The sequence below is a fragment of the Streptomyces sp. NPDC003027 genome, from assembly GCF_053591435.1.
The window spans coordinates 1-54,167 of the sequence record NZ_JBSFTU010000023.1 but is presented as its reverse complement, the minus strand read 5'-3'; the positions used below and the strand labels follow the sequence as shown (position 1 = coordinate 54,167).

The window sequence follows — 54,167 nt, the reverse complement described above, 5'->3', positions numbered from 1 at the left end:
CGGAGCTGCACTCCGGCACCCCCCGGACCGCGCTCGGTGTCGAGTACGAGGACGTCGAGATCCCCGGTGAGCTCGGGACCCTGCCCGGCTGGCTGATCCCCGCCTCCCGCCCCACCTGGGTGATCGCCCTGCACGGACTCGGGACCACCCGCCGGCACCCCCTCAATCTCGTCCCCTTCCTCTCCCGCCGGCAGATCCCCGTCCTGTGCGTCGCCTACCGCGGCGACGAAGGCGCGCCCCGCTCCCCGGACGGCGTCGGCCACCTCGGCGACTCGGAGTGGCGGGACGTCGACGCGGCCATCCGCTACGCCGTCCGCCGGGGCGCCGGCGAGGTCGTGCTGCACGGCTGGGGGACCGGCGCCACGATGGCCCTGCACGCCGCCGCCCACTCCGGCGTACGGGACCGGATCCGCGGCGTCGTCCTCGACTCCCCGGTCCTCGACCAGGAGGCCGCGCTGCGCAACCTCGCCGCGGCCCGCCGGGTCCCCGGCCCGCTGCTGCCGCTCGCCGTCCGCGCCGCCCAGGGCAGGACGGGCCTGCGCGGCGACCGGCTCCGGGCGGTCGCGGACCCGGCCGCCCTGCGCGTGCCGGCCCTGGTCTTCCACGGCCCCGACGACACGATCGCGCCCTGGGAACCGTCCCGCGAACTCGCCGCGGGCCGCCCCGACCTGGTCAGCCTCCAGACGGTACGGCAGGCCCCGCACGCCGCCATGTGGAACGCCGACCCGCTCCGCTACGAAGAGGCCCTGCGGCGCTTTCTCACCCCCCTGCTGTAGCCCGCCCCGGACCGGTCCGTCACGGCGCGTATGACGGTGATCCCCGTTCCGATTGGGCTTTCGGGCCGTCAGCGGGAAGACTGCCCCCGTGACGTCTCGAAAGCCTGATGAGCAATTGGCGCGCAACTCCAGACTCCGACTCGTCCGTCCGCGGGCACTGGCCACCGCCCGACGGGCCGTGACGACCCGGCGTACCCGGCCGGCGCCGCGGCCGCCCGAGGGCACTCCGCCCCGCGCGGAACTGGCCCGCCAGGCACGGACCGTCCTCGCCGACGCCGTACGGATCGCCCGCTGGGCCGCCGTCGACCGCGAGGCCGACCTCACCGCTCCGGCCGGCCCCGAAGCCGTCTCCGCCCACGAACGGGCCGCCGCCGCACTCGACCTGACGCCCGACCAGGTCAGGGCCGGCTGGGACCGCGCCCGGCTCGCCGGACTCGTCGAACTCCACGGCGCCACCGCGCGCCCCGGCTGGCGGCTGCACGCCTGGGACAGGGACGACTCCGCCGTCCTGCGCGGCTGGGTGGCTCTGTTCGACGCCTGGTCCCTGGTCCACCCCGCGCCCGAGGGCGTGCCCGCCGGCGCCGTCGCCGAGGTCGTCGAGGCCGTCCCCCAGGTCCTCTCCCTGCTCCAGCTCTCGGCCGGACCCGTGCTCGTCCCGGCCCTCCTCGACCTGCTGCGGCAACGCGTCGACGAGCTGCGCGAGGAGCGCTGCGAGGTCCCCGTCCAGGGATCCCCGGCCGACGCGGGCGCCGCCGCGTCCGCCGCCGCCACCGACGGACTCCCCGCGCTGCTCGACTGGGCCCTGGAGGGCCTCGCCGCCGTCGGAGCCCTCACCCTGGGCGCGGGCCAGGCCACCCTGACCCCGCTCGGCAACTGGGCGGTCTGGGTCAAGCTGGAGCAGATCTGCGTCGCCGCCCAGAGCCCGGCGGGCAACATCGAGCAGTCCGCCGAGGACATGCTGCGAGGCTGTGCCCGCCTCACCCCCGGACCGGCCCGCGACGAGTACCGCGCGTGGCTCGCCGCCCGCACGCTCTCCAGCGCCGTCACCGAACTCCTGGCCGTCGCCCGTGGCGAGGACGCCCTGCTGCGCGGCCTCGCCTTCGAGGCGCTCCGGGTCGTGGGCGCCCCCGCCGAGGCCGAGGTCCGGGCGGCCGTCGAGGAGCCGTCGCTCCGTCCGTACGCCCTGCTCTGGCTCGCCGAGTACGACGGGGCCGACCCCGACGACGCACCCGACGTGCTGACCCGTGAGGAGGCCACCTGGCTCTGGGTCGACACCGCCGCGGCCGTCGCCGACCACGGCGAGAGCGCGCTGCTCGTACGCCACCTCGACTCCGCCGTGCAGGGCACGGTCCCGGCCCTGCTCGACGAGGTCCGCGCCGTGGGCCACCCCCGCACGGTCCAGGTCCTGGTCGCCCTCGCCGCCGCGCACCCCGACCCGGCCCTGGCCAAGGCCGTCCGCCGGGCGGCCTTCCAGGTCCACACCGGAAGGGGCTGAACGAGGGAGCGGGCCGTCGCTAGTCGGCGGCCCCCGGCGTGTACGTCCCGAAGCTCCAGACATTGCCCTCGGCGTCCCGGGCGATGTAGTCCCGCGAGCCGTAGTCCTGGTCCGTCGGCGGCATCACGATCTCGACCCCGTGCTGCACGGCCCGCGCGTGGTGTTCGTCCACGTCGTCCACGTGGACGAAGACCGCGGCCGGGCCCGCACCGGTCATCAGCTTGTCGAACTCGCTGCCGGTGCCCTTGCTGCCGAGCATCACCATGCCGTTGCCGTACGACAGCTCGGCGTGCACGACCTTGCCGTCCTCGCCCTCGTACACGGCGGTGTCGGTGAAGCCGAACGCCTCGGTGAGCAGCTTGATCGCCGCCTTCGCGTCGTCGTACGCCAGAGCCGGACAGATGTGGGGTCCCTCAGCCATCCCGATCACTCCTTCTCGTCGTCCACGTCGGAATGTGACCTGGGTCTCAGTCTCGCAGCCGCCGCCGACAATCAGCGGAAGGTGTCGCACCGCGCCATGTCGCCGGTCTCGAAGCCGGTGAGGAACCACCGCTGCCGCTGCGCCGCCGAGCCGTGCGTCCAGCTCTCCGGCGTCACCCGGCCCTGAAGCCTCTCCTGGATGCGGTCGTCGCCCACCGCGGCCGCCGCGTCGAGCCCGTCCCGGATGTCCGCGTCCGTCAGCCGGGTCAGCACCGGCCGGCCGGTCCTCTCGTCCGGTGTGGTCGTCGCGTGGTGCGCCCACACGCCGGCGTAGCAGTCCGCCTGCAGTTCGACCCGTACGGCGGGCGATCCGGCGCCCTGCCGGCCGTCCTGGGACCTGGCGAGCGTGCCCATCGTGTTCTGCACATGGTGGCCGTACTCGTGCGCCACCACGTACGCCTGCGCGAACGGGCCGCCGCTCGCCCCGAAGACGGTCCTCAGCTCGTCGAAGAAGCCCAGGTCCAGATAGACCCGGCGGTCGGCGGGGCAGTAGAACGGCCCGACCGCCGAGGTGGCCGTGCCGCAGGCCGTACCGACCCGCTGGGTGAACATCACCGTGCGCGCGTCCCCGTACCGTCCGCCCCGCCGGGCGTGCTCCGCCCGCCAGAAGTCCTGCACGCTGTTGACGACCGCCACGATCCGGCAGTCCTCGCGGGCGTTCGCGTCCGCGCCCGTCCGGCAGCTCCGCTCCACCTCGGCCATGCTCGACGAGGTCGCCGCGGGCTCCGGTTCCCCGGACGACAGCCCCAGCTCCTCGGGCCCCACCCCGAAGAGGACGCCGAGGACCAGCGCGATCAGTCCGACGACACCGCCGCCGACGGTGGCCTTCCCGCCGGGGATGCGGCTGCCGCGGACGTCCCGCACCTCCGTGGTGTCCAGGCCGGCGTCGTCGTCGAACCGCATGCCCACCGCCCTCCGCGTCTCCGTCACGGCGGTGGCCGCCGCTCTGCGCCGAGTATCGAGGAATTCGGCACCTCTCGCCCCTTTTGTCGAGAGCACGAGAAAGGCCCCGGTCTGCCCGCCCGTGGAGGCATGGCCGAAAACCAGTTGCAAGGGCCCGTTAGACTGGCCGTATGGCCATTCTCCTCGCGCATTAGCGGCGTCGAACCGCCCGAGAGCCCTTCCGCCGTCCATACCCGCCCTGGAGTCTGTCCGTGATCACCGCTTCCGGCATCGAGCTGCGCGCCGGCGCCCGCATCCTCATCGAGTCCGCTTCCTTCCGCATCGCCAAGGGCGACCGCATCGGCCTCGTCGGCCGCAACGGCGCGGGCAAGACCACCCTCACCAAGTGCCTCGCCGGCGAGGGCATGCCCGCCGGCGGCACCATCACCCGCTCGGGCGAGGTCGGCTACCTCCCGCAGGACCCGCGCACCGGCGACCTCGACGTCCTGGCCCGCGACCGCATCCTCTCCGCGCGCGGGCTCGACGTCCTCCTCCGCAAGATGCGGCAGAACGAGGAGCGCATCGCGACCGGCGCCGGGGCGACCCGCGACAAGGCGATGAAGCAGTACGAGCGCCAGGAGACCGAGTTCCTCACCAAGGGCGGGTACGCCGCCGAGGCCGAGGCGTCCACCATCGCCGCCGCCCTCGGGCTGCCCGACCGCGTCCTCGGCCAGCCGCTCCACACCCTCTCCGGTGGTCAGCGCCGCCGGATCGAGCTGGCCCGGATCCTCTTCTCCGACGCGGACACGCTCCTCCTCGACGAGCCCACCAACCACCTCGACGCCGACTCCATCGTCTGGCTGCGCGACTACCTCAAGAGCTACCGCGGCGGCTTCATCGTCATCTCCCACGACGTCGACCTCGTCGAGACCGTCGTCAACAAGGTCTTCTACCTGGACGCCAACCGCTCGACGATCGACGTCTACAACATGGGCTGGAAGCTTTACCAGCAGCAGCGCGAGGCCGACGAGAAGCGCCGCAGGCGCGAACGCCAGAACGCCGAGAAGAAGGCCGCCGCCCTCAACTCCCAGGCCGACAAGATGCGCGCCAAGGCCACCAAGACCGTCGCCGCGCAGAACATGGCCAAGCGCGCCGAGCGGCTGCTCTCGGGCCTGGACGCGGTCCGGGTCTCCGACAAGGTCGCCAAGCTCCGCTTCCCGGACCCCGCGCCCTGCGGCAAGACTCCGCTGACGGCGGAGGGCCTGTCCAAGTCCTACGGCTCGCTCGAGATCTTCACCGATGTGGATCTCGCCATCGACAAGGGCTCGCGCGTCGTCATCCTCGGCCTCAACGGCGCCGGCAAGACGACGCTGCTGCGGTTGCTCGGCGGCGTCGAGCAGCCCGACACCGGCGAGGTCACCCCGGGCCACGGCCTGAAGCTCGGCTACTACGCCCAGGAGCACGAGACCCTCGACCCGGAACGCTCGGTCCTGGAGAACATGCGGTCCGCCGCGCCCGACCTCGACCTCGTCGAGGTGCGCAAGGTGCTCGGCTCCTTCCTCTTCTCCGGCGACGACGTCGACAAGCCGGCCGGGGTGCTCTCCGGCGGTGAGAAGACCCGGCTCGCGCTCGCGACCCTCGTCGTCTCCTCGGCGAACGTGCTGCTCCTGGACGAGCCGACCAACAACCTCGACCCCGCGAGCCGTGAGGAGATCCTCGGCGCGCTGCGCACCTACAAGGGCGCGGTCGTGCTCGTCACCCACGACGAGGGGGCGGTCGAGGCGCTCCAGCCGGAGCGGATCATCCTGCTCCCGGACGGTGTCGAGGACCTGTGGGGCGCCGACTACGCGGACCTGGTGGCCCTCGCCTGATCATTCCGGCCTGGATCATTCGGCTCATGGGTGATCCTTCATCTGAGTGAGGACGTCTCATCCCCTCGGCGCGGCTCTCTGCGGAATCCTTCCGCCAGGGCCGCGCCGTGCTCGTTCCCCCGCGTACGGCGCTGACCTGGCACTTCCTGTCCGGACACAGGTCGAAGCGGCGATCAAGCCCTGCGGAATAAGTGCTTCCGGTCGTGGTGTCGGCTTTGCTGTCCGCAAACCTCACGGCACAGACCTTGTCGAATGGGTGGCCAGGACGTCCGGAAGGGGTGATCATGAGAAGTCCAGAGCGCACTTCCCATGAGGAGGCACGGGTGGCCGAGACTCTGAAGAAGGGCAGCCGGGTGACCGGCGCCGCGCGCGACAAGCTCGCGGCAGACCTGAAGAAGAAGTACGACTCCGGTGCGAGTATCCGGGCGCTGGCCGAGGAAACCGGCCGTTCCTACGGATTCGTCCACCGGATGCTCAGCGAGTCCGGAGTCACGCTGCGTGGACGCGGCGGAGCGACACGGGGCAAGAAGGCGGCCTCGGCCTGACATCGGGGCGCGGCTCGTCCGGTCCACCGTTTCCCACGGTGGCCACCCGGTCGACCGTGCGATCGACCGGGTGGTTACTGTGCAGTCACTTAGCAGTGCTGCACCGGAACCGGAGGCGCCCCATGACTTCGCTCGACTCTGTGCTCGTGTTCGACAAGGACGGTGTACGGCTCACCGTCGAGGACGCCGTTGCCACGGTGACGCTGACCAATCCGGCGAAGCGCAACGCTCAGTCTCCCGCTCTGTGGCGGGCGTTGACGGAGGCCGGCAGGTCGTTGCCCGGCAGCGTGCGGATCGTGGTCCTGCGTGGCGAGGGCATGTCCTTCTCCGCCGGACTCGACCGGCAGGCGTTCACGCCCGAGGGCTTCGACGGAGAGCCGTCCTTCCTGGACCTGGCACGTGGTTCAGACGATGACCTGGACGCGGTCATCGCCGAGTACCAGGAGGCGTTCACCTGGTGGCGCCGCAGCGACATCGTGTCGATCGCGGCTGTCCAGGGGCACGCCATCGGGGCCGGATTCCAGCTCGCCCTCGCCTGCGACCTGCGGGTCGTCGCCGACGACGTGCAGTTCGCCATGCGCGAGACCAGCCTGGGCCTCGTGCCGGACCTCACCGGCACGCACCCGCTCGTCTCGCTCGTCGGCTATGCCCGGGCGCTGGAGATCTGCGCCACGGGCCGCTTCGTCCACGCCGACGAGGCCGAGCGCATCGGCCTCGCCAACATCGCCGTGCCCGGCGCGGAACTCGACGCGGCCGTACGGGACCTGAGCGCCGCCCTGCTCGCGGCACCGCGCGACGCGGTGATCGAGACCAAGGCCCTGCTCCAGGCCGCCTCCGGCCGCACCTACGAGGACCAGCGCACCGCCGAACGCGCCGCCCAGGCCCGCCGCCTCCGCGACCTCGCAGGCCTCGGCGACTGACCCGGGCACCGGAGGCCCGGCGGGAGGGAGCCCCCGCCGCGCCGGGCCCCCTGCGCCGGGCGTCGCCCCGTCCCGCCCGCCCCGCCTCAGCGGATCTCCGAGACCAGCACCGTGACCGCCGTCGCCTCCGGCGCGGACGCGATCAGCCGTGTGCGGACCGACCTCGCCACGTCCAGGGCGCGGTGGCCGGACGTCACCGCCAGTTCCACCCGGAGCCGGCCCTCGGAGCGGTGGACCGGCGCGCCCAGGACGTCCGTCAGGGCCGCCACACCCTCGACCGCGAGGGCCGCGAGCGCCGCGGGGTCGTCCGCGGCCGGCGAGGTTCGCCCGGGTGGGGGAGCGGGGGCCGGTGATTCCGGCCCGCCTGCCGCCGGGTCCTCCACCAGGCCCGTCACCCGCAGGTCCACCTCCACCACCCCGAGCCCCAACTCACCCGCCGCCGAGGCGAACAGGGCCTCCCGAAGCTCCTCCGCGACGACCGGCAGCGGTCTTTCCGCCGTCGCCGCGAACGCCGCCGTGATCCGCAGCGGCCCCGGCGGCAGCCCGCCCGGCGGTACGGGGAACGGCGCCTCCTCTCCCGGTGCCACGAGAGCCACCCGCAACGGCCCCGGCACCACCCCTCGTACCGCCGCCGCTGCCCGCAGCAGCACCGTCCGCGCCGCGCGCTCCGTCAGCCACGCGCCGTCCGTCGCCTCCCCGAGCGGCAGCAGCCTGCCCGGGCCCAGGCGCTCTCGCACCGTCGTCGCCCAACCCTCAGTCATTGCCCCAGCCTGCCGCATCCACGGCGCGAGACCGGGCAAGCACACTTAATGTGGGCAAAGAAGCCAATAACTGCCCGGAAGGGATGAACGGCCATGAGTGAGGCAAACCCCGGCGAACCGTCCATGACGAAGCGCGGCGGCGCCCCCGCCACCCGGGGCCGGACCACGATCGCGGACGGAGTCGTCGAGAAGATCGCCGGCCTCGCCGCCCGTGACGTCGACGGCGTCCACGCCATGGGAAGCGGGCTCTCCCGCACCTTCGGCGCCGTCCGCGAGAAGGTCCCCGGTGGCGGCGGCACGAAATCGGGTGTCACGCGCGGTGTGAAGGCCGAGGTCGGCGAGGTGCAGACCGCCCTCGACCTGGAGATCGTCGTCGACTACGGCGTCTCCATCTCCGATGTCGCCGGTGACGTCCGCGAGAACGTGATCGCCGCCGTCGAGCGCATGACCGGCCTGGAAGTTGTCGAAGTGAACATCGCCGTCAGCGATGTGAAGCTGCCCGAGGAAGAGGAAGAAGAACCGGAGCAGCGGCTCCAGTAGCCGCGCGACACCCGGCGAAAGGGGTCGGTATGAACATGGCAATGGTCGGCCTGGTGGCCGGAATGGCCCTCGGCTTCGCCGGATACTTCGGCGGCTTCGGGGCGTTCCTGCTGGTCGCGGCGTTGGGAGCGGTCGGCTTCATCGCCGGTCGGTTCCTCGACGGGGATCTCGAACCCGGTGACCTCTTCAGGGGTCGTGAGCGTGGCGAACGGCGGAGGTGACCGGGTGTGACAACCGATCAGGTGGGGGCGGCGGCCCGCGGCGCGACGACGATCGCGGACCGGGTCGTCGCGAAGATCGCCGCACAGGCGGCACGGGAGGCGCTCGACACCGTGCCGAAGGGCGGCTCGGCACCGCACGCCTCGGTCGTCGTGCACCGTGGCACCGCACGCGTGGCCGTGAGCCTGGAGCTGCCCTACCCCTCCGACCTCGGCCGGCAGTGCGGCGCCGTGCGCGGACAGGTCGTGCGGCGGGTGAGGGAGCTGGTCGGCATGGAGGTGCCCGAGGTGGCCGTCCACGTGGAGCGGCTGCACTCCCCGCGCACCGCCAAGGGCGCGGCCCGGGGGAGGCTGGCATGAGTACCGAAACCAGGACGGCCGGGAGCCCCGGGCCCGAGGCCGTGCCCGTACTGAAGGACACGGCGCCCGTCCCGGTGCGCCGCTTCTGGGCCGTCCGGAGGATCCCCGCGGCGCTCGTCGCCGCTGCCGTCCTCGGCGGCGCGGGCCTGCTCCTCTACGACGTCGCGGCGGTACGGGCCGACCGCACGGCCATGCGCTGGCGGCGCGAACTCGCCGACGGCCTGGCCACCCGCCCGCTGGACAACGCCTGGATCCTGGCCGGGGCGTTCGCCGCCGTGCTCCTCGGCGCCTGGCTCCTGTTCCTGGCGGCCACGCCCGGCCTGCGGTCCGTGCTGCCGATGCGGCGCGAACACGCGGACGTACGGGCCGGCCTCGACCGGCAGGCCGCCGCCCTCGCCCTGCGGGACCGGGCGATGGAGGTCTCGGGCGTGCAGTCCGTACGGGTACGGATGAGGCGGCGCAAGGCGGCGGTGCGAGCGGTCTCGCACTTCCGTGAACTGGACGACGTACGGGCCGACCTGGAGCGCGCGCTGGCCACCGGCGTCGACGGACTCGGGCTCGCCCGTCCACCGGCGCTGACGGTCCGGGTCGGCCGGTCGCCGAGGAAGGGATGAGGGCATGACGGTCGTTCTCCGGCGCGTCAACCGGATCGTGCTCGGGCTCGCGGGGCTGCTGCTCGTCGTCGTCGGCGGGGCGGTCGCCGCCGCCGGACTCGACCTGCCGGTGCCGTCGTGGTGGCCCTGGTCCGGACCGTCCGACGTCCTGCTGAGCGAGTCGGGCCGACGGCGCTGGCGCGACGACGCCTGGTGGTGGCCGGCGGTCATCGCCACCCTCGGGCTGGTGGTGCTGCTCGCCCTGTGGTGGCTGGTCGCCCAGTTCCGGCGGGCCCGCCTGGCGGAGGTCCTCGTCGACACGGGCGACGGGGAGGGCGCGGCGGTACGCGGCCGGGCCCTGGAGGACGTCCTGGAGGCGGACGCCGCCGCGCAGGACGGTGTGGCCCGCGCCCGTGTCGCCCTGACCGGCCGCCGCACGGCCCCCCGCGCCCGCGTCGCCCTGTCGCTGGAGCCGTACGCCTCCCCCGGCGAGACCCTCACCACGCTGACCGGCGAAGCCCTGGCCCACGCCCGCACCTCGACGGGCCTGTCCTCGCTGCCGACCGAGGCCCGCCTGCGCGCCGTCAAGCACCGGGCCCGCCGCGTCAACTGACCGCCCGTGGCTGACGGGGACCGGCGTACGCCGCCTCAGAAGCCGTGCCGGGCGCCGCCGTCCACCGGGACCATGACGCCCGTCACGTACGAGGCCGCCGGCGACAGCAGGAACGCGGCCGTACGGCCGTACTCCTGCGGCGTGCCGTAGCGGCGCAGCGGGATGTGGGACTCGTTCGCCGTGCGCGCCGCGTCCGCGTCGCCCGACAGGGCGTCCAGGGACCGGACCCGGTCGGTGTCGATGCGACCGGGCAGCACACCGACGACCCGGATGCCCCGCGGGCCCAGATCGTTCGCGAGGGACTTCGCGAAACCGGCGAGGCCCGGGCGCAGGCCGTTGGAGATCGTCAGGCCCGGGATCGGCTCATGGACCGAGCCGGACAGGACGAAGCCGATGACCCCGCCCTCGGTCAGCGTCTCCGCCGCCGCCCGGGCCATCCGTACCGCCCCGAGGAAGACCGTCTCGAACGCCGACGACCACTGCTCGTCGGTGTTGTCCGCGCCGAAACCCGGCGGCGGGCCGCCCACGCTGACCAGGATCCCGTCGAAGCGGCCGAAGCGGGACCGCGCCTCGGCGATCACCCGCGCGGCCGCCTCCGGGTCGGCGTTGTCGGCGGCCACCCCGGCGGCGCCGGGACCCAGCTCCTCGACCGCCTCGGCGACCGGCTTCTCCTCGCGCCCGGTGATCACCACCTTCGCGCCCTCGGCGAGCAGCGCCTCGGCCGAAGCCCGGCCCAGCCCCCGCGTCGCCCCCGTCACCACGTACACACGGTCCTTCAGTCCAAGATCCATGGACCTATCCTGCCGTCTCCGTCCACGGCAGCGCGAGGGCGGTGCCCACGAGCCCCACATGGCTGAACGCCTGCGGGAAGTTCCCCAGCTGCCGCCGCGCCACCGGGTCGTACTCCTCCGCCAGCAGCCCCACGTCGTTGCGCAGCTCCAGGAGCCGCTCGAACAGCTCCCGCGCCTCGTCCTCCCGCCCGATCAGCCACAGCGCGTCCGCCAGCCAGAACGAGCAGACGAGGAACGTTCCCTCGCTGCCCGGAAGGCCGTCGACCGAGACGCCCTCGGTGCTGTACCGGCGCAGTAACCCGCCCTGCGTCAGCTCCTTGCGCACCGCCTCGACCGTCCCCACCACCCGGGGGTCCTCCGGCGGCAGGAACCCGACCTGCGGGATGAGCAGCGTCGCCGCGTCCAGGTCCCGCGAACCGTACGACTGCGTGAAGGTGTTGCGGCGGGAGTCGTACCCCTTCTCACAGACCTCCGCGTGGATCTCGTCCCGCATCACCCGCCACCGCGCCGCGTCCCCGGGCAGCGACGGGTCGGCCTCCAGCGTGCGCACCGCCCGGTCGGCCGCGACCCAGGCCATCACCTTGGAGTGCACGAAGTGGCGGCGCGGCCCCCGGACCTCCCACAGCCCCTCGTCCGGCTCGCGCCAGGTCGACTCCAGGAAGCCGAGCAGGCTCAGCTGGAGGTTCCAGGCGTGCCGCTGCGCCGGGATGCCCGCCTGCCGCGCCCGGTAGAGCGAGTCCATGACCTCGCCGTACACGTCGAGCTGGAACTGCTCCACCGCCGCGTTCCCGATCCGTACCGGCGCCGAGTCGGCGTGGCCGCGCAGCCAGGGGAGCGTCATCTCGGGCAGCCGCCGCTCACCGGCGGGGCCGTACATGATCTGCAGATCCGCCGGATCGCCGGCCACCGCGCGCAGCAGCCAGTCGCGCCACGCCGCCGCCTCGTCGACATAGCCGGCCGCGAGCAGCACACCGAGGGTGAGCGTGGAGTCGCGCAGCCAGCAGGAGCGGTAGTCCCAGTTCCGCACGCCGCCGATCTCCTCCGGCAGGGAGGTGGTGGGGGCGGCCACGATGCCGCCCGTCGGAGCGTAGGTGAGCGCCTTCAAAGTGATCAGCGAGCGCATCACCGCCTCGCGGTACGGGCCTTCGTAGGTGCACCGTGACGACCAGGCCCGCCACTCCGACAGGGACTGCTCCAGCGCGACGAACGGATCGATGAGCTTCGGCCGCGGCTCGTGCGAGGGGTGCCAGGTGAGGACGAAAGCCACCTTCTCACCGGCGGCGACGGTGAAGGTCGAGCAGGTGGAGAACTGCTGGCCCCAGGTCTTCACGGGCGGTTCGCTGCGCAGCCAGACCGAGTCGGGCCCGGCGATGGCCACCCGGTGCCCGTCGGTGCGCCGTATCCACGGCACGACCGAGCCGTAGTCGAAGCGGAGTCTGAGCACCGCGCTCATCTCCACGCTGCCGCTGACGCCTTCCACGATCCGCATCACATCGGGCGCCTTGTCGCGCTGCGGCATGAAGTCGACGACCTTGACGGTGCCGGTGCGGGTCTCCCAGTACGTCTCCAGGACAAGGGTGTCACCGGCGTACTCACGGCGGGTGCACGTCGTCGCGCCCGTGGGCGCGATCCGCCAGTGGCCGTTGTCCTCGTCGCCCAGGAGCGCGGCGAAGCAGGCGGCCGAGTCGAAGCGCGGCAGACAGAGCCAGTCGATCGAGCCGTCGCGTCCGACGAGCGCGGCGGTCTGGAGATCCCCGATGAGGGCGTAGTCGTCGATACGTTGCGTCACGCTCTGGCGTGTTCCCGAAAGCACCGACGGTCAATCCGCCGACCGCAGTGGGCTACACCGCAGCGGCGGCAGGCTCCGGAGTTCCCGCGCCGCCGTCCGCACGGGCCTCGGCTTCGCGATCGCGCTTCTCGCGGCGCACCAGGACGAACCAGCCGACCGGCACGCCGGCGGCGAAGAGCCACCACTGCACGGCGTACGCCATGTGCGCGCCGATCGAGTCGTGGTCGGGCTCGGGGACCAGTTCGGGGGAGCCACCGGCCGGTTCGGGCGCCGTCTGCTCCAGATAGCCGCCGAGGACCTCGCGGCCCAGCAGCTCCGCCTGCTGCTTGCTGTTGATCAGCATGACCTGACGGTCCGGCAGCCCGCGCAGGTCCTTGATGCCGCTGGCGCCGGTCGTCTCGTCGGCCTTGAGGCGGCCGGTCACGGTGACCTCGCCCCTGGGAGCAGGGGGGACCTCGGGGTAGGACTTCTGGTCGGGGGCGGCGGGGACCCAGCCGCGGTTGACGAGGACGGTACGGCCGTCCCGGAGCGCCAGCGGGGTCAGGACGAGGACGCCGACCCGGTCGTCGGCGTTGGTCCGGCGGCGGACGACGACCTCGTGCGCGGTGTCGAAGGTGCCGGTGGCGGTCACCCGGCGCCAGAAGTCGGCGCGCGGGACGGTGTGCCCGGGGGAGGTCAGCGACTCGATCGGGACGGGCTTCGCCTTCAGGTTGTCCGCGATCAGGGTGTTCTGGGCGACCCGGCGCTCGTGCCGGTGGAACTGCCAGAAACCCAGCTCGATCATCACGGGGATGAGGACGAGGGCGACGAGGGTGAGGATCACCCACTGCCGGGACAACAGGAAGCGGTACACGTCGTCGACGGTACAACGTCGCGAGGGGCCTCCTCGCGGCGGGTGCCGGAGGGGGCCGGGTCCGCACGGGCGGAACATCGGGGTGGGACGCCCGCGGCCGCGTACGTGATCCGGACCACACTCACCCGACCGAGGGGCCCGGGGCCGCGGCCCGGCCACGATCCGCCAGGTCCTAGACGTGGTCGACGATGCCCGCCTTTCCCTCCGCGCGGGCGCAGTGACCGCCGCAGTACCACTTGCCCTGGACCTCGACGCCCTGGCCGATGATCTGGACCCGGCAGTGCTCACAGATGGGCGCCATGCGGTGAATGGCGCAGGCGAAGCAGTCGAAGACGTGCACCGCGCCCTGCGCGTGCACTTCGAAGGACATGCCGTAATCGTTTCCGCAGACCTCACAACGTGCCATGCGCCACAGGGTGCGTCCCGGGGCGTACGAAGGGCGCGCGGCACGCCCGGCCGTTCACCCGTCTGCCGGGGCGACGTCCCGCAGCAGTTGGGTGAAGCCCGCCTCGTCGACGATCGGCGTGCCGAAGGACCTCGCCTTGACCGTCTTGGAGGTGACCGCGTCCGGGTCGTTCGTCACCAGCAGGCTCGTCAGCCGGGAGACGCTCGTCGCCACGTGGAGCCCCGCCTCGACGGCGCGGTCCTCCAGGAGCTCACGGTCGATGGAGGTGTCGCCCGAAAACGCCACCCTCATACCCTGCTTGAGCGGTTTGTCCGCTTCGTAACGTCCGGGGTTCGGGTACGGGCACGGCGGACGCTTCCGGGACGGCCGCCAGCCGTTCGCGTGGTACGAGGACTGGTGGCCGATCCGGGGCGTGACCGGCGCAGGCGCCCACTCCGTCAGCGGCCGGCATTCCAGCAGCGGCAGCCGTACGTTCCGTTCCGCCGCGGCGTGCAGGCTCGGCCGGAACGCCTCGGCCAGCACGCGCGCGTCGTCCAGCGCGTTGTGGGCCCGCTGCTGGACCACACCGAAGTGCGCGGCCAGCGACTCCAGCTTGTGGTTGGGCAGCGGCAGCGACAGCTCCTTGGACAGGGCGATGGTGCACAGCCGCTGGCGCACGGGCGCCGTGCGCTCGGCGCGGGCGTACTCGCGGGCGATCATCGACCAGTCGAACATCGCGTTGTGCGCCACCAGGACCCGGCCGTCGAGACGCGCCGAGAACTCGGCGGCGATCTCCGGGAAGAGCGGAGCCCCCTGGAGCGTCTCGGTGGTCAGCCCGTGGATCCAGACCGGCCCGGGGTCCCGCTCCGGGTTGACGAGCGTGTACCAGTGGTCCTCGACATTGCCCTGGGCGTCCAGGCGGTAGACGGCAGCAGACACTATCCGGTCGTCCCGGGCGAGTCCGGTGGTCTCCACGTCGACGACCGCGTACCCCGGTGGGTAGGCGGTCGGCCACGTCGCTGCTGTCGTGCGGTCGTCGAGCATGGTCACTGAGAATACGGGCCGCCGCCGACAACGCCGCCCCCGGTGTCCGTTTTCGGACCGTAACGCGGCCGCCGGCCCCACAGCCGGGTCCCACGGACGAGTGCCCTCACGGCAGTTCGCCCGCGACCTTCGCGGCCGCCTCCGTGGTGCTCAGCCCAGCATGGCCACGAGGTCCCCGGCGGCGGCCTGTTCGAGACCGCAGCCGTCCACCGGACCGGGCAGCAGCCGGTAGACCGTGCCCGTCGCCCCCTCGGGCACGAAGTCGCCGTCGACGAGGGCGAGGAGGATCCGCCTGCCGTCGGCGAGGCCCTCCGCCCAGTCCCTGGGCCACACGTCGTCAGGCTCCGCGAGCGTGCGCACCCGGGCCGCGAAGGCCGGGGCGTCCTCGTCCGCGCCGCGGACATAGCGCCACAGTTCCTCCTCGCGCACCACCGCCACCTCGGGCGACCGCGCCGCCGCGTGCCAGACCGCCAGGTCCCAGAGCGTGGTGCGCCCCGCCGTGAAGTACTGGTACAGGTCCTTGCCGACCCGGCCCAGATCGGCGCTGTGCGCGTACACGCTCTGGAAGCCCTCGGACGGCGGCAGATGAAGGTCCGTCCACAGGAAGGTGCGGTGCTCCAGGTCCACCAGCATCGGCACATGGATCCGGGCGTCACCCACCAGGTCGTACCGCTGCCGCACGGTCCTCGGGTCGTACTCCGCGCCCCTGCCCTCCCTGGAGGGGAGGGCCATGAAGCCGGCGAAGGCGTCGAGGAGCTGCTCGAACGGAACGTTGTTGTAGCTGAAGACGATGGGCATCGCGAACCGCACCCCCGTGTCGGCGAGCGCCGCCAGATCCAGGTCGGCGTACTCGGTGGCCCCCTTGGGGGCCGGCGCCGATACCAGGTCGCCGGAGTGGTCCACGGCGCGGTCGCCGTGGACCAGGTTGGTGTAGTCGCACAGCCCGGCGTACGTCCAGTCCGCGTCGAACAGCGCCACCGACAGATCCAGGTCCACCCGGGTCTTCGTCGGCTGCGTCCAGTGGAGGAACATCCGCAGGACCTCGCCCCGGGGCAGCGGCTGCGTCGAGCCGCGCGGCACGGAGACCAGAGCCTTGGCCGCGGCGCCCTCGGCCGACGGCACGGCCAGGCCGGACAGGCCCGCGTCGAGGACCGCGACGTCGAAGCGGGGAGCGTCCGCGAGCCGGCGCAGCACCTCGCCCTCCAGGAGGGCGCAGACCTCCGCGGTGACAGGGGCGGCCAGCGGAGCCCGCGTGTCGTCCAGCGTGTAGGCGTGCGCCACCCTGCCGCGCGGGAAGAACACCCGGCGGTCCCCGAGCAGGTGACGGATCCTGAGCCGTCCGAGCGCCGAGAGCAGTGGTCCGGGGGTGCGCGGCGGCGGTGCGCCGCAACGCCTCGCCCAGCGCGTCCCGCCCGGTCTCGAGGGAGGTGCCGCGCAGGACCGCGAAGGCCAGGGCGGCCCGCGGGTGCCGGGTGTGTCGCTCGAAGGGGTGAAGCGTCTCGGCCGCCTTCTTCCACAACCCCGGGTGGCGCAGCAGGTCCTCCACCAGCGAGGCGGTGTCGAGCCCGTCCAGGACGCCGAGGAGCTGCCGGCGCAGCGGGCGCGGCAGCGACCGGAACGGGCGGGGCTCCAGCAGATCGGCCTCACCCCCGGACCAGACCGCGAGCAGCCGCAGGACGTCGGTGGCGGTGGTCAGCCGGACCTCCAGCTCGGGCCGCACGGCCTCCCGGGTCGACCGGTCGAGCAGCAGCGTGCCGAGGAGCAGCGCCTTGGTCTCCCGTACGGGAATGTCGGCGGGCAGCCAGTCGAGCGCGGCCGGGGCGTGGGCCAGCAGCACCTTCAGGTCGTCGCGGTCGGCGGGGGAGGGCGGTGTACGGCGTGCGAGCAGGGTCCGCAGGGCCTTGGCGGCGTCGGCGGCGAGGTCGCGGCCGAGGGCGAGCAGCCGCAGCGGACCGGCGGCGGACTCCTCGTCCGCTTCGGGGACGGTCGCGGCGGCCGACGGCCTCAGGAACGGGTCCGCGGGGTCGAGTCGGCGGTGGCAGAGCGGACAGCCGGCGTAGTCGCCGCCGTCCCAGCAGCGGCGGCACACGAGGTGGGCGCAGGGCGAGACGGGATGCACGCTGCCCGGCGTCCCGCACAGCACGCAGGGTTGCGTCGGCCACTGGAGCAGCAGCGCGGACACCCGGTCCACGTACAGAGCGAAGGTGTCGTCCGGGACGGAGGCCGGGAAGGAGCGGAACAGCGGCATGTGCGGGCGGTCCGCGCCCAGTTCGGCGTCGAGGTGACCGAGCAGCCGTTTGCCGGCCTCCGCGAGCCCGGCCGGTCCGAGCCAGGCGAGCGCGGCGCGCAGCTCGGCGGTCGGGACGAAGCCGCGGTCCAGAAGCTCGGTCTCCAGGGCGACCAGGCCCTCGGAGGTGGAGGGGTCGCCGGGGCGGGGCCCGGCCTGGTCGACGTAGACCGTACGGAGACGGCGGAGCAGGACGGACGACACCACAGACAAAAAGGGATCTCCAGAGGGAGGGGAAGAGGGGGCGGGGACGGAGAGTGAGCGCGCTACGGAGTTCGGAGAGGAGGAGAAGGAAGCACGCTTGCGGAGCCGTCCCCGCGTGACCTCACCGTAGAACGGCCCCACGCGCGCGTGCCACCCGATTACGGCCTGCCCGATCACGGCCTCTCCGGGTCACGGCCTCTCCGGGTCAGGGCCTGTCCGGGTCAGGGCCTGTCCGGCACTGGCGCAGACGTCCCCAACAGCCCGTCCACCAGGGCCCGTACCGACGCCGTGAACAGCCGGTCGCTGTCGACGGGGCGGGCCGGCGCGCGGGCCGGCGCGGCGTCCGGGCCCGGATGTTCGGCGTCCCGGAGCGCCTCCTCGCCGGGCGACTGGACGGGGGCCCGCTCGCGGTCGCGTTCCACCAGGACGAAGCCGACGACCTGGAACTGCACGGCCCGGACGACCTCCGCCGCCCGCGCCCCGCGCAGCCCGGCCGCGTGCACCTCCTGGGCCAGAACCCGCTGCGCGGGCAGGAAGATCCGCTCCGTGAGGCCCCTTTCGTGGACCATCGCCACCAGGTGCGGGCGGTCGCGCAGTTCATGGTCAGGGCGTCCGGGCCGTGCCGCTTGACCAGGGCGGCGGCGGCCTCCAGGACCTCCTCCCGGCTCAGTGCGGTGCCAGGCATCGGCTTCCCCCAACTCCCGTCCGTGCGCGGGTCTTTACCCTCACCCGGCCCCGATGTGACTGTGTTACAGGCGCTGACGGTCCCTGAAGGGTGGTACGTCATGGCACGAGTACGGTACGGGGCACGCACCGAGGCCGAGATCACCGCGGCCCGTACGCGGAGCTCGAACCTCCCCGGCATCTGGTCCACCGGCGTGGCCGCCGTCTGGGAGACCGACCGGGACGTGGTCGCGGCCGTGCTGCCGGCGCCGCTCAAGCCCACCGCCCGGCCCCTGGTGGGGGCCGGCATCTCCCGGGTCGACCTGCCGGGCTGTCCCCTCGGCGCCGGACACCAGCGCTACGACGACCCCGGCCAGATCCCGGACGGACCGCCGGAGGGCGTGACCGCGGGGAGCGCGTGATGGAGCTGCGCGAGGGGCAGGTCGCCGTCGTCACCGGCGCGGCGAGCGGCATCGGGCTCGCCATGGCCCGCCGCTTCGCCGCCGAGGGCCTCGCCGTGGTCCTCGGCGACGTGGAGGAGGCCGCGCTCGCAGAGGTGGCCGACGAGTTCATGGAGGGCGGGGCGCAGATCCTCGCCCGTACGGTCGACGTCGGCGAACCCGACGCCGTCCGGGCGTTCGCCGACGCCGCGTACGACACCTTCGGCGCCGTCCACGTCCTCTGCAACAACGCGGGGGTCGCATCGGGCGCCGAGGGCCCCCTGTGGGAGCACGACCCCGACGACTGGAAGTGGGCCTTCTCCGTCAACGTCTGGGGCGTCTTCCACGGCATCCAGGCCTTCGTGCCGCGCATGCTCGCGGGCGGGGAGCCCGGCCATGTCGTCAACACCTCCTCCGGCGGCGGCATCGCCCCGCTCCCCGCCGCCTCCGTCCACGCCGTCGCCGAGGCGGCGGTGGTGACCATGACCGAGTCGCTCTACGCCCATCTCAAGGCGGAGCACGCGCGCGTGGGCGCCTCCGTGCTCTTCCCCGGCCCGCACATGCTGCGCACCGGCCTGTGGGAGTCGCACCGCAACCGGCCCGAGCGGTACGCCGAGCAGCGCCCGCGCAGGACCCCCTACCGCGGCCTCGACCAGTGGGAGGCGGCCATGAAGGAGGCGGGGCACGAGGTCGCGTTCACCCCCGTCGAGGAGGTCGCCGACCACGTCGTCGACGGCATCCGCGCCGACCGGTTCTGGATGCTGCCGGAGAGCGAGCACAGCGACCGCCGGATCCGCGCCCGGGCCCGGTCGATGCTGGACCGCGCCGACCCGTCGTACCTGGAGAGCTGCATCCTCGACCGAGGAGTCACGTCGTGACGCGGTACGGCGTCGGCCTGCCGTACCTGGACGCGATCGCCGCCGTCCACGGCCCGGCCGCCGAGGAGGTCGCCGCCCCGTTGAAGGAGGTGCCGGCGGACGCGACCAGCCCCCGCCTTCGCCCCGGGCGGGTCGGTGCGCGTCCGGTGACGGGACGGATGAGACTCTCCCGGGGTGACTGATGCCCCTGTCCACGACGAAGCCCACGGCGGAGGCCTCGGCTCCCGTCTCAACTGGCTCCGTGCCGCCGTCCTCGGGGCCAACGACGGAGTCGTCTCCACCGCGGGCCTCGTCGTCGGCGTCGCCGGTGCCACCGAGTCCCAGGCCGCGCTGCTGACCGCGGGCCTGGCCGGTCTGCTGGCCGGCTCGATGTCGATGGCGGCGGGGGAGTACGTCTCGGTCTCCACCCAGCGCGACTCGGAGAAGGCCGCCCTGGCCGTGGAGAAGCGCGAGCTGCGCGAGCAGCCGGAGGAGGAACTGGACGAGCTGACCGACCTGTTGTCGGCCCGCGGCCTCTCCGCGGACGTCGCCCGCGAGGCCGCGGAGCAGCTCACCGAACGCGACGCCCTGCGCGCCCACGCGCGCGTGGAGCTGGGTATCGACCCCGACGAGCTCACCAACCCCTGGCACGCGGCCGGCGCGAGCTTCCTCGCCTTCACCGTGGGCGCCCTGCTCCCGCTGCTCGCGATCGTGCTGCCCCCCGCCTCCGTCCGCCTCTGGGTCACCGTGGTGTCGGTCCTCGCAGCCCTCGCCCTCACCGGCTGGTGGAGCGCCCGCCTGGGCGCGGCCCCCGCACCACCGGCGATCCTGCGGAACATGGGGGGAGGGGCACTGGCGATGGCGGTGACGTACGCGGCGGGGTCACTGCTGGACGCGGCCGGCGTCTGACGGGCCGGGAACACCGCTGGACGCGGTCGGCGTCCGGCGGGCCGGGCCGCCGCCCCTGCGGGCGCGCCCGTCCCCGTCGTTGTCGGAAGGTGCCAAAGCCTGCTGACAAGTCGTCTCGCATACTTGTTGGTAACAACGTCTAGCCGTGCCCCGACACCCCCCTCTACCGTCAGCGGCATGCCCAACCTGCCCGATGTCGTGCTGTGGTCCATACCCGCGTTCGTGCTGCTCACCGTCGTGGAGATGATCAGCTACCGGCTCCATCCCGACGAGGACGCCGCCGGGTACGAGACCAAGGACGCCGCCACCAGCCTCGGCATGGGGATCGGCAGCCTCGTCTTCGACTTCCTCTGGAAGATCCCGATCGTCGCCATCTACACCGCCGTCTACGAACTGACCCCCCTGCGCGTCCCCGTCCTGTGGTGGACGATCCCGCTGATGCTGCTCGCGCAGGACTTCTTCTACTACTGGCAGCACCGCGGACACCACGTCATCCGCATCCTGTGGGCCTGCCACGTGGTGCACCACAGCAGCCGCAAGTTCAACCTCACCACCGCGCTGCGCCAGCCCTGGACCAGCCTGACGTCCTGGCCGTTCTATCTGCCGATGATCGCCCTCGGCGTGCACCCGGCCGCCATCGCCTTCTGCTACTCGGTCAATCTCGTCTACCAGTTCTGGATCCACACCGAGCGCATCGACAAGCTGCCCCGCCCCTTCGAGTACGTCCTCAACACCCCCTCCCACCACCGTGTCCACCACGCCTCGCAGGGCGGCTACCTGGACCGGAACTTCGGCGGCATCCTCATCGTCTGGGACCGGCTGTTCGGCTCGTGGGTCGGGGAGACCGACAAGCCCGTCTTCGGGCTCACCAAGAACATCGAGACCTACAACCCCCTGCGCGTCGCCACCCACGAGTACGCCGCCATCGCCCGCGACGTACGGGCCGCCACCAGCTGGCGCGAGCGCGCCGGACGGGTCTTCCGCGGACCCGGATGGCAGCCGGGGCCCGACACCCGCGAAGCCACCGGCCCCGCCGCGCCGGAGCCGGCCGCGTGAGCAGCCCCGCCGTCACCTCCGCCCCGGCCCAGGCGCCCGGCCTCTCCCGCGCGCTCCTCGCCGCCTTCCTCCTGGCCGTCGCCGCCGACCTGGTCTCCCTCCTGGCCGGCGCCGACCTCGGCCACCGGATCGCCAAGCCGCTGCTGATGCCGCTGCTCGCCGCGTACGCCGTCACCCGAGGCGCCCCCAAGCTCCTGACCGCGGCCCTCCTCCTCGGCTGGGGCGGGGACGTGTTCCTGCTCCTCGACGCCGACTGGGCCTTCCTCGTCGGCATGGGCTCCTTCGCCGCCGGACACGTCTGCTACCTGGTGCTGTTCGGACGACGGCGTACGCCACCCCTCCTCGGTCTCGGATACGCCGTCGCGCTGGTCGGCACCGTCGCCCTCCTCTGGCCCGACCTCCCCGCCGAGCTGCGCGTCCCCGTCGCCGGGTACTCGCTCCTGCTCACCGCCATGGCCTACCGCGCGAGCTCTCTCGGCCTCGCGGCCGGCGCGGGTGGAGCGCTCTTCCTGCTCTCCGACACGCTCATCGCGACCGGCGTCGCCGACTGGCCCCAGCTCCCCGCGCCCGACTTCTGGGTGATGCTCACCTACCTCGCCGCCCAGTACCTCCTGACGACCGGCGTCCTGAAGCCGGAGCGGGGTGAAAGCCGGTGACCCGGCCCCTGGGTCAGGCGGTGGACCAGACGGGCGCGTCGGCGCCCGCGACGCCCGGCGGACGCGACCAGCCCGCCGGGCCGCCGTCGTACGACACCGGCGACAGCGCGTGCCGCAGCCGCCCCAGCGGACCGTCCGTCTCGGTCAGGTACCGCTCCGGTTCATAGCGGGGGAGCGCGGTCGTCAGCCAGTGCCCCGTCTGCGCCAGCGCCAGGCGTACGAGACGGGTGCCGCCCTCCCGGTCCTGTTCGGTCAGCGACCGGAGGACCGCGGCCGCGAGCAGATAGCCGGACCCGTGGTCCAGGGCCTGCGCCGGCAGCGTCCCCGGCCGGTCCGCCGAGCCCTCGGTCACCGCGATCCCGGACGCCACCTGCACCAGGCTGTCGAAGCCGCGCCGCTCGGCCCAGGGGCCGTAGTCGCCCCATGCCGACAGGCGGGCGGTCACCAGACCCGGCCGGTGGAGGCCGAAGCGGTCCAGGGAGCCGGGGCGGTAGCCGGTGACCAGGACGTCGGCGGCGTCGAGGAGTTCGTCGAAGGCGCGGCGGTCCGACGGGCTGTCCAGGTCCAGCGCGGCCGTCCGCTTCCCGACGTCGGTGTCGGCGTGCTGGTCGGCCAGTTCGGGGTTCCGCGGCGGGTCGACGCGCAGCACGTCCGCGCCGAGGAGGGCGAGGGTGCGGGTGGCGACCGGGCCGGCGACGACCCGGGTCAGATCGAGGACCCGCAGGGGCCCCGAGCGCCGCCTGGGGGCGGCGTCGTCCAGCCGTTCACGGCTCAGCAACGGCCGTGCGGCCACCTGGCGGCCCTGCTCGTGGGCGGCCCACTCCTCGGGCGTGCGCAGGGCGACCGCCAGGCCCCCGGCCGCGTACACCGCCGTCTCCACCTCGACGGCCCGCCGCTCGGCGATCGCCGCCTCCACGGCCTCCACCGACTCCCCGCGCACACCCAGCGCCGCGAGCAGCGCCGCCCGGTGGTGCGGGTAGTTGGCGTGCGTACGGACCCAGCCGTCGCGGGCGCGCCAGAAGCGGGACAGCGGCGCGAAGCTGACCGGCGCCCGCCCGTCGACCCGGAGATGACGCTCGCTCACGAACGCGGTGGCCACCGCCCCGTCGTCCACCCGCACCCGCCCCGGCAGCCCCGCCCGCTCCACCGCGGCGAGCGAGCAGACCGCGACCGTGGCGCGGGCCAGCTCCATCACGGGCAGCCGGGCCGGCAGCAGTCCCGCCGGGCCCCCGTACCCCACGCGGTCGAGCAGGGCGGGATCGCCGCCCAGGGCCGACCACAACAACTCCGTACCTGTGCGTACCGTGGTGTCCATGCCCGCACTATGGCACTCCGTGCCATGCGAAGGGCCCCGGCGTGGCGCGACCGACAACGCCGCACCACACCGGGGCCCGTGGGGAACTAGCGGCGCACGGCGTCGAGGGCGTCGACCATCCCCGCGCCGTAGAAGCCGTTCTTGTTCGTGCCGCCCTCGCACACCGCGTCGACGGTGCCGTTGCCGTCGATGTCGTACGGGTTCGTGCAGGCGCGGTCGTCGGCCTGCGCGTACAGCAGCGCCTTGAGCGCCGCCGGACTCGCGTACGGACGGGTCGACTTCAGCAGCGCCAGCACGCCGGCCGCGTGCGGCGCGGCCATCGACGTACCGGCCTTGTAGTTGTAGCCGCCGTTGACCGTGGTCGACAGGATGCGGCCGTTGACCGCCGGGGCGTCCGGCGTCTGGTACTCGGTGCGGTCGCCGCCGGGCGCCGCGATGTCGATGACCCCCTGGCCGTAGTTGGAGTACGAGGCCTTCAGGTCCTTGGCGCCCGTGGCGGAGACGGTGACCACGCCCGGCAGCATGGCCGGGTAGTCGAAGCACTCCTTCGGGTCGATGACCCGCGTCACCGGCGTGGTGTCGTTCGGGCTGGTGACGTCGGTGATCTCGTCCGCCGCCAGGTCCATCCTCGAGTTGCCGGCCGCGGCGACGTTGACCGTGCCCTTGCGCTCGGCGTAACGGGTGGCCCGCGTGACCGCCTCGACCAGGGCCTTCTGGTCCTCGTCGTTCTTGCACGCGAACAGCCACGGGTCGGTGTAGTAGCTGTTGTTGGTGATGTCGACGCCATGCTCGGCCGCCCACATGAAGCCGCAGACGACGGCCTCGGTGTAGAAGAAGCCGTCCGGGGTGGAGACCTTGATGCCGGAGACCTTCACGCCCGGCGCGACACCGGTGATGCCGATGCCGTTCTTGGCGGCGGCGATGGTGCCGGCGACGTGCGTGCCGTGGTCGCTCTCGCCCGGGTTCGGACGCCATGAGCCCGGCGTCGTGTTCGGGGCGCCGGTCACGCAGTTGGCCGAGGACGCGGCGTCGAAGTTCGGCGCCAGGTCCGGGTGGGTGTCGTCGACGCCGGTGTCGATGACGCCGACCGTCACCTTGTCGCTGCCGAGCGTCTTCTGGTGGGCCTTGTCCGCCTTGATGGCCGGCAGGTCCCACTGCAGGGGCTCGAGCGGGTCCTGGTCCGCCGTGGCGCCGGCCGCCGCGGCCGTGGCCTCGGCGGCGGTGAGGGCCTGCGCGCCCTCGCCCACGGAGGTGTCGGTCTGGACGGAGAGCGGAGCCGTACGCGTCGCACCGGCCGACACCACACCCCGGGCCTGGCGGATCGTCTTCGCGAACTCGGGGTTCTGCGAGTGGACGACTATCACGCCTATCTGGTCATAGGAGATGACCACCGTGCCCCCGGCCGCGGCGATCGCCTTCTTGACCGAGGCGGCCGTCCAGCGACCCCCCTCGACGTTGACGACGTACGACAGCTTCGGGCCGTTCGTCGCCACGGCGGCCGTCGCCGGGGCGTCGCTCGCCACCGCGGCGGATGCGCCGGTCGGAAGGAAGCCGAGCGAGGCCGTGAGCGCGAGACCGGCCGGAAGAGCGAGTACTCGACCGCGTCTCGATCCCAGATGAGCCATGGGTTCTCCACATCATCCGTATGTCTGCCCGTACGCCGGTTGCGGGCGGGCAGGTGCATGACGAGTGAAGCTATCGCTGATCTTCCCGGACCTTCAATGAGTTGAGAGGACTTGATACAGATACGGAGGAAGATCCAGGAGACGGACAGGAGTGAGAAACGTCAGGTGTGAACCGCGTCGCCCCGCGCTCCGTGCCGTTGTGCAGGGGAGGAGCTCCGTCCGGACCTCCGTTCCCCCAGCCCCAGCGAGGCCCCCTTTGTCCATGCCTACCGCACCCGTACCGCGAGGAGAATCCGTGGCCACCGAAGCACCGCCGCCGCCCCGAGGCGGCTCGGACGCCGACTCCGTCCCCGTCCAGCCCACAACCGAGGCGTTCCTCGAGGTGCAGGAGAGCGCGGAGTTCGGTGAACTGCGCCGCACCTACCGCTCCTTCGCCTTCCCGCTGACGATCGCCTTCATCGCCTGGTACCTGCTGTACGTGCTGCTCTCCAACTACGCGGGCGGCTTCATGGGGACCAAGCTCTTCGGCAACATCAACGTGGCGCTCGTCCTCGGCCTCGGCCAGTTCGCCACCACCTTCCTCATCGCCTGGCTGTACGCGCGGCACGCGGCCGCCCGCCTCGACCCGAAGGCCGAAGCCATCAAGTCCCGTATGGAGGCCGACGCGTGAGCAGCATCTTCGAGACCGTCTCGCTGGCGGCCGAGAACGCCACCAGCGAGCACCGGCCGCTGATCATCGCCCTTTTCGGGGCTTTTGTCGTCGCCACCCTCTTCATTACGGTCTGGGCGGGCCGCCAGACCAAGAGCGCCGCCGACTTCTACGCCGGCGGCCGCCAGTTCACCGGCTTCCAGAACGGCCTCGCGATCTCCGGCGACTACATGTCCGCCGCGTCGTTCCTCGGCATCGCGGGCGCCATCGCCCTCTTCGGCTACGACGGCTTCCTGTACTCCATCGGCTTCCTGGTCGCCTGGCTGGTCGCCCTGCTCCTGGTGGCCGAACCGCTGCGCAACTCCGGCCGGTTCACCATGGGAGACGTGCTGGCCTACCGGATGCGCCAGCGCCCGGTCCGTACCGCCGCCGGCACCTCCACCATCGTCGTCTCGATCTTCTACCTGCTCGCACAGATGGCCGGCGCGGGCGTGCTCGTCTCGCTGCTGCTCGGCATCACCAGCGACGGCGGCAAGGTCGCCATCGTCGCCCTGGTCGGCGTCCTGATGATCGTGTACGTCACCATCGGCGGCATGAAGGGCACCACCTGGGTGCAGATGGTCAAGGCCGTGCTCCTCATCGCGGGCACGCTCCTGATCACCTTCCTCATCCTGCTGAAGTTCAACTTCAACCTCTCCGACCTGCTCGGCGCCGCCGCCACCAACAGCGGCAAGGGCCAGGCGTTCCTGGAGCCCGGCCTCAAGTACGGCGTCTCCGGCATCTCGAAGCTGGACTTCATCTCGCTCGGCGTCGCGCTCGTCCTCGGCACGGCCGGCCTGCCGCACATCCTGATCCGCTTCTACACGGTGCCGACCGCGAAGGCCGCCCGTAAGTCGGTCAACTGGGCCATCGGCATCATCGGCGCCTTCTACCTGATGACCATCGTCCTCGGCTTCGGTGCCGCGGCCCTGCTCAAGAACAGCGACATCATCGCCTCCAACAAGGCGGGCAACACCGCCGCCCCGCTGGCGGCCCTGGAGATCGGCGGAGGCGCCGACTCCACCGGCGGAGCGATCCTGCTCGCGGTCATCTCCGCCGTCGCCTTCGCCACCATCCTCGCCGTGGTCGCCGGACTGACCCTGGCCTCGTCCTCCTCCTTCGCGCACGACATCTACGCCAACGTCATCCGGCGCGGAAAGGCCACGGAGAAGGAGGAGGTCCGCGCCGCCCGCTGGGCGACCGTCCTCATCGGTGTCGTCTCGATCGCGCTCGGCGCCCTCGCCCGCGACCTCAACGTCGCCGGTCTGGTCGCCCTCGCGTTCGCCGTCGCCGCCTCGGCCAACCTGCCGACGATCCTCTACAGCCTCTTCTGGAAGCGGTTCACGACCCAGGGCGCGCTCTGGTCGATCTACGGCGGCCTGGTCTCCTCGGTCGTCCTGGTGCTCTTCTCGCCGGTCGTCTCCGGCAAGCCCACCTCGATGTTCAAGACCGTGGACTTCTACTGGTTCCCGCTGGAGAACCCGGGCCTCGTCTCCATCCCGCTCGGCTTCCTGCTCGGCTGGCTCGGCTCCCTCCTCTCGAAGGAGGGGCCGGACAAGGGCAAGTACGCGGAACTGGAGGTCAAGTCCCTGACCGGTGTCGGAGCGCACTGAATCGTATACGGTACGCGATCACCGGGCGGCCGCGTCGTAGAGTTCTACGACGCGGCCGTGCCGGTCCTCGTGACAATCGTCCATGCTCGTTGTCGGTGGGCTCACGTAGGCTCGGTACATACCGAATCCGCAAATCCGCGAGATGGGGGAGGGGGCCCACAGTGCTCATCGACACCTACGGCCGTGTGGCCACGGACCTTCGTGTCTCGCTCACGGACCGGTGCAATCTGCGCTGCACGTACTGCATGCCCGAGGAGGGCCTGCAGTGGCTGGCCAAGCCCGATCTGCTGACCGACGACGAGATCGTCCGGCTGATACGCATCGCGGTCACCGACCTCGGCATCACCGAGGTCCGCTTCACCGGCGGCGAGCCGCTGCTCCGCCCCGGCCTCGTCGGCATCGTCGAGCGCTGCGCGGCCCTTGAGCCCCGCCCCAAGATGTCCCTGACCACCAACGGCATCGGGCTCAAGCGCACGGCCGCCGCCCTGAAGGCCGCCGGGCTCGACCGGGTCAACGTCTCCCTCGACACGCTGCGGCCCGAGGTCTTCAAGACCCTGACCCGCCGCGACCGCCACCACGACGTCCTGGACGGCATGGCCGCCGCCCGCGACGCCGGGCTCACCCCCGTCAAGGTCAACGCCGTCCTGATGCCCGGCCTCAACGACGACGAGGCCCCCGACCTGCTGGCCTGGGCGGTGGAGAACGCGTACGAAATGCGCTTCATCGAGCAGATGCCGCTCGACGCCCAGCACGGCTGGAAGCGCGACGGGATGATCACCGCAGGGGACATCCTGGAGTCGCTGCGCACCCGCTTCACGCTGACCCCCGAGGGCGCGGAGGAGCGGGGATCGGCGCCCGCCGAGCGCTGGGTCGTCGACGGCGGACCGCACACGGTCGGCGTCATCGCCTCCGTCACCCGCCCGTTCTGCCGGGCCTGCGACCGGACCCGGCTGACGGCCGACGGCCAGGTGCGCACCTGTCTGTTCGCCACCGAGGAGACCGACCTGCGCGCCGCGCTGAGGTCGCAGGGGCCGGAGGGTTCGGACGCCGAGATCGCCCGGATCTGGAAGCTGGCGATGTGGGGAAAGAAGGCCGGTTCCGGTCTCGACGACCCGAGCTTCCTGCAGCCGGAGCGTCCCATGTCAGCGATCGGCGGCTGAACCTCCGGCGTCCGGGCCGCCGCCCGCCGAGTCCCACTCGGCCAGCGGCACGACATCCTTGAGGAACCCTCGTACGCCGAGGAACTGGGAGAGATGCTCGCGGTGCTCCTCGCAGGCGAGCCAGGTCTTGCGGCGCTCCGGCGTGTGCAGCTTGGGATTGTTCCAGGCCAGCACCCACACCGCGGCGACGCGGCAGCCCTTGGCGGAGCAGATCGGGGTCTCGTCACTCACCGGATTGATCACCGGAACATTGTCCACCAAGGGCGATGCCGGGCAGCCACGGGGGGAGCTGCCCGGCATCGGTCCGTCGCTCCGACGGGGGATGCGGAGCGCGTAGGAAGTATGTCACGGGGAGCGGGGTGTGGTGCACCGGAACTTCATGATTGATCTGAGCTTTTCTTGAGCTTTTCAAGCCCATTAATGATCAACTCTGCCGCTACGGGCGGTCCGTCGGCGCTTCCGTGGTGCCGTCCGCAGGCCCGATCGCTGGCCGCGTCGGCGCCGGCACGAAGGTCGGCGGCGGGGACGGCGCGCGCTCCCGGCCGGCGTTGGCGATCACCACGGAGATGTAGGGGAGCAGCCCGCCCAGCACCAGCGCCACGATGGCCACATGCCGCTCCACGTTCCAGAGGACGGCGGCCGCGATGACGGCCAGGGTGCGTACGGACATCGAGATCACATAGCGCCGCTGCCGGCCCCGCACGTCGTCGGCCAGTCCCTGACGGGCCCCGGTGATCCGGAAAACCTCGGTCTCGCCGTGCTTACGCATCGCACACCACCACCCGGCGCTCACGCCGGACTCGCCCCGGTCCGGACCTCACCTCTCCACGGTACGCCCGCCGTCTCGCCCTTCGGCGGCCGGGGCACGTATGGATCAGTCCGACATGCGCCGTACAGCCGATAGACCGAGACTGGGCGGACATGCGCAGAGTGCGCCGCATGAGGAGGCGACCATGAGTTGGTTGTGGGCAATCATCGTGGGTCTGGTCCTCGGTCTGATCGCCAAAGCGATCATTCCCGGGAAGCAGCAGATCCCCCTGTGGCTGACGACCGTTTTCGGCATCATCGGCAGTGTTCTCGGCAATTCCGTCGCGACCTGGATCGGGGTCAACGACACCAAGGGCATCGACTGGACACGCCATCTGCTCCAGCTCATCGGCGCGGTGGCCGTCGTGGGCGTGGGCGACATGCTGTGGGCTTCGATCAGAGGCAACAAACGGCGCGCGTGACACCGCACGCACGACGGCGGCCCGGCACACGTCGCGCGACGTGTACCGGGCCGCCCTCGCGCCCAGCCGTGCCCGGGGCTGACGCCCGCCGGACAGAAAGACCCTAGGCGCCGACCTCGATCGCCGCCAGGTTCTTCTTGCCCCGGCGCAGCAGCAGCCAGCGGCCGTGCAGCAGCTCGTCCGCCGACACCTCGGCGTCCTCGGCGGTGACCTTCACGTTGTTCACGTACGCCCCGCCCTCCTTCACCGTCCGGCGCGCGGCCGACTTGCTCGGCGCCAGACCGACCTCGGTGAACAGGTCCACGACCTGGCCGAGCTCCGCCACGCGCGCGTGCGGCAGCTCCGACAGCGCCGCGGCGAGCGTGGCCTCGTCCAGTTCGGCCAGGTCGCCTTGCCCGAACAGCGCCTTCGAGGCGTTGATGACGGCCGCGCACTGCTCGGCTCCGTGCACCAGCGTCGTCAGCTCCTCGGCGAGGGCCCGCTGAGCCGTACGGGCCTGCGGCCGCTCGGCCGTGACCTTCTCCAGCTCCTCGAGCTCCGCGACGGACTTGAAGGACAGGATCCGCATGTACTTCGAGATGTCCCGGTCGTCCACGTTCAGCCAGAACTGGTAGAACGCGTACGGCGTCGTCATCTCCGGGTCCAGCCAGACGGCCCCGCCCTCGGTCTTGCCGAACTTGGTGCCGTCCGCCTTCGTCATCAGCGGCGTCGCCAGCGCGTGCACGACCGCGTCCGGCTCCAGCCGGTGGATCAGATCCAGGCCGGCCGTGAGGTTGCCCCACTGGTCGCTGCCGCCCTGCTGCAGCACACAGCCGTAGCGCCGGTACAGCTCCAGGAAGTCCATGCCCTGCAGCAGCTGGTAGCTGAACTCGGTGTAGCTGATGCCCTGCTCGGACTCCAGGCGCCGGGCGACCGAGTCCTTGGTCAGCATCTTGTTGACCCGGAAGTGCTTGCCGATGTCCCGCAGGAACTCGATCGCCGACATCCCGGCGGTCCAGTCCAGGTTGTTCACCATGACCGCGGCGTTCTCCCCCTCGAAGGAGAGGAACGGCTCGATCTGCGTCCGGAGCCGGTTCACCCAGTTCGCGACCGTCTCCGGGTCGTTCAGGGTGCGCTCGGCCGTCGGCCGCGGGTCACCGATCTGACCGGTGGCCCCGCCGACCAGCGCCAGCGGCCGGTGGCCGGCCTGCTGGAGCCGGCGGACGGTGAGCACCTGGACCAGGTGGCCGACGTGGAGACTGGCCGCGGTCGGGTCGAACCCGCAATAGAACGTGACGGGACCGTCCGCGAGAGCCTTGCGCAATGCGTCCTCGTCAGTGGACTGGGCGAACAGCCCACGCCACTTCAGCTCGTCGACGATGTCCGTCACGGTCGTCCGTCTCCTCGGGTCGAATGGGGGTCGTGCTCCCTCAGTCTATGGGGGTCACACGCCCTTGCTGACCGAGCTCATGTTGAAGTCCGGCACCCGCAGCGCGGGCATCGCCGCCCTGGTGAACCAGTCGCCCCACTCGCGCGGCAGCGTCTTCTCCGTCCGCCCCGCCTCCGACGCCCGCGACAGCAGGTCCACCGGCGACTCGTTGAACCGGAAGTTGTTCACCTCGCCGACCACCTCGCCGTTCTCGACCAGGTAGACGCCGTCCCGGGTCAGCCCGGTCAGCAGCAGCGTGGCCGGATCGACCTCGCGGATGTACCAGAGGCAGGTCAGCAGCAGCCCGCGCTCGGTGGCGGCCACCATCTCGTCCAGCGAGCGCTCGTCGCCGCCCTCCAGGATCAGGTTCCCGGCCCCGGGAGCCAGCGGCAGCCGGGTCAGCCCCGCCGTGTGCCGGGTGGTGATCAGGTGCTCCAGCCGGCCCTCACGGACCCAGTCCGTGTGCGAGACCGGCAGACCGTTGTCGAAGACGGAGGAGTCGTCGCTCGACGAGTGCGCGATGACGAACGGCGCGGACTCCAGACCGGGCTCGTTCGGGTCGCTGCGCAGGGTCAGCGGCAGCGGTGAGAGCTTCTCGCCGAGACGGGTCCCGCCGCCCGGCTTGGAGAAGACCGTACGGCCCTCCACCGCGTCCCGGGCCGTCGAGGACCACAGCTGGTAGATCAGCAGGTCCGCCACGGCCGTCGGCGGCAGCAGCGTCTCGTACCGCCCGGCGGGCAGCTCGATCCTGCGCTCCGCCCAGCCCAGCCGCTTGGCCAGGTCGGCGTCGAGCGCCCCCGGGTCGACGTCCTTGAAGTCCCGCGTCGCACGCCCGGCCCACGCGGACCGCGAGCGGTCGGGCGACTTGGCGTTGAGCTCCAGGGTGCCGTTGGGCTGGTCGTGCCGCAGCCGCAGCCCCGTCGACGTACCGAGGTACGTCGAGGTCATCTGGTGGTGGGCGAAGCCGTACAGCTCGCGGCCGCCGGTCCGGGCCCGGGCGAACGCCTCGCCGAGCGCGGGCGCGAAGTCCGTGAAGACGGCGGAGGTCGTCTCGGCCGGCGCGTCCGTGAAGTCGGGGGACGCGTCGATGCCCTCCACCAGGGGCTGCGCGTCCTCGGCGGGCCCGGCGCCCCGGGCGGCGGCCTCGGCGGCCCGCACCAGCGGCTCCAGATCGTCGACGGTCACCGCGGAGCGCGAGACGACACCGGACGAGGTGCCCTGCGCCCCGTCGACGGTCGCGATGACGGTGAGCGTCCGCCCGCGGGTGACGCCGTTGGTGGTCAGCGCGTTGCCGGCCCAGCGCAGATTGGCGGAGGACTCCTCGTCGGCGATCACGACACACCCGTCGGCCCGGGACAGCTCAAGAGCCCGCTCGACGATCTCGTACGGCTTGCTGACGCGGCTCATCGACCGGCCTCCTGCGTCGTGTTAAGGATGTTGACACCGCGGAAGAGCGCCGAGGGGCAGCCGTGCGAGACCGCCGCGACCTGGCCCGGCTGGGCCTTGCCGCAGTTGAACGCGCCGCCCAGGACGTACGTCTGCGGGCCGCCGACCTGCTCCATCGAGCCCCAGAACTCCGTCGTCGTCGCCTGGTACGCGACGTCCCGCAGCTGTCCCGTCAGCCGGCCGTTCTCGATGCGGAAGAACCGCTGCCCGGTGAACTGGAAGTTGTAGCGCTGCATGTCGATCGACCACGAACGGTCTCCGACCACGTAGACACCGCGCTCGACACCGCCGATCAGATCCTCCGTGGAGAGCCCGCCCGGATCCGGCTGCAGCGAGACGTTCGCCATCCGCTGCACCGGCACGTGCCCGGGGGAGTCGGCGAAGGCGCAGCCGTTCGACCGGCCGAGCCCCGTGAGCTTCGCGATCCGCCGGTCCAGCTGGTAACCGACGAGCGTGCCGTCCTTCACCAGGTCCCAGCGCTGCGCCTCGACGCCCTCGTCGTCGTACCCGATCGTCGCGAGTCCGTGCTCGGCGGTGCGGTCACCGGTCACGTTCATGATCGAGGAGCCGTACGCCAGCTTCCCCAGCTGGTCGAAGGTGGCGAACGAGGTCCCGGCGTACGCCGCCTCGTACCCCAGTGCCCGGTCCAGCTCGGTGGCGTGGCCGATCGACTCGTGGATGGTCAGCCAGAGGTTCGACGGGTCGACGACCAGGTCGTACGTCCCCGGCTGCACGCTCGGCGCCCGCATCTTCTCCGCGAGCAGCTCCGGGATCCGCTCCAGCTCCGCGTCCCAGTCCCAGCCGGTGCCGGTCAGGTACTCCCAGCCACGGCCGACCGGCGGCGCGATCGTCCGCATCGAGTCGAACTCGCCGGTCGTCTCGTCGACCGCGACGGCCGTGAGCTGCGGGTGCAGCCGGACGCGCTGCTGGGTGGTGACGGTCCCCGCCGTGTCCGCGTAGAACTTGTTCTCATGGACGGTCAGCAGCGACGCGTCCACGTGCGCCACCCCCTCCGCCCGCAGCAGCCGGTCGCTCCACTCGGCGAGCAGCCCGCTCTTGTCGGCGTCGGGCACGTTGAAGGGGTTGATCTCGTACGAGGAGATCCAGGTCTTCTCGGCGTGCACCGGCTCCTCGGCGAGCTCCACACGCTCGTCCGACCCGGCCGCCGCGATGACCTTCGCGGAGAGCTTGGCCATGGCGACCGCCTGCGAGGCGACCCGCGCGGCCCCGTCCATGGTCAGATCGACCCCGGAGGCGAACCCCCAGGCCCCGCCGTGGACCACCCGCACCGCGTAGCCGAGGTCCGTGATGTCCGAGGAACCGGAGGGCTTGGCGTCCCGCAGCCGCCAGGAGGCGCTGCGGACCCGCTCCAGACGGAAGTCGGCATGCTCGGAGCCGAGGGCACGCGCGCGTGCGAGCGCCGCGTCGGCGAGCGCCCGCAGCGGCAGTGCCGTGAAGGCCGCGTCGATGGAATGAGGCACGAATGTCTCCTGTCGTATGAGACCGGTCGCCCCCGATCATGTCGCGCTTTCGTCCGTGATGCCCAGAGGTTTCTGTAGGGACCCGACAGCGGCATGCGGAAGCCACTGTCAGGGCCCGATTCTTCGCGCAAGGGGCTGGACCGATAGGTTTTCGACGTACCACACCGCTATCGAAAGGGTGATCCGTTGAGCCGCTCGGTTCTCGTCACCGGAGGAAACCGGGGCATCGGCCTCGCCATCGCCCGCGCGTTCGCCGAGGCCGGCGACAAGGTCGCGGTCACGTACCGGTCCGGAGAGCCGCCGGCCGGCTTCCTGGCCGTCAAGTGCGACATCACCGACGCCGAGCAGGTGGAGCAGGCGTACAAGGAGATCGAGGAGAAGCACGGCCCGGTGGAGGTGCTGGTGGCCAACGCCGGCGTCACCAAGGACCAGCTGCTCATGCGGATGTCCGAGGAGGACTTCACCTCCGTCCTCGACACCAACCTCACCGGCACCTTCCGGGTCGTCAAGCGTGCCAACCGCGGCATGCTGCGCGCCAAGAAGGGCCGCGTCGTCCTGATCTCCTCGGTCGTCGGACTCCTCGGCTCGGCGGGGCAGGCCAACTACGCCGCCTCCAAGGCCGGCCTGGTCGGCTTCGCCCGCTCCCTGGCCCGCGAGCTCGGCTCGCGCAACATCACGTTCAATGTCGTCGCGCCCGGCTTTGTCGACACCGACATGACCAAGGTGCTCACCGAGGAGCAGCGCAAGGGCATCGTGTCCCAGGTGCCGCTGGGCCGCTACGCGCAGCCCGAGGAGATCGCCGCCACGGTGAGGTTCCTGGCCTCCGACGACGCTTCGTACATCACTGGAGCCGTCATCCCGGTTGACGGCGGATTGGGCATGGGGCACTGACACCTATGACGAACACTGGCGGAATCCTCGAGGGCAAGCGCATCCTCATCACCGGTGTGCTGATGGAGTCCTCCATCGCCTTCCACACCGCGAAGCTGGCGCAGGAGCAGGGCGCGGAGATCATCCTCACCGCCTGGCCGCGTCCGTCGCTGACCGAGCGCATCGCCAAGAAGCTCCCCAAGCCCGAGAATGTCAAGGTCCTTGAGCTCGACGTCTCCAACGACGAGCACCTCGCGCGCCTGGAGGGGCAGGTCCGCGAGCACCTGGGCGACCGGCTCGACGGCATCGTCCACTCGATCGGCTTCGCCCCGCAGGACGCGCTCGGCGGCAACTTCCTCAACACGCCGTTCGAGTCCGTCGCCACGGCCATGCACGTCTCCGCCTTCTCGCTGAAGTCGCTGACGACGTCGCTGCTGCCGCTGATGACCGAGGGCGGCTCCATCGTCGGCCTCACCTTCGACGCGCAGTACGCCTGGCCGCAGTACGACTGGATGGGCCCGGCCAAGGCGGCCCTGGAGGCCACGAGCCGCTACATGGCCCGTGACCTGGGCAAGCAGAACATCCGCTGCAACTTGATCTCGGCGGGTCCGATCGGCTCGATGGCCGCCAAGTCGATCCCCGGCTTCTCGGAGCTCGCCGCGGTCTGGGACAGCCGCTCCCCGCTGGAGTGGAACCTGGCCGACCCGGAGCCGGCCGGCAAGGGCGTCGTCGCGCTCCTGTCCGACTGGTTCCCGAAGACGACCGGTGAGATCGTCCACGTCGACGGCGGTCTGCACGCCATCGGCGCGTGACGCGACAGCTGTGAGAAGGCCGGGTGCCCGTCCCCATGAGGGGGGCGGGCACCCGGCCTTCGTCGTCGCCCGGTTCCGCTCCCGAGTCGAAAAGTCCGCCGAATCCCCTCAGACTGGGCAGAGCGTGACATTCCGGCTACGGGTGGGGAGGAGGTACGGGCATGCGCGCGCCGCACCGCAGGGCCGCCGCGATCGTCTCGGCCGCCGCACTGTTCACCGGGCTCGCCGTCGCCGCCGAGGTCCGCGCCGCTCCGGTCCCGACCGACGACCCGTTCACGGTCACCGTCGCCGAGCGGCCCGACACCTTCGGGGCCTCGTGCCGTGCCGTCGTCCAGGGCTCGCGCGTCACCGCGTACTGCCACAACCCCTTCCCGGAGACCGACCGCGTCCGGCTGCACGTCGAGTGCGCGCGCTGGTGGGACGTGGACACCGACAGCGCCCCCGTCGACGTCGCCCCCACCGCCTTCGCCCAGGTGACCGGCCGCTGCTGGAAGGAGGTCCGGGCCGCCTGGATCACCCATCAACCGGCCGGGAGCCCTGAGCGGCCTCGGGGCGCCGGAGGCACATGAACGGGTACCCGGCGGCCTCCGTCGCCGCGTTCTCCGCCTCGCCGTCCCGGATGGCCTCCACCAGTCGCGCGTGGTCCATGTGGTGCTCCGGCCGCAGCTCCTGCCCCACGTCGTCGCGCAGCCACTCCCGCAGCACATGCCCGAGGTCGGCGTAGAGCTCGGTGAGGACGTCGTTGTGCGAGGCGACCACGACCGCGTGGTGGAACGCCGCGTCCGCCGTCACGAACCGTTCCGCGTCGCCCGAGGCCCAGGCCTCCTCGCGCCCGGCCAGCAGCGTGTCCAGCTGCTTCATGTCCCGGTCGGTGCGCCGCCGCGCCGCGAACCGGGCCGCCGCGGACTCCAGCGTCGAGCGGAGTTCCGCGATGTGCCGCGGGTCGGAGCCGGCGAACCGGCGGTGCATGACCCCGGCGAGTTCGCTCGTGGCGACCACGTAGGTGCCGGAGCCCTGCCGGATGTCGAGAAGGCCGTTGTGGGCGAGCGCGCGGACCGCCTCCCGGACGGTGTTGCGGGCCACGCCCAGCTGCTCGACGAGTTCCGGCTCGGTCGGAATCCGTGATCCGACCGGCCACTCGCCGGAGGTGATCTGGTTCCGCAGCTCGGTGATCACCTGATCGGAGAGCCCGGACCGCCGGGGAGTGCCGAGCGCCATGACGTACCTTCCGTAGGGTTCCAGATTGGACAACCAATCATCCTATGATTCTATGATGGCTTCCATGTCTGACGAGCCGCACACCCTGACGACACCCGCAGCAGCACCCGCGCGTGCCTCCTCACCGGCCACCGGAGGGAATTCTTCCGTACCGGACAGGCCCGCCCTCTGGATCACCCGGCTCGTCCTCGTCGGACTCGTCCTCGCGGCGCTCAACCTCCGCCCCGCCATCACCAGCCTCGGCGCCCTCCTCGAAGAGGTCCGCGACGGTCTCCACATGAGCGGCAGCGTCGCCGGGGTCCTCACCTCCGTGCCCCCGCTCTGCTTCGCGATCTTCGGCATCACCGCCCCGCGACTCGCCCGCCGCTTCGGCCCCGCCGCCGTCGTCTGCGCCGGCATGGCCGCGATCCTCGCCGGCCTCGCCGTCCGCCCCTTCGCCACCGGCACCGTCGGCTTCCTCGCCGCCAGCGCCCTCGCCCTCATGGGCATCGCCGTCAGCAACGTCCTGATGCCGGTCATCGTCAAGCGGTACTTCCCGGGCCGTGTCGGCACCATCACCGGCCTCTACTCCATGGCCCTCGCCATGGGCACCTCCCTGGCCGCCGCCGCGACCGTGCCCATGACCCAGGCCATGGGCGGCGATTGGCGCACCGGCCTCGGCGTCTGGGCGGGTCTCGCCGCCCTCGCCGTCCTGCCCTGGATCCCCCTGCTGCGCGACCGCGGCACGGGTGGGCCGGCCCCTCGCCTCCCCGCCCAGGCCGGGCCGGCGACGCAGGCCCCGCCGCTCCGGATCACCCGCAGCCGCACCGCCTGGGCCCTCGGCGTCTTCTTCGGCCTCCAGGCCACCGGCGCGTACATCACCATGGGCTGGATGCCGCAGATCTTCCGCGACGCGGGCGTCCCGGCGGGCACGGCCGGTGTGCTCCTCGCCGTCACGATGGTGATGGGTGTGCCGCTCGCGTTCGTCATTCCCCGCCTCGCCGGCCGGCTCAAGAACCAGGGCCCGATCGCCGTCGCCCTGGGCCTGTGCGGCCTCGGCGGCTACACCGGCCTCTACCTGGCGCCCGCCGGCGGCGCCTGGATCTGGGCCGTGCTCCTCGGCGTCTCCAACTGCGCCTTCCCGCTCGCCCTCACCATGATCGGCATGCGGGCGCGCACCGGTGCCGGCGTGGTCCGGCTCTCCGCCTTCGCCCAGAGCGTCGGCTACCTCCTCTCCATCCCCGGACCCCTCCTGGTCGGCGTCCTCTACCAGCACAGCGGCGGCTGGGGCCTGCCCATCGCGCTGATGGCGGGGCTGATGCTCCCCCAGATGGTCGTCGGCACCCTCGCCGGCAGGGACCGGACGGTCGAGGACGAATGCTGAGATGCGAGACTGGCCCCATGCCAGTGCTCGACCCGAATCCCCAGAACGGCCAGAAGAAGCTCCTCATCGTGCTCGGCGCGATGCTGGGCATCACGGTCCTCATCGCCATCGTCGCCTCGATCGCCTCACCCTGAGGAAATCGCCCCACCTGAGATAGGGAGGGTGGGGACAACCCCCCTCCCCCTAGGGGGTGACTCTCAGGGTGAAGTGGGTGGATCACCCGATGGGCCCGCCCGCCCTTGATCCGTACGTTGGAGACATCGCAGCGGATCACCCTTTCCACGGAGGCGGCCATGTCGGCCCGTACGCACCCCAGCACCCGCAGCACTGCGGCCGGCCTCGACACCCGGCTGCCCTGGTGGGCCCTCGCCCTCCCCGTGGCCGCGTTCACCGTCCTCTTCCTGCTCATAGCGAGCCCCGGAAAGACCCACACGATCGGCGGCGACCCGGCGGTCGGACACGTCCTGCGGCAGATCCAGCAAACGCTCTCTCTCTGAGTCGACGCGCACCGATTCATGGGAAGCTGGAGCGCATGAGCGTCGATACACCCCGCAGGATCGTGCTGCTCCGGCACGCCAAGGCCGACTGGCCCCAGGTGTCCGATCACGAGCGACCGCTCGCCGAGCGCGGCCGCACGGACGCCCCCGTGGCGGGCCGCAGGATCGCCGAGACCGGGATCTCCTTCGATCTGGCCCTCTGTTCGACCGCCGTCAGAACCCGCGAAACCTGGAAACTGGCCGTGCACGAGCTCCCGCACCGCCCCAGGACCGTGTACGAGGAGCGGCTGTACGAAGCATCGCTCGGTGAACTCATCGCCCTGCTCAACGAGACACCCGAGGACGTGAACGACCTCCTCGTCATCGGGCACAACCCCGGAATGCACGCGCTCTCCGACGCCCTCGCGGGCTCGGCCGAGGGCGACACACGAGCCCGGATGAACCGGGGCGGATTCCCCACCGCCGCCTTCGCCGTCGTCGGCTTCAACGGCTCATGGAAGTCCCTGGAGCACGGCGTCGGCACCCTGCTCGAGTACTGGGCCCCGCACGACTAGGGTCTTTCGTTCGGAGCATGCCGGATCAGGGCCTCCCGTACCCCTGATCTCCGTACCGCGCGCGTGCGGCACGACAAGGGCCCGGTCACCGCTCGGTGACCGGGCCCTCCGCCCCAGGCGTGGCGTACGCGGGGTCAGTGCAGCAGGTCCTCGCCGCCGTCCGCCGCCTCGACCTCCTCGCGGGTGATCCCGAGCAGATAGAGCACGGTGTCGAGGAAGGGCACGTTCACGGCGGTGTGGGCCGCCTTGCGGACGACCGGCTTGGCGTTGAACGCCACACCCAGCCCGGCCGCGTTCAGCATGTCCAGATCGTTGGCGCCGTCGCCGATCGCCACCGTCTGCGCCAGCGGCACACCCGCCTCCAGCGCGAACCGGCGCAGCAGCCGCGCCTTGCCCGCCCGGTCGACGATCTCGCCCGTGACCCGGCCGGTGAGCTTGCCGTCCACGATCTCCAGGGTGTTCGCCGAGGCGAAGTCGAGCCCCAGCCGCTCCTTGAGGTCATCGGTGACCTGGGTGAACCCACCCGAGACGACACCGACCTGGTAGCCGAGCCGCTTGAGCGTACGGATCAGGGTGCGGGCACCGGGAGTGAGCCGCACCTCGGCACGGACCTTGTCCACCACGGAGGCGTCGAGCCCGGCCAGCAGCGCCACCCGCGCGTGGAGCGACTGCTCGAAGTCCAGCTCGCCGCGCATCGCCGCCTCGGTGACCTCGGCGACCTTGTCCTCGCAGCCCGCGTGCGCCGCGAACAGCTCGATCACCTCGTCCTGGATGAGCGTCGAGTCGACGTCCATCACCACCAGACGCTGGGCGCGGCGGTGCAGCCCGGCGGAGACGACCGCCACGTCCACGCCGATGTGGTGCGCCTGGGGGGCGAGCGCGGTGCGCAGCGGCTCCGTCTCACAGCCCGAGACCGCGAACTCGACCGCCGTCACCGGATACTTCGCGAGCCGGAAGATCCGGTCGATGTTGCCGCCGGTCTCGGTGATCCTGGCCGCTATGGCGGCCGTGGCCTCGGCCGTCAGCGGGTGCCCGAGCACGGTGACGTGGGACCGCCCACTACCGCGCGGACGGTTGTCACCGGTGCCGGAGATGATCTCGGCCTGGAGCCTCAGCGACTCGGCCCAGCTGTGCACGGTGGCTCGCAGCTCCCCCTGGGAGGCGACGGTCGGCTCGGTGACGAGCGCGCACAGCACGAGGCGGCCGCGGGACACGACCTGCTCGATGTCCACGACGTCGACGGAGTAGGCGGCGAGGGTGTCGAAGAGCCCGGCGGTGATCCCGGGACGGTCCTTCCCGAAGATCTTGACGAGAAGGGTGGGAACGTCTGAGGTCTGCGATGCGCTCATGGTGGTTCCACCGTATCGGGCACGGGGTGCCACCAGCCTCCCCGTCCCGCGTACCGGACACCCCGGCCGGTGCCCTCCTGTCACGGTAACGCCGCCGACCCGGCCCCGCCCCGTCGGCGCCGACGCGCCGTGCCACGGCCCCGACGCGCACGGGGCGCCGGGTTCCTCACGCGTTGCCCTATTCGTGGATGCCGCGCGCCCGCCTCCCCATGCTCTTCACCCCGCCCGACTTTCGGATACGGGACCCGGCCTGAAATAGTTCCCCCCGGATGTTCGCCATCCCTGGACTCCCTGCGACAGGGGGTACATCGGGGGACAAGTAGTGGGGCATGGAGTGCCAGAACTCGTACTGGAATTGAACGGAAGGACCTGGACTCTCGATCCGTCCAGGTCGTACACCCTCGGACGTGATCCGCAGGGCGACCTCGTGATCGACGACGCCCGGGTCTCGTGGCGGCACGCCACCCTCAGCTGGGGCGGCCGCAGTTGGGTCATCGAGGACCACGGCTCGACCAACGGCACCTTCGTACAGGGCCAGCGGATCCATCAGATGGAGATCGGGCCCGGCTCCGCGGTGCACCTCGGCAACGCGACCGACGGTCCGCGGCTGAATCTCGCCGCCGGCGCGCAGGCCGCCCAGCAGCAGGCACCGGCGCAGGCCGCGCCCGCCCACCAGGCGGCGCAGGCGGAGTGGGCCGGCCACCAGGGCCAGCCGCAGCAGCAGGGCTGGCAGCAGCAGCCCGCACCGGCCCAGCCGCAGCAGCAGGTTCCGCACCCGCAGGCCGCGCAGCCGCAGTTCCCGCACCAGCAGGCCGGCCCCGTCGAGCAGTTGGCGCAGAAGGTATCGGGTCAGGGCGGCGGCATGGCGGGAGCACCGCCGGTCTACGGCGACCGCAGCCCGACCACGTTCCACCAGCTGGCCCTCGGCCATGTGATGCGGATCGGCCGTGCGCTGGAGAACGAGCTGGTCGTCTCCGACCTCCAGGTCTCGCGCCACCACGCCGAGTTCCACGCGACCCCCGACGGCCGTTTCGAGATCCGCGACCTCGGCTCCCACAACGGCACGTACGTCAACGGTCAGCCGATCGCCAAGGGCGGCACCGCCCTCATCGGCCCCAACGACATCGTCGGCGTCGGCCACTCGACCTTCCGCATGGTCGGCGGCCAGCTCGAGGAGTTCGTCGACACCGGCGAGGTCTCCTTCTCGGCCCGCCACCTCACCGTCACGGTCGACGGCGGCAAGCAGATCCTCAAGGACGTCTCCTTCGGCGTCCCCGAGAAGTCGCTCATCGGCGTCATCGGCCCGTCCGGCTCCGGCAAGTCCACCCTGCTCAAGGCGCTCACCGGCTACCGCCCGGCCAACGAGGGCGACGTCCTCTACGACAACCGGAGCCTCTACAAGCAGTTCGCCGAGCTGCGCCAGCGCATCGGTCTGGTCCCGCAGGACGACATCCTGCACAAGGAGCTGACCGTCCAGAAGGCGCTGCGCTACGCCGCCAAGCTCCGCTTCCCCGGCGACACCGCCCCGGCCGAGCGCGAGGCCCGCATCGACGAGGTGCTGCGCGAGCTGAAGCTGGACATCCACAAGGAGAAGAAGGTCACCTCCCTCTCCGGTGGCCAGCGCAAGCGCGTCTCCGTCGCCCTGGAGCTCCTCACCAAGCCGTCGCTGATCTTCCTCGACGAGCCGACCTCCGGCCTCGACCCGGGCATGGACCGCGATGTCATGCAGCTGCTGCGCGGCCTCGCCGACGACGGCCGCACGGTCCTCGTCGTCACCCACTCGGTGGCCGAGCTGGGCCTGTGCGACAAGCTCCTGGTCATGGCGCCCGGCGGTTCGGTGGCCTACTTCGGTCCGCCGGAGGAGGCGCTGAACTTCTTCGGCTACAGCACCTGGGCCGATGTCTTCTCCGCCTTCGAGAACTACCGCGACTACGACTGGGCGGGCCGCTGGAAGGGCTCCCAGCACTACCAGATGTACGCCGCGGACATCGACGCCGTCGCCGCGCAGCCGGTGCAGATGCCGCAGCAGGCGATGGCCAGGCCGCCGAAGCCGCAGGGCTGGGGCTCGCAGCTGTGGACCCTGATCCGCCGCTACTCCTCGGTCATCGCGTCCGACAAGGGCTTCATGGGCCTGATGGTGATCCTGCCGGCCGTCCTCGGCCTGGTCTCGGTCGTCATCCCCGCCGACTTCGGCCTCGCCCCGCCCAAGCCGCCGTCCCGCTTCAACGGCGACGCCGGCACGATCATGCTGATCCTCGCGGTCGGCATGTGCTTCTCGGGCGCCGCCAACTCCGTACGAGAACTGATCAAGGAGCGGGTCATCTACGAACGGGAGCGGGCCACCGGCCTGTCCCGCTCGGCGTACCTGATGTCCAAGGTCATCGTCCTCGGCGTGATCACCGCCATCCAGGGCGTCATCATCTGCGGTATCGGCTTCGCCACCCGTGACCTGCCCGCCGAGGGCCTGGTCATGCCGCCGGCCGTCGAGCTGTGCGTCACGATCATCGCGCTGGGCTTCACCTCGATGATGTTCGGCCTGGTCATCTCCTCGCTGGTGAAGACCGCCGAGAAGACGATGCCGCTGCTCGTCATGTTCGCGATCGTCCAGGTCGTCTTCACCGGCATCCTCTTCCAGGTGTACGGCTCCCCGGGCCTGGAGCAGTTCGCCTGGCTGATGCCCTCCCGCTGGGCCATCGCCGCCGCGGGCTCGACCCTCGACCTCGCCCACCTCATGCCGCCGTGGGACCACAAGGACCCGACCAACCTGGACCCGCTGTGGGACCACACGGTCGGCCAGTGGGGCTTCAACCTCACGATCCTGGTGCTCATCGGAATCGTCTGCGGCGTCGCGGTGGCGCGTCTGCTGCGCCGCCACGAGCCCGAGGTCATGCGCAAGTAGCAGCGGTCGTACGACGCCGAAGGGCGGCACCCCGTGCGGGGTGCCGCCCTTCGGCATGTGCGCGGCGCCGTCAGTAGGCGCTGTTGACGTTGTCCATGGAGCCGTAGCGGTCGGCCGCGTAGTTGCAGGCGGCGACGATGTTGGCGACCGGGTCGTACTGGTCGAACTTGGTGCCCGGCACGTGGTAGGCCTTGAAGGTCGGGTAGATGACCTGGAGCAGGCCCTTCGACGGGACACCGTTGATGGCGTTGATGTCCCAGTTGTTGATCGCCCGCGGGTTACCGCTGGACTCCCGCATGATGTTGCGGTGGATGCCCTCGTAGGTGCCCGGGATGTTGTGCTTGTCCATGATGAACAGCGCCTCGCGGATCCAGCCGTCGAGGTTGTTCGCGAAGATGGGCTGGCGGGCGGCGGCACGGCTCGCGGCGGCCTTGGCGTCGGCGCGCTTCTTCGCGTCGGCCTTCGCCTTCGCCGCGGCCTTCGCCTTGGCGGCGGCCTGGGCGTCGGCCTTCGCCTTCGCGGCGGCCTTGGCCTCAGCGGCGGCCTTGGCCTTCGCCTCGAGCTCCTGCTTCGCCTTCAGACCGATGGTGGTCTGCTGCTCGGTGAGGCTGGCGTGCAGAGCCTTGGCCTGCGGGCTGTTCGCGTTGTAGCCCCACGCGACCTGCTGCGTGTTGGCCAGCGCCTGGGGCTCGGTCTCAGCGGCGGCGTCGTTGCCGGGGACGAGGGTGAAGGCGAGGGCGGCGGCACCGAGGGCGGCGACACCGGCGATGGAGGCCTTGTGGGTCTTCTTCAGCCGATAGTGGCCGGGGGTGTTCGCGGACATGCAGGGCTACCTCTTCGAATAGACAGGGGGTCGCTCAGGCCGGTGGCGGCGCTGCGCCTGCTCGGCGGCGACGGATGCAATTCTTAGCGGCAGCAAAAACCTGTGGCAAAGGTGTGACGTACGAAGCCGGGTAGTGGATCAGGGACCCGTGCATGCGGCACGGACACCCGCAGGGGACCCCCTCCAGCAGCCCTAATCTGCGCTCCCCCCGTCGACTAAAGGCCTTCGTAAGTGACCTGCGTCCTATGCCCGGGCTCACATCGGGCACGTAACGAACTCACCGCAGGTTGCGCTCGCAATGCGCACAGTGAGCAAGGTCCGTCGAGAGGAGGAGAGAGACGGCCCTGGCCTCCCACCCGAGGCCCCGTCCGCCTACCCACCAGGTACTTCGTCCTAGTCCCACGGACCCGGGCGAAGGCCGTCCCCGGACGGATACGGAGTGTCACACCCCAGCGGTACGGTGAGTCCATGAGTCACCGACCCGGCTCCGGCCTCGCCGCCGTGAGCACCGCGCTGCTGGCGATGAGCCGCCACCTGGAGGTGCGCGACGTCCTCAAGACGATCGTCGCCTCCGCCCGTGAGCTGCTCGACGCCGAGTACGCGGCGCTGGGCGTGCCGGACGACCACGGCGGCTTCGCCCAGTTCGTGGTCGACGGCGTCAGCGAGGAGCAGTGGCGCGCCATCGGCCCGCTGCCCCGCCAGCACGGCATCCTCGCCGCGATGCTCCACAAGGCCGAGCCCGAGCGGCTCGCCGACGTCCGCGAGGACCCCCGCTTCGAGGGCTGGCCGGCCGCCCACCCGGAGATGTCCGACTTCCTCGGCCTGCCCATCCAGGACGGCGACGAGACGATCGGCGCGCTCTTCCTCGCCAACAAGCGCTGCCCCCGGCCGGCCGGAGCGTGCGGCTTCACCGCGCAGGACGAGGAGCTGCTCGGGATCCTCGCCCAGCACGCCGCCATCGCCCTGACCAACGCCCGGCTGTACGAACGCAGCCGCGAGCTCACCATCGCCGAGGAGCGCTCGCGTCTCGCCCACGAGCTGCACGACGCCGTCAGCCAGAAGCTCTTCTCGCTCCGGCTCACCGCCCAGGCCGCCGCGGCCCTCGTCGACCGGGACCCGGTCCGGGCCAAGGGCGAGCTCCAGCAGGTCGCCTCGCTCGCCGCGGAGGCCGCCGACGAGCTGCGCGCCGCCGTCGTCGAGCTGCGCCCCGCCGCTCTCGACGAGGACGGCCTCGTCCACACCCTGCGCACCCAGATCCAGGTCCTCGACCGGGCCCACGGCGCCAAGGTCACCTTCGACAGCACCGGTGTGCGGGCCCTGCCCGCCGCCCAGGAGGAGGCCATGCTCCGGGTCGCCCAGGAGGCGCTGCACAACGCCCTGCGGCACGCCGACCCGGAGCTCGTCACCGTCTCCCTGGTGCGGCACGGGCAGGGCGCGCTGCTCACCGTCACCGACGACGGCAAGGGCTTCGACCCGCGTACGGTCCGCAGGGCCGGACGCCACCTCGGTCTGGTCTCCATGCGCGACCGGGCCGGTGGCGTCGGCGGCCGGCTCACCGTGACATCGGAGCCCGGCCGGGGCACCACGATCGAGATGGAGGTCCCCGGTGGCTGACACCGTGATCCGCGTCCTGCTGGTCGACGACCACCAGGTGGTCCGCCGCGGCCTGCGGACCTTTCTGGAGGTGCAGGACGACATAGAGGTCGTCGGAGAGGCGTCCGACGGCGGTGAGGGCGTCGCCCGGGCCGAGGAGCTGCGCCCCGACGTCGTCCTGATGGACGTCAAGATGCCCGGCATGGACGGCATCGAGGCGCTGCGCAAGCTGCGCGAGCTGGCCAACCCGGCGAAGGTCCTGATCGTCACGAGCTTCACCGAACAGCGCACGGTCGTCCCGGCGCTCCGGGCCGGCGCCTCGGGGTACGTCTACAAGGACGTGGACCCCGACGCCCTGGCCGGCGCCATCCGCTCCGTCCACGCGGGCCATGTGCTGCTCCAGCCGGAGGTGGCCGAGGCGCTCCTCTCCCAGGACGAGGGCCAGGGCGGCACGGGACGCGGCACCACCCTCACCGAACGGGAGCGCGAGGTGCTGGGACTGATCGCGGACGGACGGTCCAACCGCGAGATCGCCAGGGCGCTCGTCCTGTCGGAGAAGACGGTCAAGACCCACGTCTCGAACATCCTGATGAAGCTCGATCTCGCGGACCGGACGCAGGCGGCGCTCTGGGCGGTGCGGCACGGCCTGACCTCGTAGAACGCCGGGCATCGGGCGCCGGGCGGAAGCGGCAGCTCCAGTCCCTTTTTCATACTGTCGGGTGGATGCCCCCGTTCGGCGCAACGTCGCAGAGGCGGGGGCGTTCTCCATGGCGTGCTGCGGCGGCCGGCCGTAGTCGCCCCCGGACCGCGGCCGGGCCCCCAGTACCCCAGCACTCCCCGGAGCCCCGGGCCCGGATCAGCGCTCCCGTTCCCGCTCCTCCACATACGCGTTGTACGCCGCGACCTGAGCCCGTCTCGCCACCCGCTCCACCGGACGCAACGCCAGCTGCCTCGCCGACATCTCCGAGGCGCTGACCGCGCCCCCGTGCCCGTGGTCGTACGCCAGGTCGATCAGCAGCCCCACCCGCTGGGCCAGCTCCAGCACCCGTACCGCACGCGGCGGATACCCCGGGGCCAGGACCTCACGGCCCGCCTCCGCGCGCGCCCGGTACGCGTCGCGGGCCGCGTCCGCCACCGGGCCCGAACCCGCCACGTCCAGTCCCATCAGGACCGTCGTCGCCTCCCGCAGCGCCTCCGCCAGCTCCCGCTCGGCCTCACCGAGCGACGGCACGTCCGCGGGCGGCGCCTCCCGCACCGCCAGACAGCGCCAGACGACCTCCACATGCGTGTCACCCACCGGACCGGCCTCCGTGACCTCCGGTACGAGACCGTACGGCGCACCGAAACCGACCACGGCCTCCTCCGCCTCCAGCGCCCGCGCGTTGAAGTCCGGCGGCCCGCTCAGTCCCAGCGGATGCCCCGGCGCCGGCAACGCCACCCGCCACCCGGTCACCCCCAGCCGCCGCAGCCGGCCGAGCGCCAGCGTCAGCCCCACCGGCCCCGCCTCGCCCGGCAGACCCTCCACGCGGTGCACCGCGTCCTCCCCGACGATGGCCAGCGCCGCGTCGTCCGGCGATACCGACCCGGCCAACAGGGCATTGCCCCAAGCGGCCAGGCGTCCTGAGCGTGGTTCCGAAAGCATGCCCCCAGCCTAGGGGGGTCCCCGGCGCCGGAACCGGGAAGTACCGGACCTCAAGGTCCAACCTGGCGACCGGCCCGCCCGGCGAGTGGCGTAGGTTTTCCCTGGACGCCGCGCCCACAGGCGCAAGGCGACGACCCGACTCGACCGCAAGGGGAGACAACGCGCTCATGAGCGATGTACTGGAGCTGGTGGACGTATCCGTGGTCCGCGACGGACGGGCTCTGGTGGACGATGTCTCGTGGTCGGTCAAGGAGGGTGAGCGGTGGGTCATCCTCGGCCCCAACGGCGCCGGCAAGACCACCCTCCTCAACATCGCCTCCAGCTACCTCTTCCCGAGCACCGGCACCGCCAAGGTCCTCGGCGAGCGGCTCGGCGGCGTGGGCACCGACGTCTTCGACCTCCGCCCCCGCATCGGCATGGCCGGCATCGCCATGGCGGAGAAGCTCCCCAAGCGCCAGACCGTCCTGCAGACCGTCCTCACCGCCGCGTACGGCATGACCGCCACCTGGCACGAGAACTACGACGCCGTCGACGAGGAACGCGCCCGCGCCTTCCTCGACCGCCTCGGCATGACCGAGTACCTCGACCGCAACTTCGGCACCCTCTCCGAGGGCGAGCGCAAGCGCACCCTGATCGCCCGCGCGATGATGACCGACCCCGAGCTCCTCCTCCTCGACGAGCCCGCCGCCGGACTCGACCTCGGCGGCCGCGAGGACCTCGTCCGCCGCCTCGGCCGCCTCGCCCGCGACCCGTACGCCCCCTCCATGATCATGGTCACCCACCATGTCGAGGAGATCGCCCCCGGCTTCACCCACGTCCTGATGATCCGTCAGGGCAAGGTCCTCGCCGCTGGCCCCATGGAGACCGAGCTCACCTCCCGCAACCTCTCACGCTGCTTCGGCCTGCCGCTCGTCGTCGAGCACGTCGGCGACCGCTACACCGCACAGGGCCTCCCGCTCAAGTAGCCGCAGGCGTACGGGAACCCGGACCACCGGGCGTCGCTTCTCCGCACAGAGCCGCGCCCTGTCCCCGACCCACCCCACCGCCTACCATGACCATGTGGACATCGACGCATGGGTGTGGTGGCTGATCGGCGCGGTGGGACTCGGCATTCCGCTGGTCCTGACCGCGATGCCCGAATTCGGCATGTTCTCCGTCGGCGCCGTCGCCGGAGCCGTGACCGCCGGTCTCGGCTTCGGCATCGTCGCCCAAGTGGTGGTCTTCGTCGTCGTCTCGGTGGCGCTCCTCGCCGTCGTCCGCCCCATCGCGGCCCGGCACCGCGACGGACCACCCCGGCACGCCAGCGGCATCGACGCGCTGAAAGGCCGTCAAGCGGTCGTCCTCGAACGGGTCGACGGCAGCGGCGGCCGCATCAAGCTGGCCGGCGAGATCTGGTCCGCCCGCGCGCTCGACGCCGATCAGAGCTTCGAACCGGGGCAACAGGTCGACGTCGTCGACATCGACGGGGCGACCGCCGTGGTCATGTGACCGAACCCCTCACACGACGGTCCGCCGTCTGGGAAACTCGATCATCGAAATCAACCCGGCAGTGAACCGGCAGCGAAGGGCACGGGGAACACGATGTCAGCAGTCATCATCGTCCTGATCATTCTGGTGGTGCTTGTCTTCATCGCCCTGATCAAGACGATCCAGGTCATCCCGCAGGCGAGCGCCGCGATCGTGGAACGGTTCGGCCGCTACACCCGCACGCTCAACGCCGGCCTGAACATCGTCGTCCCGTTCATCGACTCCATCCGCAACCGCATCGACCTCCGCGAACAGGTCGTCCCCTTCCCGCCCCAGCCGGTGATCACCCAGGACAACCTGGTCGTCAACATCGACACCGTCATCTACTACCAGGTGACCGACGCCCGGGCCGCGACCTACGAAGTCGCCAGCTACATCCAGGCGATCGAACAGCTCACCGTCACCACCCTGCGCAACATCATCGGCGGCATGGACCTGGAGCGGACCCTCACCTCCCGCGAGGAGATCAACGCCGCCCTCCGCGGCGTCCTCGACGAAGCCACCGGCAAGTGGGGCATCCGCGTCAACCGCGTCGAGCTCAAGGCGATCGAGCCCCCGACCTCCATCCAGGACTCGATGGAGAAGCAGATGCGCGCCGACCGCGACAAGCGCGCCGCGATCCTCACCGCCGAGGGCATCCGCCAGTCGCAGATCCTCACCGCCGAGGGCGAGAAGCAGTCCGCGATCCTCCGTGCCGAGGGCGAGGCCAAGGCCGCCGCCCTGCGCGCCGAGGGCGAGGCCCAGGCCGTACGCACGGTCTTCGAAGCCATCCACGCCGGAGACCCGGACCAGAAGCTCCTCTCGTACCAGTACCTCCAGATGCTCCCGAAGATCGCCGAGGGCGACGCCAACAAGCTCTGGATCGTGCCCAGCGAGATCGGCGACGCGCTCAAGGGCCTCTCCGGAGCCTTCGGCAACCTCGGAAGCGGAGCCCCGGGCTTCAACACCGGCGGCAAGAGCGCGGAGCGCCGCGAGGAACCCCCAGTTGACTGACACCTACACGTAGTCGTGCATGATCGGTCCGAGCCCCTCGACCCTCGGCACCGAGGGCGGGGAGGCGACTCACCGACCATGTAAGGAGATGGCGTTGTCCATCTGGGAAGTACTGGCGGTCTTCGCCGCCGGCGTGGGAGCCGGCACCATCAACACCATCGTCGGATCGGGAACGCTGATCACGTTCCCCGTCCTGCTCCTCACCGGCCTGCCCCCGGTCACGGCCACCGTCTCCAACGCCCTCGGACTCATCCCGGGATCCATCAGCGGCGCCATCGGCTACCGCGCGGAGCTCAAGGGCCAGCGCCGCCGCATCCTCCGCCTCGGCACCGTCGCCGCCATCGGCGGCCTCGCCGGCGCCGTCCTCCTCCTGATGCTGCCACCGCGGGCGTTCGAGACCATCGTCCCCATCCTGGTCGCCCTCGCGCTGGTCCTCGTCATCCTCCAACCCCGCCTGTCCAAGTGGGTCCAGGCCCGCCGCGAGCGCGACGGCACCCCGGGCGACCCCGACGGCGGACCGCTCCTGCTGACCGGACTCCTCCTCGCCAGCGTCTACGGCGGCTACTTCACCGCGGCCCAGGGGATCATCTACGTCTCCCTCATGGGCATGCTCCTCGCGGACACCCTCCAGCGCCTCAACGCCGTCAAGAACGTCCTCGCCGCGATCGTCAACAGCATCGCCGCGCTCTTCTTCCTCTTCGTTGCCGAATTCGACTGGACCGCCGTCCTGCTCATCGCCGTCGGCTCGGCCATCGGCGGCCAGGTAGGAGCCAAGGTCGGCCGCCGCCTGCCCCCACCGGTCCTGCGCGGCTTCATCGTCGCCGTCGGCACCGTCGCGATCGTCCAGCTCCTGCTGCGCTGAACGACGCCGGGCCCGCCCCCAGCAAGGGGCGGGCCCGCACCCGTACGACGATCACCGTCAAGCGGCCGTGCTCGCCAGCCACTCCGGCAGCTCGGACCGCTCACCCGCCCGCATCGCCAGCAGCATCGCGTCCGCCGGAGTCGGCACGAACGGCTCGTGCAGCAAGGGCATCCCCGCCTGCTCCGGCGTCCGGTCCGCCTTGCGGTGATTGTCCTCCGCGCAGGACGCCACCGTGTTCAGCCAGCTGTCCGCACCCCCCTGCGCCCGCGGCACCACATGGTCCACCGTCGTCGCGCGCCTCCCGCAGTACGCGCACCGGTGCTGGTCCCGCACCAGCACACCCCGCCGCGACCACGGAGCGTGTCTTCGGAACGGCACCCGGACATAGCGGCAGAGTCTGATCACGCGGGGGACCGGTATGTCGACGGCGGCGGCACGCATGCGCAGCTGGGGATGGACCTGCTCGACGACGGCCTTGTCCTGCAGGACAAGCACCACCGCACGGTTGAGTGTGACCGTCGACAGCGGCTCGAAGCTCGCGTTCAGTACCAGCGTGTCCCGCATTGTGCCCACCTCCCGTGTGCCGCCCAGCCCCGTGGCAGGGCTCCGGGCTCGGATCAACTCTGGCCGGGCGCGCCGGGTTGGACAACGCAATATCCGTGCGGAACGAAAGATGCCCGCTTCTGATCTCTCCAAGACCAGAAGCGGGCAAACAACCAACGAACGTTCAGCTGCGGGTGGGACCCGTGTACTCGGCGATCAGCTGGGCGCGCGCCAGCGTGTGGAACCGCAGGTTGAAGCCCACGACCGCCGGCGACGCGTCCGCGTCCGGTCCGAGCTTCTCCGTGTCCACCGCGTACACGGTGAAGACGTAGCGATGGTTCTCTCCCGGCGGGGGAGCGGCACCACCGAAGTCCTTCGAGCCGTAGTCGTTGCGCACCTGCACGGCACCCGCCGGCAGCCCCTCGAACGACCCCGTGCCCGCACCCGCCGGCAGCTCGGTCACCGACGCCGGGATGTCGAACACCACCCAGTGCCAGAACCCACTGCCCGTCGGCGCGTCCGGATCGAAGCAGGTGACGGCGAAGCTCTTCGTCTCCGCCGGGAAGCCCTCCCAGCTCAGCTGCGGCGAGGTGTTCCCCTCCGCGTACACCTGAGCGTCCTTCAGCACACCACCCGGCACGATGTCGTCGCTCACCACGGTGAACGCCGGCACCTGCGGATGGAAGTCATGAGGGAGCGGCGCCCTCTTGCCCTCGGCCACGTTCCAACCTCCGTATCGCCTGACCTGGCTCACAGCCTTACGCGGCCGAGCCTAGAGCCAGTTGCGCCGACCGCCGACATCGGCGAGCCACTGGTTGAGGTAGGCCGCCCAGTCGGTGGTGTGGAAGTCGGCCAGACCCACCTTGAACGAACGGAACGAGTCGCTGTTCTCGCTGAACAGCCCCGGCTTCTTGTCCATCTCCAGGACGACGTCCATCTCACGGTCGTCCGCGACGAAGCTGACCTCGACCTGGTTGAGACCGCGGTACTGCTGCGGCGGGAAGAACTCGATCTCCTGGTAGAACGGCAGCTTCTGCCGGGTCCCCCGGATGTGCCCCCGCTCCATGTCCGCGCTCTTGAAGCGGAAGCCCAGCTGCAGGAAGGCGTCCAGGATCGCCTGCTGCGCCGGCAGCGGGTGGACGTTGATCGGGTCCAGGTCGCCGGAGTCCACCGCCCGGGCGATCTCCAGCTCGGTGGTCACCCCGATGTTCATACCGCGCAGCTGCTGCCCGGCGATGGCCGTGACCGGCGTCTCCCAGGGGATCTCGAACCCGAACGGGACCACGTGGACCGCGCCCGCCTTCACCTCGAAGGCACCACCGAGCCGCACCTTGACGAACTCGATGTCCTGCTTGGTCTCCTGGTCACCGCCCTCGACCTCGACCCGGGCCTGCAGCCCCACGGACAGACCCTCGATCTGCTGGTCGACCGAGCCGCCCTGGATCCGCACCTCACCCTGGACGACCCCGCCCGGCACGACGTTCTCCTCGGTGAGCACCGTCTCCACGGACGCCCCACCGGCACCCAGACTCGCGAGCAGCTTCTTGAACCCCATGAACACTCCAATCGGTCCTGCTTGGTCCTGACCCCTACATACGCGCGACGACCGTAACCGGTTCCAGCACGGCTTCCCGTGCCCCCCAGTACCCTCGGACGCCATGAGCGAGAGCCCCGACCGTACGCCGCTCCCGCGGGACTTCTTCGACCGCCCCGTTCTGGAGGTGGCGCCCGACCTTCTGGGACGCACGCTGGTACGCACATCGGAAGCCGGCCGCATCGAGCTCCGTCTCACGGAGGTGGAGGCGTACGCCGGTGCCATCGACCCCGGCTCCCATGCCTTCCGCGGCCGCACCGCCCGCAACGCGGCCATGTTCGGCCCACCCGGACACGCGTACGTCTACTTCACCTACGGCATGTGGCACTGCCTGAACCTGGTGTGCGGCCCGGAGGGCCAGGCGAGCGGAGTCCTGCTGCGAGCGGGCGAGATCCTGGTGGGCGCGGAGCACGCCCGCAAGCGCCGACTCTCGGCCCGGTACGACAAGGAACTGGCCAAAGGCCCGGCCCGTCTGGCCACCGCCCTCGACGTGGCCCGCTCCCTCAACGGCGCGGACGCCTGCGCCGGCCCCGACTCCCCCCTGTCCCTGCTCACGGGCACCCCACCCCCCGCTGACCAGGTCAGGAACGGCCCCCGGACAGGAGTGGGAGGAGAGGGCGCCCCGCACCCCTGGCGCTTCTGGATCGACAACGACCCGACGGTCAGCCCGTACCGCGCTCATGCGCCCCGTAAGAGGAGGTCTTGACGAGACTTGACCCAGGTGCTGGGGGCGCCTAATGTAGTCCGAGCCGCAGGAACGGGCAGTGCTTCCAGAGCACCCCGGCGCGGCCATCCACTACCTACAACGAAGCCCCATCAGGGCGGATTCTCGGCATGGCCGGAATCCATCCGAATGGCTCGATTATGAGTCGCCGGGGAATTCGGCTAAAGTAGTGAACACGCCGAAAGGCGAAGGCCCCAACCGGCCGCCGGAAACAAATTCGAACCGGAAACGGAACGGAAAACGGATCTGGTAAGGTTGGAAACACGAAAGACCGAAGGGAAAAGCCCGGAGGAAAGCCCGAGAGGGTGAGTACGAAGGAAGCGTCCGTTCCTTGAGAACTCAACAGCGTGC

The 54,167-nt window shown here is 71.5% G+C and carries 58 protein-coding genes and 2 pseudogenes (1 of these 60 running past the window's edge); 35 read left to right on the top strand and 25 right to left on the bottom strand.

Features of this window, described 5'->3' with window-relative positions; translation table 11 throughout:
- Together ACWDX6_RS18310 and ACWDX6_RS18305 are read left to right on the top strand one after the other, a co-directional pair.
- Positions 1-776, top strand: the 3' portion of a protein-coding gene (locus ACWDX6_RS18310; protein ID WP_451485921.1) for an alpha/beta hydrolase. Its footprint begins 352 nt before the window's first position; 776 of the gene's 1,128 nt are visible here — the last part of the coding sequence; its start codon lies beyond the left edge, outside the window; the stop codon is at positions 774-776.
- Between the two features lie 88 nt (positions 777-864).
- The gene (locus ACWDX6_RS18305) at positions 865-2,271 is read left to right on the top strand and encodes a hypothetical protein (RefSeq protein WP_451485920.1); all 1,407 of its coding nucleotides are present in this window, start codon (positions 865-867) and stop codon (positions 2,269-2,271) included.
- Between the two features lie 19 nt (positions 2,272-2,290).
- Here the strand turns inward: ACWDX6_RS18305 and ACWDX6_RS18300 are convergent, their stop codons facing one another.
- Positions 2,291-2,692: a VOC family protein gene (locus ACWDX6_RS18300; protein WP_451485919.1), complete on the bottom strand. Its 402-nt coding sequence runs from the start codon at positions 2,690-2,692 to the stop codon at positions 2,291-2,293.
- A gap of 71 nt (positions 2,693-2,763) precedes the next feature.
- Positions 2,764-3,654 (bottom strand): KPN_02809 family neutral zinc metallopeptidase, encoded by an 891-nt coding sequence (ypfJ, locus tag ACWDX6_RS18295; RefSeq protein ID WP_451485918.1) that lies wholly within the window; start codon positions 3,652-3,654, stop codon positions 2,764-2,766.
- Positions 3,655-3,905: 251 nt separating this feature from the next.
- Between ypfJ and ACWDX6_RS18290 the strand changes: the two genes are divergently transcribed.
- From ACWDX6_RS18290 to ACWDX6_RS18280, 3 genes are all read left to right on the top strand, one after another.
- Entirely contained in the window at positions 3,906-5,504 is a 1,599-nt protein-coding gene (locus tag ACWDX6_RS18290; RefSeq protein ID WP_451485917.1) for an ABC-F family ATP-binding cassette domain-containing protein, read from the top strand.
- Positions 5,505-5,827: 323 nt separating this feature from the next.
- Entirely contained in the window at positions 5,828-6,049 is a 222-nt protein-coding gene (locus ACWDX6_RS18285) for a helix-turn-helix domain-containing protein (protein WP_006123601.1), read from the top strand.
- Positions 6,050-6,171: 122 nt separating this feature from the next.
- Positions 6,172-6,969 carry an enoyl-CoA hydratase/isomerase family protein gene (locus tag ACWDX6_RS18280; RefSeq protein WP_451485916.1) on the top strand — a complete coding sequence of 266 codons (798 nt, stop codon included), beginning with the start codon at positions 6,172-6,174 and terminating at the stop codon, positions 6,967-6,969.
- A gap of 86 nt (positions 6,970-7,055) precedes the next feature.
- On the opposite strand, the gene ACWDX6_RS18275 is transcribed toward ACWDX6_RS18280, so the two are convergent.
- Complete coding sequence (locus ACWDX6_RS18275) at positions 7,056-7,730, bottom strand: hypothetical protein (RefSeq protein WP_451485915.1); 675 nt, start codon at positions 7,728-7,730, stop codon at positions 7,056-7,058.
- 93 nt (positions 7,731-7,823) lie between these two features.
- Here ACWDX6_RS18275 and ACWDX6_RS18270 point away from each other — a divergent pair, with 93 nt between their 5' ends.
- The 5 genes from ACWDX6_RS18270 to amaP are packed head-to-tail and all read left to right on the top strand — an operon-like array spanning position 7,824 to position 10,054.
- The gene (locus ACWDX6_RS18270) at positions 7,824-8,270 is read left to right on the top strand and encodes an Asp23/Gls24 family envelope stress response protein (protein WP_451485914.1); all 447 of its coding nucleotides are present in this window, start codon (positions 7,824-7,826) and stop codon (positions 8,268-8,270) included.
- Between the two features lie 29 nt (positions 8,271-8,299).
- Positions 8,300-8,491 (top strand): hypothetical protein, encoded by a 192-nt coding sequence (locus ACWDX6_RS18265; protein WP_451485913.1) that lies wholly within the window; start codon positions 8,300-8,302, stop codon positions 8,489-8,491.
- A 6-nt stretch (positions 8,492-8,497) separates the two neighbouring features.
- Complete coding sequence (locus ACWDX6_RS18260; protein ID WP_451485912.1) at positions 8,498-8,848, top strand: hypothetical protein; 351 nt, start codon at positions 8,498-8,500, stop codon at positions 8,846-8,848.
- A complete protein-coding gene (locus tag ACWDX6_RS18255; RefSeq protein WP_451485911.1) occupies positions 8,845-9,462 on the top strand; it encodes a DUF6286 domain-containing protein in 618 nt (205 codons plus the stop codon). The genes ACWDX6_RS18260 and ACWDX6_RS18255 overlap by 4 nt, the downstream gene beginning before the upstream one ends.
- A 4-nt stretch (positions 9,463-9,466) precedes the next feature.
- A complete protein-coding gene (gene amaP / locus ACWDX6_RS18250) occupies positions 9,467-10,054 on the top strand; it encodes an alkaline shock response membrane anchor protein AmaP (RefSeq protein WP_451485910.1) in 588 nt (195 codons plus the stop codon).
- A 35-nt stretch (positions 10,055-10,089) separates the two neighbouring features.
- Here the strand turns inward: amaP and ACWDX6_RS18245 are convergent, their stop codons facing one another.
- The 8 genes and pseudogenes from ACWDX6_RS18245 to ACWDX6_RS18210 form a co-directional block, all read right to left on the bottom strand.
- Complete coding sequence (locus tag ACWDX6_RS18245; RefSeq protein ID WP_451485909.1) at positions 10,090-10,845, bottom strand: SDR family oxidoreductase; 756 nt, start codon at positions 10,843-10,845, stop codon at positions 10,090-10,092.
- 4 nt (positions 10,846-10,849) lie between these two features.
- Positions 10,850-12,634, bottom strand: coding sequence for a glycoside hydrolase family 15 protein (locus tag ACWDX6_RS18240; protein ID WP_451485908.1), 1,785 nt, complete (start codon positions 12,632-12,634; stop codon positions 10,850-10,852).
- 52 nt (positions 12,635-12,686) lie between these two features.
- On the bottom strand, positions 12,687-13,487 hold the full coding sequence (locus ACWDX6_RS18235; protein ID WP_451485907.1) for an SURF1 family cytochrome oxidase biogenesis protein: 801 nt from the start codon (positions 13,485-13,487) through the stop codon (positions 12,687-12,689).
- Between the two features lie 172 nt (positions 13,488-13,659).
- Complete coding sequence (locus ACWDX6_RS18230) at positions 13,660-13,893, bottom strand: hypothetical protein (protein WP_451485906.1); 234 nt, start codon at positions 13,891-13,893, stop codon at positions 13,660-13,662.
- Between the two features lie 54 nt (positions 13,894-13,947).
- Positions 13,948-14,922, bottom strand: a complete 975-nt coding sequence (locus ACWDX6_RS18225; protein ID WP_451485905.1) for a DEDDh family exonuclease — start codon at positions 14,920-14,922, stop codon at positions 13,948-13,950.
- Between the two features lie 144 nt (positions 14,923-15,066).
- On the bottom strand, positions 15,067-16,218 hold the full coding sequence (locus ACWDX6_RS18220; protein ID WP_451485974.1) for a hypothetical protein: 1,152 nt from the start codon (positions 16,216-16,218) through the stop codon (positions 15,067-15,069).
- Positions 16,219-16,984: 766 nt separating this feature from the next.
- A pseudogene (locus ACWDX6_RS18215) lies at positions 16,985-17,164 on the bottom strand (RING finger family 4 domain-containing protein); the annotation flags it as partial.
- A 464-nt stretch (positions 17,165-17,628) separates the two neighbouring features.
- Entirely contained in the window at positions 17,629-17,976 is a 348-nt protein-coding gene (locus ACWDX6_RS18210) for a hypothetical protein (protein WP_451485904.1), read from the bottom strand.
- Positions 17,977-18,192: 216 nt separating this feature from the next.
- Here ACWDX6_RS18210 and ACWDX6_RS18205 point away from each other — a divergent pair.
- From ACWDX6_RS18205 to ACWDX6_RS18180, 6 genes and pseudogenes are all read left to right on the top strand, one after another.
- Positions 18,193-18,420: pseudogene (locus ACWDX6_RS18205) on the top strand (acetoacetate decarboxylase family protein); the annotation flags it as partial.
- A gap of 71 nt (positions 18,421-18,491) precedes the next feature.
- The gene (locus ACWDX6_RS18200; RefSeq protein WP_451485903.1) at positions 18,492-19,388 is read left to right on the top strand and encodes an SDR family NAD(P)-dependent oxidoreductase; all 897 of its coding nucleotides are present in this window, start codon (positions 18,492-18,494) and stop codon (positions 19,386-19,388) included.
- Positions 19,385-19,570, top strand: a complete 186-nt coding sequence (locus ACWDX6_RS18195) for a hypothetical protein (RefSeq protein WP_451485902.1) — start codon at positions 19,385-19,387, stop codon at positions 19,568-19,570. Before ACWDX6_RS18200 ends, ACWDX6_RS18195 begins: the two co-directional genes overlap by 4 nt.
- Complete coding sequence (locus ACWDX6_RS18190) at positions 19,563-20,276, top strand: VIT1/CCC1 transporter family protein (RefSeq protein ID WP_451485901.1); 714 nt, start codon at positions 19,563-19,565, stop codon at positions 20,274-20,276. The genes ACWDX6_RS18195 and ACWDX6_RS18190 overlap by 8 nt, the downstream gene beginning before the upstream one ends.
- 177 nt (positions 20,277-20,453) lie before the next feature.
- The gene (locus ACWDX6_RS18185) at positions 20,454-21,332 is read left to right on the top strand and encodes a sterol desaturase family protein (RefSeq protein WP_451485900.1); all 879 of its coding nucleotides are present in this window, start codon (positions 20,454-20,456) and stop codon (positions 21,330-21,332) included.
- Complete coding sequence (locus tag ACWDX6_RS18180) at positions 21,269-21,988, top strand: lysoplasmalogenase (protein ID WP_451485899.1); 720 nt, start codon at positions 21,269-21,271, stop codon at positions 21,986-21,988. Before ACWDX6_RS18185 ends, ACWDX6_RS18180 begins: the two co-directional genes overlap by 64 nt.
- Before the next feature lie 13 nt (positions 21,989-22,001).
- Here the strand turns inward: ACWDX6_RS18180 and ACWDX6_RS18175 are convergent, their stop codons facing one another.
- Together ACWDX6_RS18175 and ACWDX6_RS18170 are read right to left on the bottom strand one after the other, a co-directional pair.
- A complete protein-coding gene (locus ACWDX6_RS18175) occupies positions 22,002-23,303 on the bottom strand; it encodes a CoA transferase (protein ID WP_451485898.1) in 1,302 nt (433 codons plus the stop codon).
- 86 nt (positions 23,304-23,389) lie between these two features.
- Positions 23,390-24,928, bottom strand: coding sequence for a S8 family peptidase (locus ACWDX6_RS18170; protein ID WP_451485897.1), 1,539 nt, complete (start codon positions 24,926-24,928; stop codon positions 23,390-23,392).
- 295 nt (positions 24,929-25,223) lie between these two features.
- On the opposite strand from ACWDX6_RS18170, the gene ACWDX6_RS18165 reads away from it, so the two are divergent.
- From ACWDX6_RS18165 to moaA, 3 genes are all read left to right on the top strand, one after another.
- The gene (locus tag ACWDX6_RS18165; protein ID WP_451485896.1) at positions 25,224-25,598 is read left to right on the top strand and encodes a DUF485 domain-containing protein; all 375 of its coding nucleotides are present in this window, start codon (positions 25,224-25,226) and stop codon (positions 25,596-25,598) included.
- Positions 25,595-27,229, top strand: coding sequence for a solute symporter family protein (locus ACWDX6_RS18160; RefSeq protein WP_451485895.1), 1,635 nt, complete (start codon positions 25,595-25,597; stop codon positions 27,227-27,229). The genes ACWDX6_RS18165 and ACWDX6_RS18160 overlap by 4 nt, the downstream gene beginning before the upstream one ends.
- Before the next feature lie 161 nt (positions 27,230-27,390).
- Positions 27,391-28,389: a GTP 3',8-cyclase MoaA gene (gene moaA, locus ACWDX6_RS18155; protein ID WP_403289586.1), complete on the top strand. Its 999-nt coding sequence runs from the start codon at positions 27,391-27,393 to the stop codon at positions 28,387-28,389.
- On the opposite strand, the gene ACWDX6_RS18150 is transcribed toward moaA, so the two are convergent.
- Entirely contained in the window at positions 28,372-28,632 is a 261-nt protein-coding gene (locus ACWDX6_RS18150) for a hypothetical protein (RefSeq protein ID WP_403289587.1), read from the bottom strand. The genes moaA and ACWDX6_RS18150 overlap by 18 nt on opposite strands.
- Before the next feature lie 193 nt (positions 28,633-28,825).
- A complete protein-coding gene (locus ACWDX6_RS18145; protein ID WP_451485894.1) occupies positions 28,826-29,158 on the bottom strand; it encodes a DUF3099 domain-containing protein in 333 nt (110 codons plus the stop codon).
- A 184-nt stretch (positions 29,159-29,342) separates the two neighbouring features.
- On the opposite strand from ACWDX6_RS18145, the gene ACWDX6_RS18140 reads away from it, so the two are divergent.
- Complete coding sequence (locus ACWDX6_RS18140) at positions 29,343-29,618, top strand: GlsB/YeaQ/YmgE family stress response membrane protein (protein ID WP_403289589.1); 276 nt, start codon at positions 29,343-29,345, stop codon at positions 29,616-29,618.
- 103 nt (positions 29,619-29,721) lie between these two features.
- Here the strand turns inward: ACWDX6_RS18140 and tyrS are convergent, their stop codons facing one another.
- Genes tyrS through ACWDX6_RS18125 form a run of 3 tightly spaced genes read right to left on the bottom strand, consistent with a single transcriptional unit; the run spans position 29,722 to position 33,953 of the window.
- A complete protein-coding gene (gene tyrS, locus ACWDX6_RS18135) occupies positions 29,722-30,987 on the bottom strand; it encodes a tyrosine--tRNA ligase (RefSeq protein WP_451485893.1) in 1,266 nt (421 codons plus the stop codon).
- 54 nt (positions 30,988-31,041) lie between these two features.
- Complete coding sequence (locus ACWDX6_RS18130; RefSeq protein ID WP_451485892.1) at positions 31,042-32,433, bottom strand: metallopeptidase TldD-related protein; 1,392 nt, start codon at positions 32,431-32,433, stop codon at positions 31,042-31,044.
- Entirely contained in the window at positions 32,430-33,953 is a 1,524-nt protein-coding gene (locus tag ACWDX6_RS18125; RefSeq protein ID WP_451485891.1) for a TldD/PmbA family protein, read from the bottom strand. Before ACWDX6_RS18125 ends, ACWDX6_RS18130 begins: the two co-directional genes overlap by 4 nt.
- A gap of 186 nt (positions 33,954-34,139) precedes the next feature.
- On the opposite strand from ACWDX6_RS18125, the gene fabG reads away from it, so the two are divergent.
- The 3 genes from fabG to ACWDX6_RS18110 all read left to right on the top strand — a co-directional run bounded on the left by fabG (position 34,140) and on the right by ACWDX6_RS18110 (position 36,204).
- Positions 34,140-34,844 carry a 3-oxoacyl-[acyl-carrier-protein] reductase gene (gene fabG, locus ACWDX6_RS18120; protein WP_365719940.1) on the top strand — a complete coding sequence of 235 codons (705 nt, stop codon included), beginning with the start codon at positions 34,140-34,142 and terminating at the stop codon, positions 34,842-34,844.
- A gap of 5 nt (positions 34,845-34,849) precedes the next feature.
- Positions 34,850-35,635, top strand: coding sequence for an enoyl-ACP reductase FabI (gene fabI, locus ACWDX6_RS18115; protein WP_451485890.1), 786 nt, complete (start codon positions 34,850-34,852; stop codon positions 35,633-35,635).
- Between the two features lie 161 nt (positions 35,636-35,796).
- Positions 35,797-36,204: a hypothetical protein gene (locus tag ACWDX6_RS18110; protein WP_451485889.1), complete on the top strand. Its 408-nt coding sequence runs from the start codon at positions 35,797-35,799 to the stop codon at positions 36,202-36,204.
- Here the strand turns inward: ACWDX6_RS18110 and ACWDX6_RS18105 are convergent.
- Positions 36,149-36,853 (bottom strand): FadR/GntR family transcriptional regulator, encoded by a 705-nt coding sequence (locus ACWDX6_RS18105; protein ID WP_451485968.1) that lies wholly within the window; start codon positions 36,851-36,853, stop codon positions 36,149-36,151. The genes ACWDX6_RS18110 and ACWDX6_RS18105 overlap by 56 nt on opposite strands.
- Positions 36,854-36,917: 64 nt before the next feature.
- Between ACWDX6_RS18105 and ACWDX6_RS18100 the strand changes: the two genes are divergently transcribed.
- The 4 genes from ACWDX6_RS18100 (at position 36,918) to ACWDX6_RS18085 (ending at position 39,267) form a co-directional block, all read left to right on the top strand.
- A complete protein-coding gene (locus ACWDX6_RS18100; RefSeq protein WP_451485888.1) occupies positions 36,918-38,216 on the top strand; it encodes a CynX/NimT family MFS transporter in 1,299 nt (432 codons plus the stop codon).
- Between the two features lie 17 nt (positions 38,217-38,233).
- Positions 38,234-38,350, top strand: coding sequence for an SGM_5486 family transporter-associated protein (locus ACWDX6_RS18095; protein ID WP_451485887.1), 117 nt, complete (start codon positions 38,234-38,236; stop codon positions 38,348-38,350).
- A gap of 117 nt (positions 38,351-38,467) precedes the next feature.
- Positions 38,468-38,713: a hypothetical protein gene (locus ACWDX6_RS18090; protein ID WP_451485886.1), complete on the top strand. Its 246-nt coding sequence runs from the start codon at positions 38,468-38,470 to the stop codon at positions 38,711-38,713.
- 35 nt (positions 38,714-38,748) lie between these two features.
- Complete coding sequence (locus tag ACWDX6_RS18085) at positions 38,749-39,267, top strand: SixA phosphatase family protein (RefSeq protein WP_451485885.1); 519 nt, start codon at positions 38,749-38,751, stop codon at positions 39,265-39,267.
- Positions 39,268-39,401: 134 nt separating this feature from the next.
- Here the strand turns inward: ACWDX6_RS18085 and serB are convergent, their stop codons facing one another.
- On the bottom strand, positions 39,402-40,616 hold the full coding sequence (gene serB, locus ACWDX6_RS18080; protein ID WP_451485884.1) for a phosphoserine phosphatase SerB: 1,215 nt from the start codon (positions 40,614-40,616) through the stop codon (positions 39,402-39,404).
- 322 nt (positions 40,617-40,938) lie between these two features.
- Here serB and ACWDX6_RS18075 point away from each other — a divergent pair, with 322 nt between their 5' ends.
- A complete protein-coding gene (locus ACWDX6_RS18075; protein ID WP_451485883.1) occupies positions 40,939-43,515 on the top strand; it encodes an FHA domain-containing protein in 2,577 nt (858 codons plus the stop codon).
- Positions 43,516-43,585: 70 nt separating this feature from the next.
- Here the strand turns inward: ACWDX6_RS18075 and ACWDX6_RS18070 are convergent, their stop codons facing one another.
- Positions 43,586-44,338: a transglycosylase SLT domain-containing protein gene (locus tag ACWDX6_RS18070; protein WP_451485882.1), complete on the bottom strand. Its 753-nt coding sequence runs from the start codon at positions 44,336-44,338 to the stop codon at positions 43,586-43,588.
- A 468-nt stretch (positions 44,339-44,806) separates the two neighbouring features.
- On the opposite strand from ACWDX6_RS18070, the gene ACWDX6_RS18065 reads away from it, so the two are divergent.
- Both ACWDX6_RS18065 and ACWDX6_RS18060 read left to right on the top strand, forming a co-directional pair.
- Positions 44,807-45,952, top strand: coding sequence for a GAF domain-containing sensor histidine kinase (locus tag ACWDX6_RS18065; RefSeq protein ID WP_451485881.1), 1,146 nt, complete (start codon positions 44,807-44,809; stop codon positions 45,950-45,952).
- Positions 45,945-46,589 carry a response regulator gene (locus ACWDX6_RS18060; RefSeq protein WP_451485880.1) on the top strand — a complete coding sequence of 215 codons (645 nt, stop codon included), beginning with the start codon at positions 45,945-45,947 and terminating at the stop codon, positions 46,587-46,589. The genes ACWDX6_RS18065 and ACWDX6_RS18060 overlap by 8 nt, the downstream gene beginning before the upstream one ends.
- A 198-nt stretch (positions 46,590-46,787) precedes the next feature.
- Here ACWDX6_RS18060 and ACWDX6_RS18055 read toward each other — a convergent pair whose 3' ends face one another.
- Positions 46,788-47,573, bottom strand: a complete 786-nt coding sequence (locus ACWDX6_RS18055; RefSeq protein ID WP_451485879.1) for a hypothetical protein — start codon at positions 47,571-47,573, stop codon at positions 46,788-46,790.
- Positions 47,574-47,740: 167 nt separating this feature from the next.
- On the opposite strand from ACWDX6_RS18055, the gene ACWDX6_RS18050 reads away from it, so the two are divergent.
- The 4 genes from ACWDX6_RS18050 to ACWDX6_RS18035 all read left to right on the top strand — a co-directional run bounded on the left by ACWDX6_RS18050 (position 47,741) and on the right by ACWDX6_RS18035 (position 50,955).
- On the top strand, positions 47,741-48,538 hold the full coding sequence (locus tag ACWDX6_RS18050; RefSeq protein WP_451485878.1) for an ABC transporter ATP-binding protein: 798 nt from the start codon (positions 47,741-47,743) through the stop codon (positions 48,536-48,538).
- Between the two features lie 94 nt (positions 48,539-48,632).
- Positions 48,633-49,061 carry an NfeD family protein gene (locus tag ACWDX6_RS18045; RefSeq protein WP_451485877.1) on the top strand — a complete coding sequence of 143 codons (429 nt, stop codon included), beginning with the start codon at positions 48,633-48,635 and terminating at the stop codon, positions 49,059-49,061.
- A 93-nt stretch (positions 49,062-49,154) separates the two neighbouring features.
- Positions 49,155-50,093 (top strand): SPFH domain-containing protein, encoded by a 939-nt coding sequence (locus ACWDX6_RS18040; protein ID WP_451485876.1) that lies wholly within the window; start codon positions 49,155-49,157, stop codon positions 50,091-50,093.
- An 88-nt stretch (positions 50,094-50,181) separates the two neighbouring features.
- The gene (locus ACWDX6_RS18035; protein ID WP_451485875.1) at positions 50,182-50,955 is read left to right on the top strand and encodes a sulfite exporter TauE/SafE family protein; all 774 of its coding nucleotides are present in this window, start codon (positions 50,182-50,184) and stop codon (positions 50,953-50,955) included.
- A gap of 57 nt (positions 50,956-51,012) precedes the next feature.
- Here ACWDX6_RS18035 and ACWDX6_RS18030 read toward each other — a convergent pair whose 3' ends face one another.
- From ACWDX6_RS18030 to ACWDX6_RS18020, 3 genes are all read right to left on the bottom strand, one after another.
- Positions 51,013-51,519 (bottom strand): HNH endonuclease, encoded by a 507-nt coding sequence (locus tag ACWDX6_RS18030; RefSeq protein WP_451485874.1) that lies wholly within the window; start codon positions 51,517-51,519, stop codon positions 51,013-51,015.
- Between the two features lie 163 nt (positions 51,520-51,682).
- Positions 51,683-52,219, bottom strand: a complete 537-nt coding sequence (locus ACWDX6_RS18025; RefSeq protein ID WP_451485873.1) for a YbhB/YbcL family Raf kinase inhibitor-like protein — start codon at positions 52,217-52,219, stop codon at positions 51,683-51,685.
- Between the two features lie 51 nt (positions 52,220-52,270).
- Positions 52,271-53,053 carry a sporulation protein gene (locus ACWDX6_RS18020; protein ID WP_451485872.1) on the bottom strand — a complete coding sequence of 261 codons (783 nt, stop codon included), beginning with the start codon at positions 53,051-53,053 and terminating at the stop codon, positions 52,271-52,273.
- 103 nt (positions 53,054-53,156) lie between these two features.
- Between ACWDX6_RS18020 and ACWDX6_RS18015 the strand changes: the two genes are divergently transcribed.
- A complete protein-coding gene (locus ACWDX6_RS18015) occupies positions 53,157-53,798 on the top strand; it encodes a DNA-3-methyladenine glycosylase (protein WP_451485871.1) in 642 nt (213 codons plus the stop codon).
- The last annotated feature ends 369 nt before the right edge of the window (positions 53,799-54,167 follow it).

What these genes read in the sequence shown, in the direction of transcription:
- ACWDX6_RS18300 (WP_451485919.1), bottom strand. Translation starts at nt 2,692, where the DNA reads ATGGCTGAGGGACCCCACATCTGTCCGGCTCTGGCGTACGACGACGCG.
- ypfJ (WP_451485918.1), bottom strand. Translation starts at nt 3,654, where the DNA reads ATGCGGTTCGACGACGACGCCGGCCTGGACACCACGGAGGTGCGGGAC.
- ACWDX6_RS18280 (WP_451485916.1), top strand. Translation starts at nt 6,172, where the DNA reads ATGACTTCGCTCGACTCTGTGCTCGTGTTCGACAAGGACGGTGTACGG.
- ACWDX6_RS18275 (WP_451485915.1), bottom strand. Translation starts at nt 7,730, where the DNA reads ATGACTGAGGGTTGGGCGACGACGGTGCGAGAGCGCCTGGGCCCGGGC.
- ACWDX6_RS18270 (WP_451485914.1), top strand. Translation starts at nt 7,824, where the DNA reads ATGAGTGAGGCAAACCCCGGCGAACCGTCCATGACGAAGCGCGGCGGC.
- ACWDX6_RS18265 (WP_451485913.1), top strand. Translation starts at nt 8,300, where the DNA reads ATGAACATGGCAATGGTCGGCCTGGTGGCCGGAATGGCCCTCGGCTTC.
- ACWDX6_RS18255 (WP_451485911.1), top strand. Translation starts at nt 8,845, where the DNA reads ATGAGTACCGAAACCAGGACGGCCGGGAGCCCCGGGCCCGAGGCCGTG.
- amaP (WP_451485910.1), top strand. Translation starts at nt 9,467, where the DNA reads ATGACGGTCGTTCTCCGGCGCGTCAACCGGATCGTGCTCGGGCTCGCG.
- ACWDX6_RS18245 (WP_451485909.1), bottom strand. Translation starts at nt 10,845, where the DNA reads ATGGATCTTGGACTGAAGGACCGTGTGTACGTGGTGACGGGGGCGACG.
- ACWDX6_RS18230 (WP_451485906.1), bottom strand. Translation starts at nt 13,893, where the DNA reads ATGGCACGTTGTGAGGTCTGCGGAAACGATTACGGCATGTCCTTCGAA.
- ACWDX6_RS18210 (WP_451485904.1), bottom strand. Translation starts at nt 17,976, where the DNA reads ATGGTCCACGAAAGGGGCCTCACGGAGCGGATCTTCCTGCCCGCGCAG.
- ACWDX6_RS18200 (WP_451485903.1), top strand. Translation starts at nt 18,492, where the DNA reads ATGGAGCTGCGCGAGGGGCAGGTCGCCGTCGTCACCGGCGCGGCGAGC.
- ACWDX6_RS18185 (WP_451485900.1), top strand. Translation starts at nt 20,454, where the DNA reads ATGCCCAACCTGCCCGATGTCGTGCTGTGGTCCATACCCGCGTTCGTG.
- ACWDX6_RS18180 (WP_451485899.1), top strand. Translation starts at nt 21,269, where the DNA reads ATGGCAGCCGGGGCCCGACACCCGCGAAGCCACCGGCCCCGCCGCGCC.
- ACWDX6_RS18175 (WP_451485898.1), bottom strand. Translation starts at nt 23,303, where the DNA reads ATGGACACCACGGTACGCACAGGTACGGAGTTGTTGTGGTCGGCCCTG.
- ACWDX6_RS18170 (WP_451485897.1), bottom strand. Translation starts at nt 24,928, where the DNA reads ATGGCTCATCTGGGATCGAGACGCGGTCGAGTACTCGCTCTTCCGGCC.
- ACWDX6_RS18145 (WP_451485894.1), bottom strand. Translation starts at nt 29,158, where the DNA reads ATGCGTAAGCACGGCGAGACCGAGGTTTTCCGGATCACCGGGGCCCGT.
- ACWDX6_RS18140 (WP_403289589.1), top strand. Translation starts at nt 29,343, where the DNA reads ATGAGTTGGTTGTGGGCAATCATCGTGGGTCTGGTCCTCGGTCTGATC.
- ACWDX6_RS18130 (WP_451485892.1), bottom strand. Translation starts at nt 32,433, where the DNA reads ATGAGCCGCGTCAGCAAGCCGTACGAGATCGTCGAGCGGGCTCTTGAG.
- fabI (WP_451485890.1), top strand. Translation starts at nt 34,850, where the DNA reads ATGACGAACACTGGCGGAATCCTCGAGGGCAAGCGCATCCTCATCACC.
- ACWDX6_RS18110 (WP_451485889.1), top strand. Translation starts at nt 35,797, where the DNA reads ATGCGCGCGCCGCACCGCAGGGCCGCCGCGATCGTCTCGGCCGCCGCA.
- ACWDX6_RS18105 (WP_451485968.1), bottom strand. Translation starts at nt 36,853, where the DNA reads ATGGCGCTCGGCACTCCCCGGCGGTCCGGGCTCTCCGATCAGGTGATC.
- ACWDX6_RS18100 (WP_451485888.1), top strand. Translation starts at nt 36,918, where the DNA reads ATGTCTGACGAGCCGCACACCCTGACGACACCCGCAGCAGCACCCGCG.
- ACWDX6_RS18095 (WP_451485887.1), top strand. Translation starts at nt 38,234, where the DNA reads ATGCCAGTGCTCGACCCGAATCCCCAGAACGGCCAGAAGAAGCTCCTC.
- ACWDX6_RS18085 (WP_451485885.1), top strand. Translation starts at nt 38,749, where the DNA reads ATGAGCGTCGATACACCCCGCAGGATCGTGCTGCTCCGGCACGCCAAG.
- serB (WP_451485884.1), bottom strand. Translation starts at nt 40,616, where the DNA reads ATGAGCGCATCGCAGACCTCAGACGTTCCCACCCTTCTCGTCAAGATC.
- ACWDX6_RS18070 (WP_451485882.1), bottom strand. Translation starts at nt 44,338, where the DNA reads ATGTCCGCGAACACCCCCGGCCACTATCGGCTGAAGAAGACCCACAAG.
- ACWDX6_RS18065 (WP_451485881.1), top strand. Translation starts at nt 44,807, where the DNA reads ATGAGTCACCGACCCGGCTCCGGCCTCGCCGCCGTGAGCACCGCGCTG.
- ACWDX6_RS18055 (WP_451485879.1), bottom strand. Translation starts at nt 47,573, where the DNA reads ATGCTTTCGGAACCACGCTCAGGACGCCTGGCCGCTTGGGGCAATGCC.
- ACWDX6_RS18050 (WP_451485878.1), top strand. Translation starts at nt 47,741, where the DNA reads ATGAGCGATGTACTGGAGCTGGTGGACGTATCCGTGGTCCGCGACGGA.
- ACWDX6_RS18040 (WP_451485876.1), top strand. Translation starts at nt 49,155, where the DNA reads ATGTCAGCAGTCATCATCGTCCTGATCATTCTGGTGGTGCTTGTCTTC.
- ACWDX6_RS18035 (WP_451485875.1), top strand. Translation starts at nt 50,182, where the DNA reads ATGGCGTTGTCCATCTGGGAAGTACTGGCGGTCTTCGCCGCCGGCGTG.
- ACWDX6_RS18030 (WP_451485874.1), bottom strand. Translation starts at nt 51,519, where the DNA reads ATGCGGGACACGCTGGTACTGAACGCGAGCTTCGAGCCGCTGTCGACG.
- ACWDX6_RS18020 (WP_451485872.1), bottom strand. Translation starts at nt 53,053, where the DNA reads ATGGGGTTCAAGAAGCTGCTCGCGAGTCTGGGTGCCGGTGGGGCGTCC.
- ACWDX6_RS18015 (WP_451485871.1), top strand. Translation starts at nt 53,157, where the DNA reads ATGAGCGAGAGCCCCGACCGTACGCCGCTCCCGCGGGACTTCTTCGAC.